Source organism: Flavobacterium sp. XGLA_31 (genome assembly GCF_051547105.1).
In the GTDB taxonomy this organism is placed as follows: Bacteria; Bacteroidota; Bacteroidia; order Flavobacteriales; family Flavobacteriaceae; genus Flavobacterium.
In genome coordinates this window covers 173,015-230,685 of the sequence record NZ_JBPTTM010000002.1, presented here as the reverse complement: position 1 = coordinate 230,685, position 57,671 = coordinate 173,015, and the positions used below count along the sequence as shown (strand labels likewise).

Genomic DNA, 57,671 nt, shown 5'->3' with positions numbered 1-57,671 from the left:
CACTGTCAATGGAAAATTATCCTCAACTGTCATTTGATAGAAAAAACCTGATTTCTAAAGTCAGCTTAAAACCTAAAGACTCATTGATGATAGAATATGTAAACTCGGAAAAACCAAAGTTTGAAATAGTAAAAATGATTACAGTTTATGGAGCACCTAAAACGTTGATTCTCAAAAACAGAAAAGAGATGAGTCAAAAGTTTATCGAAAAGGGCAATAAGTTGTTCCTATTGGAAATAAAATAAAACGCCACATTACAAGCAATCGTGTAAAAACACTTTTTTACCCGCTATCCTTACCTTTTATTCGTTTTTATAAATCACTCCGTTACGCATCACAAAAGTAACATGAAGTACCGTGTTGATGTCCTGAGTCGGGTCGGCATCGGTCGCAATGATGTCGGCCAAATAGCCCGGTTCAATCACGCCTAATTGTTTGTCCATGTCCAAAAGCATGGCATTGGTGGTGGTGGCCGCCTGTATGGCTTTCATAGCGGGCATACCGGCTTCGGTCATGTAAATAAACTCCCGAGCGTTTTCTCCGTGTTTGAAAACTCCGGCATCCGTACCAAAAGCAATCGGAACACCTTTTTTGTAGGCTTTGGCAAAAGTTCCTTGTATTCTTGGCCCAATGGCTAAGGCCTTAGGCACCACCAAATCCGGGTAGTAATTGGGAATAGCGGCTTTCTCGGCTACGGTTTTTCCGGCGGTGATGGTGGGCACTAAATAGGCATTGTATTTAATCATCAAATCCATGGTGGCTTCGCTCATCTCCGTGCCGTGTTCTATGGTTTTGACACCGGCTTTTACGGCCCGCTGCATCCCTTCGTCACCATGAGCGTGAGCGGCGACTTTCATGCCGTAATCTTTTGCTGTGGCCACAATGGCTTCTATTTCTTCCTGGGTAAACTGCGGGTTGCCACTACTTTTAGCCACACTGAGCACCCCGCCGGTAGCGGTGATTTTTATCCAGTCCGCTCCGTTTTTATAGCGTTGGCGTACGGCCTGACGGGCATCATCAATACTGTTAACTACGCCTTCTTTGGGACCGGGATTGCCCATCAGGTCTTTTCGATAGCCATTGGTGGGGTCGGCATGACCTCCTGTAGAAGCCAGTGCTTTTTCTGCCGTGAATATGCGGGGACCGATAACCAGGCCTTTGTTGATGGCATTGCGCAGCGCTACGTTAACCCCCGAACCGCCCAAATCGCGCACGGTAGTGAAACCGGCCATGAGGGTGCGTTTGGCAATGTCCTGCGCGACATACGCAATATCGGCATCGTTCTGGGTAAACTCTTCTAAATAGCGATTGGGATTGGTTTCTTCCTCCACATGCACATGCATGTCAATCCAACCGGGCATCACCGTTTTATTGGTAAAATCCAACACCTTACTGTCAGGAGTCGTCGGGTCTACAAAGCCATCGGCTATGCTTTTGATGGTGGTGCCCGAAACTATGATTGTCTTACGGGTTAACACTTTGCCATTTCGGGTATCGATGAGTTTTCCGCAGTGCAGGTAGGTTTCCTGCCCAAAGAAAACTGCGGTGTACAATAAAGCGCTGAGTAGTAATCCTTTTTTCATAAAAACAGTATTTAGGTTAAAGATACTAAAATTGAAATTAGTGCGATGGTTTTGACGGTTTGATACTAAAAATAAATCTTTTACGTTTCCTATACTATGAAACCATTCCCATCGTACCGTTACTTTTATTTGCTGCTGCTGCCTGTATGCCTGCTGGTGGCAACCGGCTGCAAAAAGGAACCGGTTAGCCAACCGCAGGTGCTGACTCCCCATGCCAATAGCTATGAGCCGTTGCGTTATATGGCTTTGCACATGAAACCCAAGGATTTGAATCTCTCCTTTCCCATAGATGAAACGGTGGTGTATGGCATGGTACTGGATGAAAACAAGGATAACCACACCACTACCCTGGTGGCTTTTCAGACCGGAGAAGCCAGTAGGTATGACAGCAATGGCAGTGCTATAGTGGGCGGGGCCAGCGCAGAAAAGGTCAATGATGCCGCCAAACTCTGGGTGGACCTGGCGCAACCTTATTTGGAGCAAAGCCAACAAACCACTGAAACGCCATTGCCGGAAGCCGAATCGGTTGCTTTTTATTTTGTCACCAATTGGGGTAATTTTGTGGCTACGGAAAGTTTGAGTAACCTGGAAGATAAAAGTTCGTATTGGCTCCCACTTTATACACAGGCGAAAAAAGTCGAAACCGAATTAAAAAAGACCGCTGCCACCGGTACGAATAAAAAAATCCGTTAAAGTAAATACTCTAACGGATTTTCTATACGGTCTGCTTCTTTTTACACCCAACCACTTTTGCTTTTCAACAGGCAGTCACTGTCTATATTATTTAAATTGTTGGTTTTATTACCAACTGCAAAAGGATAAAGTCTCGAATCACGGTTACTGTAAAATTCATCAAACTCGTACCACATTCAGTTTCACTTTTTGACTACCAAAGTGTTTGCTGAAACCAGCTTTCTCTGTTACACTCTCGCAGATTATTCCAATCTGTGTGTCACTTCAAAAACTTAGGTTAAAATTAAACAACCCCTTTCAAAAAAACCACAATTATTTGATTTTTAACATCTTATTAATGCAATAATTCCGAAAAAGGAAGGGACTAGAAATTTATTATATTTTAAGAAACACCGTAATCTTTTCAAATTAACACTCTAACTTTCAAAACATTATAGAAAATAAATTAGTTATTCTCCCGCATTTTAAAACCAACTGAAATATATACACTTATCCTGATTATTTATTTTAGGAGGTACAATTCCCAAAATGTAACTCCTTTCTTCTGCTTTTGAACAGGCGTTGCATAATGTAAGTTTCATACTGTAGTACAATCCCTAATCAAAAAAATAGTTTATCCGATAAATTAACTTTTTATCGATAAAATGCGTCTTTTTTTAACAATTATGTTTCATATTTTTAAATATAAAATTATGTTTGAGGAAAGTAATTCAATTATGAGAATCGATTTAATCATTTACGGTATCATCGGGATTTTGGCCATCAATCTCTTTTTCTTCTTTTTGATTCAAAACAAAAAAACAGATAAAGGCTTAAGAGATTATTTAAAAAATCACAGTAAAAATTAAATTCATACAGCCCCTTCTTGTTTGTAAACCTATCTTCTGACCGGTTTATACTTCCTTGTATTTTTATAAATCGTATACTTCTACCCGGCACTTCTCTTTGAATTGTTTGCTGATTGCTACCCCTTTTTGAAACCTTAACTACAGCTGCTTATCTCATTCTTTTCAAAATAATTTGATTTTTATTTGCGTAACCGAATAGTTACACATATATTTGTAACCGATTAGTTACCTATTTGATTCAAATTATGAGAAGAGATGTTTTTCAAGCCATTGCCGATCCAACCCGAAGAGCCATATTAAGCTTACTGGCAGCACAAACGCTGACCCTGAATGCCGTTGCTGAGAATTTCAACATCAGCCGCCCCGCCATATCCAAACACATCAAAATACTCAGCGAATGCGGACTCATAGCCATCAAGGATAAAGGACGGGAGCGTTATTGCGAAGCCCGATTGGAAAAACTCAATGAGGTTTCCGTTTGGATAGAACAGTACAAGCAGTTTTGGGAAACCAAATTTGATGCTTTGGAAACTTACTTAGATAAACTTCAAAAAGAGAAAGAATGAGCACAATAGAAAGCAGCACAGCGAACCGGGAAATCATAGTCACCCGCCTGCTCCCCTCACCCGTAACACACGTTTGGGAAGTATGGACCAATCCGGACCATATCAAACAGTGGTGGGGTCCCAACGGATTTACCAATACCATTACCCAAATGGACGTCATCCCTGATGGCGTATGGAAACTGATCATGCACGGTCCTGACGGCACCGATTATGATAACGAAAGCCGCTTTACCGAGGTCGTCCCCTATCAAAAGATAGCCTACAATCATCTCTCCGGACATGAATTCACAGCCACTATTCTCTTTGAAGAAAGAGGGATGCAAACCCATATGCATTGGCAAATGCTCTTTGAATCAAAAGAAGAACTGGACCGAATCCTGAGTCTGTATGACATCCGAGAAGGTCTAAACCAAAATGCCGACAGACTGCAAACCTATATCACCAACTTAACAAACTAAAATGACACCACTCGAAAACAATACCGCCGACAGGGAAATTGTCATTTCCCGCTTACTGAACGCTCCTGTAGAACTCGTATGGGAAGTGTGGACCAATCCCAATCATATCAAAAACTGGTGGGGTCCTGACGGATTTACCAATACCATTACTAAAATGGAAGTAGCCCCCGAAGGGGAATGGGACTTAGTGATGCACGGCCCCGATGGTACTGATTATAAAAATAAAAGTCTTTTTAAAGAAGTCATCAAACACCGAAAGTTGGTCTACGAACACGTTTCCGGGCCGAAGTTTACCGCAACCATACTGTTTGAACGACAAGGGCACCAAACTCATCTACACTGGCAAATGGTTTTCCCTACCCGAGAAGAACTGATACAGGTAGTAAAAACATTCAATGCAGCCGAAGGATTAAAACAAAACGTGGCCAAACTGGATGCTTACCTACAAGTTAAGTTTACCCTGCAACAGGAATTAAAGACCACAAAAAAAGCACGTGTAAGTACCTATTTGAATTTCCCGGGCACTACAGAAGCTGCGTTTACATTTTACAAAGAAGTCTTTAACGGGACACTGTTAGGCAAAGGATTTGAACGATTTGGAGATGTTCCGGGTCCGGAGGACATGCCTCCGCTTTCGGAAGAAGACAAAAAATTAATCCTGCATGTAGAACTCGAAATCATGGGAGGCCATGTGCTGGTTGCTACCGATGCACCTGAAAGCCTAGGGTTTAAACTCACCCATGGCGATACTATGCACATTCATTTAGAGCCCGAAAGCAGAGCCGAAACCCAACGTTTGTTTGAAGCACTGTCTAAAGGTGGCACCATTACCATGCCGTTGGAAGACATGTTTTTTGGAGCCTACTATGGCAGCTTAACCGACCAACACGGCATCAACTGGATGCTCACTTATAGCGAACCTAAATTATAACACTATGGAAAAAACAGCCAACAGCCTCAGCCTTACAAAAACATACAAGGTATCGGCGGAAAAACTATGGGAAGTACTTACCGACAGAAAACATCTGAAACAATGGTATTTTGACTTTACCGCTGACTGGAAAACAGAAGTAGGCAGCCAATTTGACTGGCATGCCGGTGACAATGACGGAAAGCTATGGCATCATCGTGGCGTCATGCTGGAGGTTATCCCCAACCGAAAATTGGTCCACAGTTGGGAATATGTAGGCTACTCGGGAACCTCGGTGGTAATGTGGGAGCTGCATCCCATTGACGAGCAGCATACCGAACTGCATTTCAGTCATGTCTTCACCGTACCGTTTGACGTAAACGAACCGGCCTTAGCCCGCACTAACTTTGAAATGGGTTGGACTCACATCCTCACTATTTCCTTACCCGATTATATCAATCAACAAAATAAATAACCCAAAACATGGATTCCAATCTCGTAAAATTCAGCATCACCAGAACCATAAAGGCAGATAAAGAAACCGTATTCAAGGCCTTCAGTCAGGCAGAAGCATTAGCCCAATGGTGGGGCCCCGTGGGGATGCCCATTACCGAAATGGCGCTGACCTTTGAACCCGAAGGAAAATTTCATTACAAACTGGAAGGAAACAACCAAGTCATGTGGGGCCTGTTTGTGTACAAAAAAATCAACAGCCCGGACAGCATTGAATATGTAAGCTCTTTTGCTGATGAAAAAGGAAACGTCTGTAAGTCGCCCTTTCCTATTGATTTTCCGTTGGAAGTGTATAACCAACTGACTTTTGAAGAGCAGGACGGCAGTACAACAATCACTTTAAAAGCCTACCCAATACACGCCTCAGACGAACAAGTCAAAGCGTTTGTGGATTTGACTGCCAGCATGGAACAAGGCTTTGGCGGTACGTTCAAGCAATTAGAAACGTATTTAGCACAACAATAAAGTAAATCATCATCAATCAAAAAACAACAAAAAATCCGCTATAGTTTACTCTTTAGCGGATTTTTAAAAACAGGTTAAATGTACTAATTATAACATGTTCAGTTCTATCATACACTGTTTCATCTTGTGATACGTGCGCTCTATATCGTTATCCAATCCGATGGAGAATCGAATCAAACCATCAGTCAGTCCCATTTCCTTCTGCTCTTCCAACGGAATTTCGGAAGAAGTAGAAGTGCCCGGTGCACTGAACAGGGTTTTGTAAAATCCTAAACTTACCGCGAGGTACCCCAAATTGCGGTGCTGCATCAGCTCCATCAATTCATTAGCCTTGTCCAAAGTACCTACATCAAGGGTCATCATCCCTCCGTAGCCATACTCCTTATTGATCATGCTGCTGTAAATGGCATGACTCGGGTGACTCGGTAATCCCGGATACACCACTTTCAATCCGTCTTTTTCAAATTGCTGTGCCAAATACATCGCGTTGTGACTGTGTTGTTTCATACGGATGTGCAGGGTACGCAGATTCTTCAGGATGCTGGAAGCTCTTAAACTGTCCATAGTGGGTCCCAACAGCATGCTGGCTCCATCGTTAACATTCTTCAAATCATTAATAAATTCCTGAGAGGCACATACCACCCCTCCTACTGTATCACTGCTTCCGTTGATGAATTTGGTCAAACTGTGTATCACTACATCAGCGCCTAATTTTGCCGGAGCAACCGATAATGGAGAAAAAGTATTATCAACAACTAACTTAATACCATAGCGTTTGGCAATAACCGCTAAGGCTTCAATATCGGCTACTTCCAACAAGGGGTTGCTGACCGTTTCACAATACAAAACTTTAGTATTGGGTGTAATGGCCGCTTCTACTATATCCAGTTTGGTAATATCTACAAAATGGGTTTTAATGTTCCACTTGGGCAGCATATTTTTCATAAAGGCATACGTTCCGCCATAGATGGTTCGGCTCGATACGATTTCGTCACCGGCACTGCACAACTGCATAAGTACCGGAGTAATGGCTCCCATACCGGATGCCGCTACATTGGCACTTTCTGTTCCTTCCATGGCTGCCAGGGCCTGGCCCAGATACAAATTCATAGGGGATGAATGACGCGAATACAAATAACAGCCTTCGGCATTTCCTTCAAAAGTATCAAACATGGTTTTGGCTGATAGGAAAGTATAGGTTGAGCTGTCAGAAATGGAAGGGTTTACCCCTCCGAATTCGCCAAAGTATTGCAAATCCTGAATCTTATCGGCAGGATTAAAATCGAGAAAAGTTGAGGCTTCTGTGTTCATATAGATTTGATGTATATATCAAACAAATCTCTTTTTATTTAGATTAATAATCAATATTTAATTTAAAATAAAGAATAATAAACTACAAAAACAGGTTAATACAGAAAATAAAACTATTTTTGAACTCCAAAACAACCATCTTTAGATTTAAAAACTGAAATCCGCTATCACTATGGATGCTACCGATAAAAAACTACTGACCCTACTCCAGCAAGACACCAAAAAGACAACCAAAGAATTGGCCGGAAAATTGAATCTCTCCGTTACTGCGGTATACGAACGCATCAAAAAGCTGGAACGGGAAGGCATCATTGATAAATACGTTGTTTTGCTCAATCGAAATAAAATAGACAAAGGATTTGTGGTTTTCTGTCATATCAAGCTCATCCAACACTCCAAAGAGTTTCTAACCAACTTCGAACGTCAGGTCGTCAAACTGGAAGAAGTCTTGGAATGTTTTCATGTGAGTGGTGACTATGATTACATTCTAAAACTTTTTGTGAAAGACATGGAAGCCTACCGGGAATTTATGGTCACCAAACTGACGACCCTCAACCATATCGGCAGCACCCACAGTACGTTTATGATTGGAGAAGTAAAAAATACAACCGCCTTCTCTTTTTAAGTCAAAAATTGCTTCCAAAAGCGGCATTTCACTATGCCTTTGTTCGACCTTTGTTCGGGTGTTGTTCGCAAAAACCGCCAATTTTGCGAACAAACAGGAGCAAAACCCGAACAACATCCGAACAAGGTGTAGTTAAACACGTCATTAGCAGTCATTAGCGGTCAATAGCAGTCATTATAAGTCAACGGCGAGCAACCCGCTGAACTAAACCGTTTTCATTTTGTTTGGTTGGCTGTAAATCCCGTCCGGTTATTGTACAACCCTTCTGTTTAAATCCCCTAAAAATTGGCGCTGATATGAAATTGACATTGGGATTAAATTTGTAGTTTTGTACCACAAAAGAAAAACACACAAATCTTAACAATATTATGAGTTCATTTGACGTAGTCATCATAGGTTCGGGTCCCGGCGGATATGTTTCGGCCATCCGTTGTGCCCAGTTAGGTTTCAAAACCGCTATTATTGAAAAATATTCTACCTTAGGAGGTACCTGCCTTAATGTAGGTTGTATTCCATCCAAAGCGTTGTTAGCCTCTTCGCATCATTACGAAGAATTGCAGCACTTTGCCGATCACGGAATTGAAGTATCGGGGAAAGTAAAAGTGAATTTAGAGAAAATGATTGCCCGCAAACAGGCCGTGGTGGATCAAACCAGTGGCGGGGTGAAATTCTTAATGGATAAAAACAAAATTACCGTTTTTGAAGGACTAGGTTCTTTCGAAGATGCTACCCATGTTAAAGTAACCAAAGCCGACGGTACTTCCGAAGTCATCGAAGGAAAAAACATAGTCATTGCCACGGGTTCCAAACCCTCTACGTTGCCGTTTATCAAATTAGACAAAGAGCGAATCATCACTTCTACCGAGGCGTTGAAACTGCCGGAAGTTCCTAAGCATTTAATCATCATTGGTGGTGGTGTTATCGGAATCGAATTGGGACAGGTGTATTTGAGATTGGGTGCTCAGGTTTCGGTAATTGAATTCTTAGACCGAATCATTCCGGGTATGGATGCCGGATTATCCAAAGAATTGACCAAAGTATTGAAAAAACAAGGCATGAAGTTCTATACATCACACAAAGTGAAATCGGTAGAGCGCAAAGGCAAAAACGTAACCGTTCAAGCCGATGATGCCAAAGGAAATACGGTGACTTTTGACGGAGACTATTGCTTGGTGGCTGTGGGTCGTCGTCCTTACACGGACGGATTGGCTGCTGATAAAGCCGGAGTAAAAGTAACCGACAGAGGGATGATTGAGGTTAACGACCATTTACAAACCAATGTTCCGAATATTTATGCCATTGGTGATGTGGTTCGTGGCGCGATGTTGGCTCACAAAGCCGAAGAAGAAGGTACCATGGTAGCTGAAATTTTAGGCGGTCAAAAACCACATATTGATTATAATTTGATTCCGGGAGTTGTGTACACATGGCCTGAAGTAGCCGCTGTAGGTAAAACCGAAGAGCAACTGAAAGCTAATGGTGTAGCTTACAAAGCCGGAAGCTTCCCTTTCAAAGCCTTAGGAAGAGCTCGTGCCAGCGCTGATAACGATGGTTTCGTGAAAATATTGGCTGATGCTAAGACTGACGAAGTTTTAGGTATCCACATGATTGGTGCCCGTTGTGCCGACTTGATTGCTGAAGCGGTAACTGCCATGGAATTCAGAGCCTCTGCAGAAGACATCTCGCGCATGTCGCATGCGCATCCAACGTTTGCCGAAGCGGTAAAAGAAGCTGCTTTAGCCGCTACAGATAACCGAGCGTTACACGTATAATCAGATAATCAGATTTAGAATAAGCCGCTTCTTTTACAGAAGCGGTTTTTTTATGGGTAGTATTTGTTCTTCAACCAAAAAGCGACTTTCACTAACAGCATTAAGGCCGGTACTTCCACTAAAGGGCCAATTACACCGGCAAAAGCCTGTCCGCTGTTAATCCCGAAAACACCAATGGCAACCGCTATCGCCAATTCGAAATTATTTCCCGAAGCGGTAAAGGATAAAGCAACCGCATCGCGGTAATCGGCTCCTGTCTTTCGGGCTACAAAAAACATCAGGAAGAACATGACGGCAAAGAAAATAACTAACGGCAGAGCCACCCGGAGAACATCAACCGGCAAATCAACAATCATAGCTCCTTTCAGACTGAACATTACCACTATGGTAAACAATAAAGCAATCAGCGTAATCGGTGATATAAAAGGAAGAAAGGTGTGATTAAACCATTGTTGTCCCAAAAATCTTTTGATACTGTACCGACTGATGACAGCCAATACAAAGGGAATTCCGAGATAAATACCAACGGTAGTGGCAATTTGAGCAATTGTAATAGACAAGGCCAAGCCTTTGATTCCAAATAAAGGCAGCATCACATCCAAATAGAAATAGGCATACAGGCTAAAAAAGAATACCTGAAGTAAACTGTTAATGCCTACCAAACCCGCCGTTAACTCGCGGTTGCCTTCGGCCAGTTCGTTCCAAACAATCACCATGGCAATACAGGGAGCCAAACCCACAATGATTAAACCGGTCATATACTCCGGAAAGTCCTTCAGGAGCCATATGGACAAGACAAACATTAAAAAAGGACCTACTATCCAGGTAATCAGAAAAGAGGTAATCAGGAGTTTAGGTTTTTGAAACATCAATGGGACCTTTGAGAAATCGACCTTGGTCAAAGGCGGATACATCATCAGAATTAACCCAATGGCTAAAGGAATATTTGTGGTTCCCGAAGACCAACTGTTGAAGGTGTCAGGCAGCGTTGGTATGAAGTAGCCTATTCCTACTCCCACCGCCATGGCCAGAAATATCCAAAGAGTCAAATAATTATCAAGAAAAGTCAAGCGTTTACGTGTGGCCATTATTGGTGAATTTGAGAAAAGACATAATACATTTCGGCAGCGATTTCCAAACTGCGTTCGGCATATTTGGCATCCATTAGTTCCGTTCCGTCAAAAGCTTTCGGGTCGTCATAACAAACGGAAAAACGCTTTTCAGCTCCGGCAATAAAGGGACAGCCTTCGTCGGCCGAAGAGCAGGTCATTACGGCAGCAAAGTCGTGCTTAGGGTTAAACGCGTCATCAAACATTTTGGAAAAGCAAAGAACAGCCGGTGCATTTTCGTCAAATTTCACCGCATAAACCGGATTAATGGTATCATTCCGTTGCTCCACTTCAAACCCTTGATTTACTAGAGTTTCAACCACTTTCGGAAACACAGCCGTGACTTCCGTCCCACCCGAATAACAAAACACGTTCTTTATCCCAAAATAAAAGGCCATGGTTTGCGCCCACACCTGAGACAAATGGCTTCTGCGGGAGTTGTGGGTACAGATAAAAACCAGGCTGACATTCATCTGACTGCTGATTTTTTCTTTTATATAAGCAATCAGGGGTTGCAATACCGCTTTTCTGGTTACTGAAACAGTACCTACAGGCAGGGTTTGCAAAGTTTGCTCAAGTTGCGTATACATGCTTATGATTTTCTTTTAAACCCGCAAAAAATAAAATTTTGAACGGTATCAAAAGGGGTTTTATGGTCTTCTGTAAAGCACCCTTTGAGTTGGAACTCTTTTTCAAAAACAAACCGAAGGCTTTCCATGGTGTATTGCTTGATGTCGAGTCCACTGCATTTTTTGGGCCCCTGGTCAGAGAAAGCTCCTATAAACATCCGACCTCCTTTGCTCAAAGCCTTATCAACAATATCGGCATAATGCTCAATTTGTGCAGCTTCGGTCAGGAAATGAAAACAGGCGCGATCGTGCCAAAAATCATAGTGCTCGGTGGGATCAAAATCTAAAATATCGGATTCAATAAAGGTAACATGAGCCGCCTTTTCACCCAATCGCTTTTGAATACGCTCAATGGCTTTTCCTGAAATATCAAGCAAAGTCAATTGTGTATAGCCTAAATCCAGCAAAGCATCAATAAAATAACTGTCGCCTCCCCCAACATCAATCACTTTAGCGTCTTTGGGCAACTGAAGGGCCGTAAAGAAGTCGACAGAAGTTTGCGGATAAGCCTGATACCAACTCACCTCTTTTTCTGTTTTAGAGGCAAATACGTTTTCCCAGTGTTCTTTTTTATTCATAAACAATAATTTAACAGCAATTGGATTCCGGAGTACAACAATTGGACTTTTCTTTCCACTCTCCTATTTTAGTTTTGATTTTTTCAGGCGGGATACCACAGTGGTCTTTAGCCAAACAATTGGTTTGCTTGGAAGTCAATAAGAAATGAGTACCATCAAAATCCAGACTGAACTTACCGATGGTATCGGGCATTTGGTATTCTACTTCAATTTCCAAATCGGGCAACTGCAATACCTTTTCCGAAAGTTCTATGATGTGCACCAGTTTTTCAGGATGCAGACGGTGGTCATAATCATTGGCTTCCCACAATTGAAAGTTGGCTACTTCTTCCGTACGAACGGTTCCTCCACAATCAATAAAGTGTTTGGATATTCTTCCCACTTCGGTCACGTGAAAATGACCGGGTACGAAATCACCGTTAGGCAATTGAAAAGCAATAGCAGACAACTTTTGCAATGCTGATTTTATTTGTGACAGTTTCATTTTATTAAAGAATTAAACAGTTAAACTTCTTGAGTGTAGCGGGTTAGCAGCATTTGCTTTTCAGCTTGTTTTTGATGGCTCCGAAATGATTTTCTATTTGCTCAATTGTTTTTGGATTGATGCAATAGCAAATGGCCGTCCCTTCTATAGTACCTTGGATAATGTTGGCGTTTTTGAGTTCTTTCAAATGTTGCGAAATGGTAGGTTGCGCCAAGGGCAACTCGTTGACGATGTCTCCGCAAATGCAACTCTCCACAGACAATAAATAATCTACTATAGCCACTCGTGCCGGATGTGACAAGGCTTTAAACAAGCCAGCCATCGCATTGTGCTCCTCAGAGAACGAAGCCGATTTTGATGCTCCCATAACAATCTATAATTAATATATTGCAATATTACGATAATATAATACTGCTATCCAAATCATTTTTGAAATATTTTATCCCGAACACTCAGAACTACCTCCAATGCTAAATATTTTTACTACTTTTGGCACTTAAATTTTTACGCAAATGGCATCAATCACTCTAGGAGGAAATCCGATACACACTATCGGAACCTTACCCGAAATAGGCTCAAAAGCACCTGATTTTAAATTAATAAAAACCGATTTAAGCAGTGTTTCTTTAGCGGATTTTTCCGGTTCCAAAGTGCTGCTCAATATATATCCAAGTGTTGACACGGGGACTTGTGCCACTTCAACCAGAACCTTCAATGCCAAAGCCGGCGCTTTAGAAAACACGGTAGTATTGTGTGTCGCACGCGATTTGCCTTTTGCCTTCAAACGTTTCTGCGGAGCGGAAGGATTGGACAACGTAATTTGTTTGTCTGATTTCAAAACGGGTGATTTTGGTAAGGACTATGGTTTGGAAATGACTGACGGGGCTTTAGCAGGCCTGCACTCCCGAGCCATCATTGTTTTGGATGAAAACGGAATTGTACAATATACCGAACAGGTTTCAGAAATTGCAAACGAACCCGATTACGAATCTGCTTTGGCTGCCTTATAATACCACGAACTATGGAATTTCAAAAAGACAACTCTTTCTTTACCGGACGCTTGAAAAGCGTGGGTTTTGCCGTGAAAGGCGCCCTCAAATTAATCACGACCGAGCACAGCGTAATGGTACAGTCCTCTGTAGGCGTACTGTCCATTATTGCCGGATTCTATTTTCACATCGACCGTTACGAATGGATGATGCAAATACTGGCGTTCGGATTGGTATTGGGCGTGGAAAGTCTGAATACCGCTGTAGAAAAAATTGCGGATTTCATCCATCCGGAGTTCCATGAAAAGATTGGCTTTATCAAAGACATTGCGGCAGGGGCCGTCATGTTTGCCGCTTCGGCTGCCATAGCTGTACTTTTATTAATTTATGTACCGAAATTCCATTAACATTCGATTAAATTTCTATTTTTATAGCGTTATACATCAACAATGGCAAAAACAGTAAAAAAAGAAACGACCGAAAATAAAAAAGACCCCAACTCAGAACTTAAAATCCTGAAAACGAAAAAGCAATACCGTATGCTTTTTGGTTTTATGCTGGTATTGGTTTCCATCGCTTTTTTGGTTTCCTTCATTTCCTTTTTTGTTTCAGGTCAGGCCGACCAAAGTGCTGTAGATGCGTTTACCGACCGCAATGAAACCGTAAACAACTGGCTGGGGAAAATCGGAGCTTATATCGCTGACCTGTTCATTTACCGCGGCTTCGGAATCGCAGCCTTTTTGTTTGTCAAACTTTTGTTCCTCAGCGGGGCATTTCTGGTATTGGACTTACCCATTAAAAAGTTAAAAAACACTTGGTTTTGGGACCTGTTTGCCATAGTAGTACTGTCTATTACCTTTGGCTTTTTTGCCTCTACCCTCCCCGAACTGGGCGGTACTATAGGATATGAAATGAACCTGTTCATTCAGGATTATATCGGGAAAACGGGCACCTTACTCGTGATTGTATTTGCCATACTGATTTACATTATCTTTAAAATAAAAGTATCTCCTGATGCCATCAAGTCGTTCTTTGAGAAGAAACACAAAGAAATGAAAGATGATTTCAACAGCTTACATATGCCTGCGGATACGGCTGCCGCATCGACTACGGATTACAATCTGGAAGAGTTTGCCGTAACCGAAGAAGAACAGCCGGAAGAAATGATTGAGGAGCCGACTTTAAAACCTGCTTCTTTTGAAATCAATAAAGAAGCGTTAAAACCCACCATTGAACACGCTTCCGAAATCAATCTGGAGCCGACTATCAAAACCACAGCACCCGCAGAGGTTGCCCAACCGCAAATCATTGAAACGAATGATGAAGCTTTTGTAATTGAAAAAGCAGCAGATGAAGATGTTATGGAAGAGAATTTGGCTGCCAAACTGGTGGCTGATTTCGGGGAGTTCGACCCTACTTTGGAACTTTCCAACTATAAGTTTCCCACCATCGATTTACTCAAAGAGTATGCTTCGGTGGGCATCACTATCAATCAGGAAGAGCTTGAGGAAAACAAAAACCGCATTGTAGAAACACTGAAAAACTACAAAATAGATATCGCCCAAATCAAAGCGACCGTTGGTCCTTCGGTAACGCTCTACGAAATCGTGCCCGAAGCAGGTATCCGCATCTCCAAAATCAAAAGTTTGGAAGACGATATTGCCTTGTCATTGGCTGCCCTAGGAATTCGTATCATTGCCCCTATTCCGGGGAAAGGCACCATTGGTATTGAGGTACCGAATAAGAACCCTACCATGGTGCCGATGAAAACGGTTATCGCCTCTGCCAAATTTCAGGAAGCCGAAATGGAATTGCCGATTGCTTTGGGCAAAACCATTTCGAATGAAACTTTTGTGGTAGACTTAGCCAAAATGCCTCACTTATTGATGGCAGGAGCTACAGGACAAGGAAAATCAGTAGGATTAAATGCCGTATTGACTTCGTTGTTGTACAAAAAACACCCTGCCGAAGTGAAGTTCGTACTCGTTGACCCCAAGAAAGTGGAATTGACGTTGTTCAATAAAATAGAAAGACACTATCTGGCCAAACTACCCGATGTGGAAGATGCCATCATTACCGACAACACCAAAGTCATCAACACCCTGAATTCGCTTTGTGTGGAAATGGACAACCGGTATTCGTTGTTGAAAGACGCCATGGTGCGAAACATCAAAGAATACAACGACAAGTTCAAAGCCCGCAAACTGAATCCGGAGCTTGGTCACCGTTTTCTGCCTTACATTGTATTGGTAGTTGATGAGTTTGCCGATTTGATTATGACCGCCGGTAAAGAAGTGGAAACCCCGATTGCCCGTCTGGCCCAGTTGGCCCGTGCCATTGGAATCCACCTGATTATTGCGACCCAACGACCATCGGTCAATGTAATTACCGGTATCATTAAGGCCAACTTCCCGGCCCGAATTGCGTTCCGTGTGACCTCCAAGATTGACTCCCGTACCATTTTAGATACACAAGGCGCTGATCAGTTAATCGGTCGCGGAGACTTACTGTATTCCAACGGTAACGATTTAGTGAGGGTACAATGTGCTTTTGTAGACACACCAGAAGTAGAAAAAATTGTGGATTATATAGGTTCTCAAAAAGCCTATGCCAGTGCCTATCTGTTGCCGGAATACGTTGGTGAAGAAGGCAGTAGCGTTAATCTGGAATTTGACATCACCGAAAGAGACTCTATGTTCAGAGAGGCTGCCGAAATTATTGTGACTGCGCAACAAGGTTCGGCATCATTATTGCAGAGAAAACTAAAACTCGGGTACAACCGTGCCGGAAGACTGATTGATCAGTTGGAAGCGGCCGGTATTGTGGGTCCATTTGAAGGAAGCAAGGCCCGCAGTGTAAACATCACCGACTTAGCTTCTTTGGAACAATTCTTTAACAATGAACAAAATAATTCTTAACATGAACAAAGTACTGTCAGTTGCGCTCTTATTATGGGTAAGCTTTACCGGAACCGCACAGGATAAAAAAGCAAAAGACCTTTTAGATCAGGTAACCGCTAAAATTAAATCGTATAATAACATTACTATCGATTTCAAATACACCCTGAACAACAGTAAAGAAAACATTAATAAGGAGAGTAAAGGTAACTTGGTGCTGGAAGGCAACAAATATGTCCTCAATTTTATGGGAGTTACCAAAATTTACGATGGTAAAAAAAGCTACACTATCGTCCCTGAAGACGAAGAAGTAACCGTTTCCAGCCTCAACGACAATGATGAAAAGGCCATCACGCCTTCTAAAATGTTGACCTTCTTCAACAACGGTTACAAATTTTACTGGGATATCCTTCAAGATGTCAAAGGCCGTAAAATACAATACATCAAATTGGTGCCAACCAGCACCAAAGACCAGCGCAAAGAAATCTTATTGGGGATAGATTCCCAAACCAAAAATATCTACACGGTCATTGAAATCGGTAAAAACGGGACTAAAACCACACTTACCGTTAATTCTTTTAAAACCAACCAACCTTTGTCAAAAAATCAGTTTACCTTTGTGGCGAGTAAATACCCCAATTACTACATCAACAAAATAGATTAAACTCAGGTGAAAATACTGGACCGGTACTTATTAAAATCTTTCCTTATTACATTTGCTACGGTATTTGTAATTCTGTTCTTCATATTTGTGCTACAGGTCGTTTGGCTCTTTATTTCTGAATTGGCAGGAAAAGACCTTGATCTCCTGATGATTATCAAATTCCTGCTGTTCAAAATGCCGAGTGTGGTGCCTTTGGTGCTGCCGCTTTCCGTACTGTTAGCCTCCATTATGACCTTTGGGAGTTTGGCCGAAAACTATGAATTTGCGGCTATGAAATCTTCCGGGATCTCGCTCCAAAGAGCGATGCGAAGTCTCATCTTCTTTATCATCGGCTTGTCCTTCATTGCTTTCCTGTTTGCCAACAATGTGATTCCTTATGCTGAATATAAGTTTGTTAACTTCCGACGCAATATTGCCCAGGTGAAACCAGCCATGGCTATTGCCGAAGGACAGTTCAGCGAAATAGGCAGTTATAACATCAAGGTAGAAAAAAAATCAGGCAAAAACGGCAAATATCTTGATTTGGTGACTATTCATAAAAAATCCATTTATGGCGACGGCAGCAATACCGTCATCAAAGCCAAAAAGGGAGAATTGGTCAGCAGTGAAGATTCCAACGTACTGAAATTAGTACTCAAAGACGGAAATTACTACGAAGACATCATCCCGAAGAAATTTGAAGACCGTAAAAAATTTCCGTTTGCCAAAAGCGAATTCAAACGGTATGTCCTGAATATCGATTTGTCTAAACTGAACAATGCCAATTTAGAGGAAGGACAGATTACCAACACCAATACAATGCTGACGATTGGGGAATTGCGTTACACATTGGATTCTTTACAAAAAAGCTACAACAAAGATGTGATTTCCTATTCGGAAAACATGTACCAGCGCACCTTTAACACCGGGGGATATTACAATCCCACTCCGATTTCGAAGTCGCTGACAGACAAAAACAATATTCTAAACAACTTTACGCCCGACCAAAAGGTACAAATCCTTCGGGTAGCGAGTAGTACGGTAGACGCCACCAATTTTTCTTTAGAGAACTCGAAATTCGAACTGGACGAAAAACAAAAAAACATCAATCAGCACTGGATTGCACTCTATGACAAGTTTGTGATTGCCTTCTCCTGCATCCTGATGTTTTTTATCGGAGCACCGCTGGGGGCCATCATACGCAAAGGAGGGTTAGGTTTGCCTATCGTATTTGCCATCCTGATTTTTATCACCTTCCACTTCATCAATACTTTTGGAAAAAAAGTGGCACAGGAAAATGGAATTGCTCCGTTTCTGGGCTGTTGGCTCTCAACTTTAGTCTTGTTGCCTTTGGCCATACTGGTTACCAAAAGGGCTACGGAAGACAAAGGAATCAACTTTAATTTTGACAGGCTGACCAACCTTTTCAACCGTTTCTTCCCGAATAGCAACGTGGAAGAACTGATTCTGGAACCAGTTCTTGACGAAGCCTATACTCTTGTAGATGAGGCAGTAGATTTGCTTCCGAATCACCATCAAAGCAAAGCCAAGCAAAATCAACCTGTCCCATCTCCTATTGACCAAGAGGCAGTAATCCTCTCGCATACCGCTTATAAAAAATACAGTCTTATAACGCTGGTTGTGTATACTGCACTGTTGCTGGTGCTGCTTTCAGGAGTGTTAGAAGGCACGCTGTATGTAGCTGTAGCCATATCGTTGGCAGCCGTATTCTATGTATTTCTTTTCAAATCCTGGCAAGCCTTCCGTAAGTTGGTTGCCCAGTATAACAAACAACCTGATGTCAACCTGTTAACGCTACTCTTAGGAGGGTTTCCGTTTTATATCTTATTTTACATTTACAACTACTATGCGCTGAAAGCCCTGCTTTCAGACACTAATACCAAGGTCTGATGGACAACAACAACAAAATACAACTCAACACCATAGCCGAAGCTATCGAAGACATTCGTCAGGGAAAAGTCATCATCGTGGTGGATGATGAAGACCGAGAAAATGAAGGGGACTTTTTAGCTGCGGCCGAAAAAGTAACGCCTGAAATGATCAACTTTATGGCTACACACGGACGCGGGCTGATTTGTGCGCCTTTAACAGAAAGACGCTGCAACGAATTGGAGCTGCATTCCATGGTGAAAAACAACACCGACCACATGGAAACGGCCTTCACAGTTTCAGTCGATTTAAAGGGACACGGCGTCACCACCGGAATCTCTGCTGCTGACCGTGCTAAAACCATTTTGGCTTTGGTTAATGAAGACACCAAACCCTACGACTTAGCACGTCCGGGGCACATCTTTCCGTTGACCGCCAAACAAGGCGGGGTATTGCGTCGTACGGGACACACCGAAGCAGCTATTGACTTTGCTCGTTTGGCAGGCTTTAAATCTGCCGGCGTGATTGTGGAAATCATGAACGAAGACGGTACCATGGCCCGTTTACCCGAACTGGTAGAAGTAGCAAAGAGATTTGATCTGAAATTAGTTTCTATAGAAGACTTGGTCGCTTACCGCATGCAGCACGACAGTTTGATTATCAAAAAAGAGGATTTCGAGATTACCACGCGTTTTGGGCAATTCCGTTTGCGCGCGTACCAGCAAACCACGAACAAACAGGTTCATTTGGCCTTAACCAAAGGCAGCTGGAATTCGGGCGAACCGATACTGACCCGTATCAACTCGTCACAAGCCAATAACGATATCCTGAACACGCTGACCAATGACATGGATCAAAAACTGGAAACCATGTTCCGACAAATATCCGACGAAGGCAAAGGAGCTATCTTGTTCATCAATCAGGAAACAGATTCCTCTGATTTACTGAGCCGTCTGAGCGAATTAAAACAACTGCAAAGTGAAGGGATCTTCAAGGCACCTCAAATTAAAATGGACAACAAGGATTTTGGTATCGGGGCGCAAATTCTGCACGATATCGATGTGTCCAAAATCCGACTGATCTCCAATACGACCCAAACCAAACGGGTCGGTATGATTGGATACGGACTGGAAATCACCGAATATGTGACATATTAAAAATAATCCCGAAAGTAACATTTCGGGATTTTTTGTATGACTCCATCTGCTTCCGGAAATTCTATAGTTACTACTCTGTCTTGTCTTTATTTATTTTCAATACAATTATAAGGAATTTGTTTCGCCCCTGAACGTTGTTTTAATACTTTACCCAGTCAATCATAATAAAGTCACAAAAAGGAGATTTATTTAAAATTCAAAGAATTATATTAAATCTTAAAGAAATTTTACAAAGTCCGGTAGAAACACGTACTGTAACTTTGCGACAAAATCAGTTACTAATCAAATCAATCGTCTTGATTTTTACTAAATCTCTGTATTCCTTTCAGAACAATGGATTACATAGCTTTAATCAAATTCAAGTTTCAATCATCAATCATGAAAAATTTAATCGCAATGATGGGCCTTTTGATTGGCCTTTCCGTCCAATCGCAATCATGGCAATTGGTCAATGACCTACCCCAACAGGAATTTATGGTCGTAAAACAAATCTCGGGAAAACTTTATGCCGCTTCCGAAAACAAACTCTTTTCAAGCACTGATGGTATTACCTGGTCAACCGAAATCTTCACAAACATATCGGTAACCCCCACAACCATATATGCTTTTGGAGGCAAACTACACATAGGCACTATGTACCACGGTGTTTACACCAGAGCCTTAACTACGGGTGGAGTTTGGAACCACACCCTGACAGGCATCCACTCCGCCAATTTCATACCCCACAACGGTAAGCTATATATGGCAAGTACAGGATTTGGTGTTTGGTACTACGATGGCAACCTATGGCATAATCAAACTTTAAACCTGCCTACTTATTCATACAACGTTAATAAAATTGTAAGTGCGAACCAAACCTTATATGCTTTTTCAGGGGCAAATGGAACATTTTACAAATTCGACGAAAACGGAAGCAGTTGGACTGAGGATTACTATTTTAACACCTTGTATCCCGGGCTTGCGGTTGACGACGCTTTACTATTAGGCAACATATTGTATGTGGCAAACGGTAACAAATTGTTACGTTCTGATGATTTTGGAAACAATTGGACATCTGACAATATCGGGCTCAATAACGGTGTCTTCAGACAATTATTCACGGGTAGCAACAGTCTGTATGCACTTACCCATAACATGGCCACAAATTATACTTATTTACAAAAAAGAGGTTTAAATGACATGGGGTCTTCCTGGGGTAATTTTAATGAGTTATTACCATTTTACTCATATGATCTCGAAGAATTTAATGGAAAGATATATATAGCTTCAGATATGGGACTGTACTCAAAATCAAATGAGCTTGGTATTGAAGTACCTATCAATGACCAAAATTTTGAAGTATCTATTTATCCTATTCCCTCTTATGATGGTCGGTTGACCATATTGTCAAATAAGATGATAAAAAAGGTAAATATCACAGACCTATCTGGTAGAATAGTGTTCAGAGAAAACATAAATTCACTTCAAACAGACATCCTACTCCAAACTTCAGGAATCTACATTGTAAATTTAATGTGTGATGATAAAATAGTGACCAGAAAAGTAATTGTAAATTAATTTCTTCTCAAAACTTTTCTCAATACAACCGAAACGAGGGCAAAATAATCTGATTTAAAATTATCACTACTTCTCTTTGAAAGATAAACTACCTCAAGGTACTGCAACCTTGGTTAAATTTGCCGGCTAAAACTTAAAAATGACACAAGTTCAGTAATATGTTCCTTCACGTAATGATTTAGAGAGAAGTCTTTGTCCTATTATGACGCTTCCTTGTCTATTTTGAGATATGGTTACTACAATATCTTTGCCCTGATAAAAAGAAATAGTATTCTCAATAGAATGTTAACTCCTACTTATCAAACAATTATTAATTATTTTAAATAGACTAAAATGATTACAGCAATCATTATCGGAGTTTCAATGGCTCTGGCGCAAATAGTTCTTTTTGAACTACTGAAACAATTTAACAAAAACAGCATATACTCACTGATACTATGCGCTATTGGGTTTCTATACGTTGGTTTTACCTGGACAGATATGTCAGCTTTTCTTATTGCTTCAGTTCAGGCAATTGTTTTTCTTTTCATTGCCTACTTCGGACTTACAAAAAACAACCTTTATGTAGTAGCATTGGGCTATTTTTTACATGGTCTTTGGGATATAGGGTATAGCTTTTGGCAGGATTCGTCACTACTACCTCCCCATTATGACCTATTCTGTATGTCTCTGGATTATATCGTTGGGATATACCTAACTTTTAAAACAATTAGACTTAATAAACTCATATTTGAAAATGATGGTAGAAGTATTTAAAACTAACGTTCAATTGCAGAGAGATGCTCAACTTATCGCTAGCAGTCTTGAAAAAATGTTATCAAAAACTAAGATTAATTTCGACATAGAGGACTGTGATAAAATTCTTAGAGTTGAAGGAATAGGCAGGATAAAGAATAATTTTATTATAACCTACTTAAAGCAAATGGGTTACAATTGTGAACTTCTTAAGTAACATCGGGTTTTATTTTATAACTTTAGTTAGGATTTACAAAGTATAGTTCGACAATCGTTTGTCATCAATCGCTTTATTTTGTCAGTTTTTGACGTAAAACTGTCTTTTAATCAGCTAAGTTACCCATTACTTTTGTATTCTAATTTCAACTTAAAAAACACGTTACCCGATATGAAAAAAATAGCATTCATAATTCCACCAACAGTAGAAATTTTAGATTTGGCAGGGCCACTTCAGGTCTTTACCGAGGCTAAATTCTACGGATTTGAAATAGAGCTTGAGTTTTACTCCTATACTGCTCATACAGTTAGCAATTCAGGGCTCGCATTCGGAAAAATATCACATTTTAGTGAAGCTGAATTAAAAGAGGGAGACTATATTTTCATGCCGGGAATGAGTTTTGATTATGTTGATTCTATTGCCTTCAGGGCAGAAAAAGAATTTTTCAATTGGCTAAAAGTACAGTCGTCCAAAAAAGTCTTAGTTTGCTCGGTGTGTAACGGTGCATTTGCATTAGCAGAAGCCGGCTTGCTTAATGATACGGAATGCACTACACACTGGAGAAGAATAGACCAATTAAAAAGTAGGTTCCCAAAGGCAAAAGTATTGACTGACGTACTCTTTAAAAAGAGCAACAATATTTACACAAGTGCCGGCATTAGTTCCGGAATTGATTTAGCACTGTTTATTCTTGAAGAGTTAAAAGGAGCTTTTTTCACCCATAAAGTAGCAAGAGGATTGGTAGTTTACTACCGACGAAATGATAATCACACTCAAAAGAGTATCTATCTCGATTACAGAAATCACATCCATCCAAAAATTCATGAAGTCCAGGATCATATGATAAACAATTTATCGGGTGATAACAGCGTAGAGGAATTAGCAGACTTGGTTGCTATGAGCCCCAGAAACCTAAGCCGTGTTTTTAAAGAAAAGACGGGAACAACCATTATCGAATATTTAACACTCCTAAGAATTGAGTTTGCCAAAACATTGGTAAATAATCCGGAATACACCATTGAGTATATCGCCGCTCAGTGTGGTTTCAAAACAGCAAGACAGCTGCAGCGAATTTTAAAAAGTAACTCATAATGCAAAAATGAAAGCAGCAATCTATACAAAATACGGTGCTCCGGATGTACTCCAAATTAAGGAAGTAACCAAACCTATCCCAAAAGATAATGAAATTCTTGTACAGATTAAAGCTACTGCGGTCAATTCAGGTGACTGGAGATTACGTAAAGCCGACCCATTTGCTGTCAGATTATTTTTTGGATTATTGAAACCCAAAGTCAATATACTTGGGAGTGTCTATTCAGGCGAAGTCGAAAGTGTTGGTAAAAACATAAAACGTTTCAAAGTTGGGGATGCTGTCTTTGGTCACACCAATATGACTTTTGGTTCATATGCCGAATACAAATGTCTTCCGGAAGATGGGTCACTAGCTTTAAAGCCAGATAACATTTCTCATAAAGAAGCCGCAGTTATTCCTTTTGGCGGTGTTACTGCTTTACATTTTATAAAAAAAGTTACCATTAAGCCCGGGCAAAAAATACTGATTGTAGGTGCTTCGGGGGCAGTTGGAAGTGCTGCCGTTCAACTGGCAAAATCATTTGGAGCGCATGTAACTGCTGTTTGTAGCACAGCAAATATTGATTTAGTGAAATCTATCGGGGCTGACAAGGTAATTGACTACACCAAAGAAGATTTTACCCAAAACCATGAAATCTATGATTTGATTTTTGACACAGTTAATTCAGCTTCAGTTGGCCGCGCTCTAAAATCACTTTCCAAAGAAGGCACCCTGATTTTAAGTGCTGCAGGAATGAGTGAAATGTTGCAGGGTTTATGGTTTTCTGTGACAAGCAAAAGAAAAATATTGACAGGAGTGATTAGCCATAAAGCTGAAGACATCGCTTTGTTGAAAAAACTTACAGAAGCCGGTGAATTTAAACCTATCATTGACAAAATCTACCCCTTGGAACAAATTGTTGAAGCACACGCTTATGTTGAAAAAGGACATAAAAAAGGTAATGTCGCCATAACAATCTAAAGCACTTAATCCCCAAAAAGCTTAAACAGCAAATACGGCGTGAGGTGTATATGCCACTTCTATAATAAAACCATCAGGATCATAAAAATCCACGGTGTAATAACCGTTAGAGTAAGGCATTTCAACCGGTCCTCGAATTATTTTTGCATTCATGGTATGCAGTAGCAAACCAATTTTATCTACCTGCTCTTTTCGGGTTGCCTGAAAGCAAATATGTCTAACCCCTAACACGGGAATCGTTTTCAGCCCAACCATTTCTTTAAAATAAATTTCCATAGTGCTGGTAGCCATAGCATAGTTTCCGATGGGATTCCATTCTATAATTTCAAGGAATGCTTTGTAGAAAGCAAAAGATTTGTTGAGATCAGAAACCCAAAACTCAATATGGTTGATGCCGGGTTGCCTGTTTGTTTTCATGATGAAGAATAGGTTTTTAATAACAGGTACAAAGATAAAAAGCAATAATTATAAAATTATATACATCATTTCAGAAATTGTACAAAACCCAGATGCGGCCAATGACGGTACTTTGCATCATAAATTTAAAGCATTAAAAATGAGACAATACATTTTATTATTCAGTTTGATTATTGCTTTTACGGCAAAATCTCAAATTACTGTTGGCAGCCAATTGCCCACTATATCTTTAAAAGATATCACAGGCAAAGAGGTAAAAGTTTCCCCAAATAAAAATCAATATGTATTAATCGATTTCTGGGCATCATGGTGTGCACCATGCAGAAAAAAAAACAAGGAGTTGGTTCAGTTGCAAAAAGACACCGCTAAAAAAGATTTGATAATCATTGGCATTTCATTAGATGCCGATACAAAAAAATGGATTAGAGCTATTGAAAAAGATAACATTAACTATCAACAGCTAAATGACCCATATGGCTTTGATGCTGCCACAGCTATCCAATTTGGGGTTGAACAACTCCCTGCGTCTTATCTTTTTGATAAACAAGGTAAACTCATCGCAATTAATCCAACACACGAAGAAATTAGTAACTTATTAAATTCAAAATAAAAATGAAAACAAAAATTATGCTTGCGATACTCGTAGTATTCGCTATCAATACGGTAACGTATTCACAAATCACTAAAGCCGAAATAGTAGCAACCGGTTTAACCTGTTCTATGTGCTCCAATGCTATAAATAAGCAATTAAAAGCCTTACCTGAAGTAGAAAGTGTAACTACTGATTTGAATACAAATACATTTACAGTACAATTAAAAAAAGACAATCAAATTACGCCAATTATATTAAAACAGCGTGTGGAAAAAGCCGGATTCTTTGTAGGTTCTATGGTTATTACACTGACTCTTGATAATCCAAAATTGGATGATAAACTAAGTACTAACCAAAACGAGAAAACATATATTTTTATCGATGCCGATACTAATCAACTAAAGGGTCAGATTGTAGCTAAAGTAATGGACAAAGGTTTTGTAACGCCTAAAGAATATAAAAAAATAGTAAAATCATTATCTATATTCCCAACCTATGGATCGGATGATGAAAAAACCTTCCATTTAAAATTGATATAAAATGAAGTCACTTTGTATTTCCGTTTTACTTTTTATTTCCTATCAAATCAACGCGCAGGAGTTATTCGTAGTGACCGAACCGGCCAGTAATGTGCCTGCAGGTTCTATCGGCATCAAATTGGGTGAATCGCTGATGAAAGAAAAATATAAAGCAGGTTACAACTACCACATGATGCCTGAGTTAACATGGGGAGTCAACAAAAACTTAATGCTTCGACTCTCAGGTTTTATTAGCAACCGAAACAGCACCAGCAGCGACTTAAAAACCGAAGGGGGGGGGCTGTATGCCAAATACCGTTTTTTATCAACCGATGATTTGCACAGTCATTTCAGAATGGCTGCTTTTGGTCGCTACAGTTTTAATAATTCCGATATCCATCAGGAAGAAATTGAGACTATGGGGCATAATTCAGGTTTTGAGGCAGGTGTCATAGCTACAAAGCTGATTAAAAAAGTGGCCATCAGTACTTCGGTGAGTATCGAAAAAGCGCTTGATAATAAACCGAATAATCCGTTTCCTGACAGTCAAAGCAATCTGGCCATCAATTATACGCTTTCCTTCGGGAAACTAATGTATCCGAAAGCGTATTCTGATTACAAACAAACCAACATCAACCTAATGGTGGAACTTGTCGGACAAACGTTAAACGAGAATCAAAAATCTTTTTTAGACATTGTTCCTTCATTACAGTTCATTATTAACAGTCAGGCCCGTGTTGATTTGGCTTACAAACAACAGTTGTACAGCTCAATGTTGCGCACAGCTCCTAACGGACTTTATCTGAATCTACAATATACTTTCTTTAATCTGAAAAGAAACCAAAAAATGATTAACTTTAAATAAAAAGCAACAATGAAAACAATAATCTTCTCTATCACCACAATGGTACTTGGTTTTTTATCTTTTACCAAGAGTCAAAACGAAAATCGCATACTGAAAAATGCATACGGCACAGCCATTACACAAACAAGATTTTCAACAAATGAGGTTGTCAGTAGTTATTTGAAAATTAAAAATGCTTTGGTAAAAAGTGATTCTAATACCGCATCCGAATCAGGGGAAGCATTAATAAAATCATTAAACGAGATCAATACAAATGAGGTTTCTGCCATACAAAAAACGCTGTTGACAAAAATAACAGATGAGGCAAAAAAGCAGGCGAAAACAATCTCTACTAGTAAAGGAAAGCTTGATAAACAAAGAAAGGCTTTTCAGGAACTGAGCAAAAACATCAATGAACTAGTAAGTACTTTTGGCACATCACAAAAATTGTATCTGGATTTTTGTCCAATGTATGAAGGAGGTTCGATTTGGCTTAGTGAGACTAAGGAAATTAAGAATCCGTACTATGGAGCTCAAATGTTGGTTTGTGGTAAATTAAAAGAAACCATCGAAAAATAATCTAAAGATCAGTATCATGAAAAAAACACTTTTTATAGCGGCCATCATCGGATTAGGAATGGTCTCCTGCAAACCAAACAGCGAAGAGACTCCATCAGAAGCAAAACAACAAACTCAAGACACTATTAGCCCTGCTGACAGTACTACCGAGTCTACCCATGCTAAAGACAAAAGTAATACAACCGCCTTATACGCCTGCCCTATGCATCCTGAGGTACACGGCAAAATGAATGAAGAATGTCCTAAATGCGGAATGAAACTAACCGAACCGGTTACTAAAGAATAATCCGATAGCCTAAACTGTTGGTTCCAATAACTTCCCGGCAAAGTTCCTTGTTATAATTTCGGGAACTTTGTTGGTGATGGTATACCAAATTTTGAAGCGATAAATGATAAAAAGAATGATCTCTATGAAAAACATATTGCTTTTACTAACCTTGGTCTTTACCCTTTCCGGTGCAAAGGCAGATGTAGCCGCAAAGGTTGCTGCAGAAAATTTCCAAGGACAGCCCCCCACGTATACATGCATCATGCACCCGGAAATCCATGCCATAAAACCCGGAAAATGCCCCAAGTGTGGGATGACACTGATTAAGGAAAAACCTAAAAAAGACCGTAAAACTTCATCTTCAAAACCGGTTACTACACCCAAACCTACAGCGCCGGTTAAGAAAGAGGCAACTGTTGAGAAAGACATCCCGGAAGAAAAGGAAGTCGAAGCCCCAAAATCAGAAGCAAGCCCAAACGCAACTAAAAGCCCACCACCCAAAATAGTACGGTATGATTTATATGTTCGGGATACAGTTGTTAATTTTACCGGGAAACCCAAAAGAGCCATAGCGGTCAATGGGCAAATCCCCATGCCGACTTTAACCTTCACTGAGGGTGATACAGCTGAAATCTATGTCCACAACGAATTGGATGAAGAAACATCCCTCCATTGGCACGGACTATTTTTACCCAATAAAGAGGACGGTGTTCCTAACTTGACGCAAATGCCGATTCCTCCTCATTCGACACATTTATATACCTTTCCCATTATTCAAAACGGAACCCATTGGTACCATAGTCACACAGAATTACAGGAACAAATCGGTATGTACGGCTCTTTTATTATGAATAAAAGATTAGAAGATCCCAGCTTCCGTAAAGGCATTGATGACCTGCCTACCATTCCCTTGATACTGAGCGAGTGGACCGACATGAAACCGGAGAATGTACACCGTATGCTGCACAATGCTACCGATTGGTTTGCCATCAAAAAAGGAACAACACAAAGTTATGCTGAAGCCATTAGAAGCGGGCACTTTATGACCAAGCTTACCAATGAATGGAAGCGTATGAACGCTATGGATGTGAGCGATGTGTACTATGATCAATTTCTTATTAATGGTAAAAATCAAAACGAATTTCCACGGTTCAAGGCTGGAGACAAAGTGCGGTTGCGTATTTCCAACGGTGGGGCATCAACCTATTTTTGGCTCACCTATTCCGGTGGAAAAATCACTGTGGTGGCGAGTGATGGTAACGATGTGGAGCCTGTAGATGTAGATCGCCTCATTGTAGCTGTTTCTGAAACCTATGATGTGATTATAACGATACCTGAAAACAATAAAGCCTATGAATTCTTGGCTACTGCCGAAGACCGCACCAAATCAACTTCTATGTTCTTTGGCAACGGCAGTACGCAATCGGCTAAGCCACTACCCAAACTAAAGTATTTCGAAGGGATGAAAATGATGAATGACATGATGAAAATGAATGGCGATTTGGACGATATGGGCATGCAGATGTCGCTCAATCAAATGGACATGAATGTAGTCATGTACCCCGAAATAACAGGAAGTGAAAATAAAAAGCCGGAGACTGATACAACCGAGACTATCCCAAATCAATACGATGGGAATGCCCTTTCGGACATACAAACGCTCAATTATGCAATGCTAAAAGCCCCTCATAAGACCACCTTGCCGGAAGGCCCGGTAAAAGAACTGCATTTTGAACTCTCCGGTAATATGAACCGCTACGTTTGGAGTTTGGATAACAAGGTCGTTTCTGAAACCGATAAAATACTAATCAAGAAGGGTGAAAATGTCAGGATTACCCTTTACAATGGTTCCATGATGCGCCATCCCATGCACCTGCACGGCCATGATTTCAGGGTAATTAATGGCCAAGGCGACTATGTGCCATTGAAAAACATCATTGATATTATGCCTATGGAGACGGACACTATCGAGTTTAATGCCAATGTAGAAGGCGATTGGTTTTTCCACTGTCATATATTGTACCATATGATGAGCGGCATGGGCCGGGTATTCACTTATGAAAATCAGGCGGCAAATCCTTTAATTCAAAATCCAAAATTGGCTCAGCGCAAACTGTTTGCCGATGACCGGGCGTTTCATATCATGGCAGAGAATGATTTTGCCTCCAATGGTAATGACGGAGAGTTAATGATTCAGAATACCCGCTGGAGTATGGGGACCGAATGGCGACTGGGATACAACGACATGCACGGTTATGAGACAGAAACTCATATTGGCCGGTACATTGATAAGATGCAATGGCTGATGCCTTTTGTGGGGTTTGACTGGCGCTACCGCAAAATGAATGAAGGTGAAATGGAAGAAAACCTCTTTGGACAAACCAATACCAAGGACAAACGCGGTGTGTTGAGTATCGGGGTTGAGTATATGTTGCCGATGCTTGTAAAAGCACAATTTGAAGCCTATGAAGATGGTAATTTCAGGTTTCAGTTGGAGCGTATGGATATACCGCTATCAAAACGTTTACGAATGAGTGTTATGTGGAATACCGATAAAGAATACATGGCAGGATTACGATATATATTAGGTAAAAATTATGGTATTACCACACATTATGATAGTGATATGGGTTGGGGAATTGGCTTAGGGCTGAATTATTAAACCTGTAATTTTGTAACCCCGGTCGGAATTATCCAATATCCTTTTAAGATTTGGATAAATTTCAGAAATTAGCAATGGCTTTTAATAGAATTTTACTCTATCTAATTCAAATAATTATTTTATGAAAGTATCAGTTAAAAACATGGTTTGCCAACGCTGTATTTTGGTAGTCAAACAGGAATTGGAAAAGAATAATTTAATGGCTGAAACGGTGCAATTAGGCGAGATTACCTTTAAAGAAGAGCTATCTGAAGAACAGCTTACTACCTTGAAAGACAGTTTATCTGCACATGGCTTTGAAGTACTTGATGATCGAAAAGCTATGATAATAGAAAAAGTAAAGAATATCATAGTCGAAACGATACACGGTAGCGACGAAATTGATCTGAAAAGAAACTTCTCCGATATTATAGCCCACCAAATCCCAATAGATTACAATTACATCAGCTCTATATTTTCAACTACAGAAGGGATAACCATTGAGCAATTTATCATCCTGCAAAGAATAGAAAGAGTAAAAGAATTATTGGTTTATAATGAATTAACACTTAGTGAAATTGCTTATAAATTGGGATACAGTAACGTGCAACACCTTTCGACCCAATTTAAAAAAGTTACCGGGCTAACACCATCTCATTTCAAGCTGGTTAAAGAAAACAAAAGAAAGTCACTCGATCAGTTATAAAATTTTACACATCTTATCAGGAATTCTATAACAACCGAAGAGCCGCCTGATTCTAATTTTGTCCTAACAAATTAACAAGGACATGCAAGAAACAAAAAGACTTCAGATTAAAGGAATGGTTTGTAAAAGATGTATTTCTATTTTATTTGATGAACTTTCCCTTATTGGTTTAGAAATTACAAATATTAATCTTGGCGAAGTATTTTTTAAAGGACAATTGCCTCAGGATACTGATGAAAGCCAAATACAACAAATGCTTCAAAAATATGGTTTTGAATTGCTGAGCGATAAAAAAGTATTGCTTGTTGAAAGCATCAAAAGCTTAGTTCATAAAGGTATCGATTTACAGGCACAAAGTAGGGATACATTAAAATTCTCGGAGTATTTGAGTAATGAGCTTAACAAAGATTATGCCTACCTTAGTGCAGTCTTCTCCGATTATGAAGGAATAACGCTCGAAAAATATATTATCACACAACGCATCCTTAAAGTAAAAGAGCAACTGATTACCACAGATAAATCACTTACTGAAATATCCGATGAGTTGGGATACAGTAGTGTATCACATTTATCTCGTCAACTAAAAGCATATACAGGTTTTGATACCAATCATTTTAAAAATCTCAGAAATACTATCACTACAGCATAGAAGTTTCAATCAATCAATCAATCAATCAATCAATTAAACAAGGGGCTTAATCTCCCACAATTTTCACATCATGAAAGCAACAAAAGACAACATTCCGATACAAGATAAGATGAATATTTTTACCAAACATACTTTTCCGGTTACTGGTATGACTTGTGCTGCCTGTGCTGTAAGTGTCGAAAGTATTATCAAATCAACTGAGGGAGTCAAAGATGCCGGGGTAAATTATGCCAATCAATCGGCCTGGATTGAATATTCAGATGATGTTACCATCGAAGAAATTCAAAATAGAACCCGTTCCATAGGTTACGATTTAATTATCGATGCTGAAGACCCATTCCAAATACAACAGCAACAGCAGCAAAAACATTATGAAGAGCTAAAACGAAGAACGTTCTTGGCTATTTTATTATCCATCCCGATTACCATCATAGGAATGTTCTTTATGAATATGCCTTATGGCAATTATATCATGATGGCGCTGGCTACACCAGTGGTTTTCTATTTGGGGAGAAGCTTTTTCAGCAATGCTTTTAAGCAAGCCAAGCACCGCAAAGCCAATATGGATACTCTCGTGGCGCTGAGTACGGGAATTGCTTATATTTTCAGTACGTTCAATACTTTTTTCCCTGAATTCTGGCACACCCGGGGTTTACATGCTCATGTTTATTTTGAAGCGGCAGCTGTAATCATTGCCTTTATTTCCATTGGAAAACTGCTCGAAGAAAAAGCCAAATCCAACACCTCTTCAGCCATAAAAAAACTGATGGGCTTACAACCTAAAACCGTTACAGTAATCGAAGCCGGTCAGGAAAAAATAACGGCTATAGCTGATGTAGTAATTGGAAACGTAATACTGGTAAAACCAGGAGATAAAATTCCGGTTGATGGAGAAGTTATTGGCGGCATTTCATTTGTAGATGAAAGCATGATTAGTGGAGAACCTATTCCTGTTGAAAAAAAGAAAGGCGATAAAGTCTTTGCCGGTACTATTAACCAAAAAGGAGGCTTCGAATTCAAAGCTGAAAAAGTTGGTGGCGACACCATTCTGGCTCAAATCATCAAAATGGTACAGGAAGCACAAGGAAGTAAGCCACCGGTGCAAAAATTGGTCGATAAAATTGCCGGAATCTTTGTTCCTGTAGTGATAGGGATTGCTATTTTAACTTTTTCCATCTGGCTGGTTTTAGGTTCAGAAAATGCACTAACACATGCGTTATTAACTTCTGTTTCGGTATTGGTTATTGCTTGTCCTTGTGCACTCGGATTGGCAACACCTACCGCAATTATGGTCGGTATAGGCAAAGGAGCAGAAAACAACATTCTGATTAAAGATGCCGAAAGTTTAGAATTAGGCCATAAAGTGAATGCTATTATTTTAGACAAAACCGGAACCATTACCGAAGGGAAACCCGTAGTAACCGAACTATTTTGGAAAGAAGGTTTAAGCGACATCAAATCATTAAAAGAAATCATATTTGCAATAGAGACACAATCCGAGCATCCATTGGCCGAAGCCGTAACTGAAATTTTTAAGATCGAGAAAATACAGTCGGTACCGTTAGATAGTTTTGAAAGTATAACAGGCAAAGGAGTAAAAGCAAGAAAGGGTGAAAACGAATTTTTCATTGGAAACAGAAGACTGTTAGCAGAACATAAAATCAGGATTGATGCCTTACTCTCTGCACATGAAGAAAAATGGCAAAAAGAAGCCAAAACCATTGTCTTCTTTTCAAATAGTACAGAAGCTCTTGCGGTTATTGCCATCGCCGATAAAATAAAAGCAACATCCCGAGAAGCGATAAAAACATTACAAGACAGCGGAATCGAAGTCTATATGTTAACCGGTGACAACCGACAAACTGCTGAAGCTGTCGCAAAAGAAGTTGGAGTAAGTCATTTCAAAGCAGAAGTGATGCCCTCGGACAAAGCTTCATTTGTTAAAGAGTTACAGTCACAAGGAAAAGTGGTCGCTATGGTGGGCGATGGGATTAATGACAGTCATGCACTGGCACAAGCCGATGTGAGCATTGCCATGGGTAAAGGATCAGATATAGCCATGGATGTGGCCAAAATGACCTTGATTACCTCCGATTTGAATATGGTTCCCAAAGCCATAAAATTATCCGGTAAAACCATTACAACAATCAAGCAAAACTTGTTTTGGGCCTTCATTTATAACTTGATCGGCATTCCGGTGGCTGCCGGTTTGCTATACCCTATCAATGGGTTCTTATTAGACCCTATGATTGCCGGAGCGGCCATGGCTTTGAGTTCAGTTTCCGTAGTAGGCAACAGTCTTCGGCTCAAATCGGCCAAACTTTAAAATAGAATCATTAATTAAATTTTTTATAATCATGAACATTTTACAATTCAAAACCAATATTAAATGTACCGGATGTATTTCCAAAGCCTCTCCGGTGCTCGATGAGAAATTAGGCGAAGGTCAATGGGAAGTTGATTTGATGACCCTAAAGAAAACGTTGACGGTGACTAACCCTGATGTCAGCGAGGCTCAAGTGGTTGAAATAGTTAAGGAAGCTGGATTTACTGCCGAACCTTTATCATAATTTAAAAGACCAAAAAGAAACCCCGATTTTAGATTGGGGTTTGTATTTTAAGTGATACCAGTGCCAAAAACAACCAGCGGCTGTGGTACAGTCTTTTTTTCTAAAAGTTACAGGGGATTACCTCCGGTGATCCCGAAATGGGATACCTGAGCAAAGGACAATCGAAACGCCACAATATGGCGTTTGTTTTTTTGTTTCTGTCCGTTTACGAAAGTAAACTTTCGACACGTCCAAAAACAAAAAAACCGAAACTTTCGTTTCGGTTTTTCTTTGCGGAGAAAGAGGGATTCGAACCCCCGGACCTGTTACAGTCAACAGTTTTCAAGACTGCCGCAATCGACCACTCTGCCATTTCTCCAATAAGTCGGGCATTAATTTCTCAATGCGGTTGCAAATATAATAACCTTTTTCATTTTGCAAAACGATTTTGGGTAAAAAATACAGTTATTTTTTCACTTTGCAGCTATTCCGTTAATGCTGTGCTGTTTAACCTATTCTTATTGATATTGACAAAATTAATTTAATTAGAAAATGACCAAGAACAATGGACGTGTAGGCTTCTTTTGCTTTTGTCTCTTCAAGCGGAAACAGGATTAAGATTGAATGATAATAGCTTTATCAAACCATCGTTTACTGTATTCGTCAGTATAACTATGCTTCCATCGCTTATGACTCCACAAATAATTTTCGGGATGACTCATAATAGTATGCTCCAGTTTTTCGGTAAAAAGGGCCGTAAGAATTCCCGTTTTATAGGGCTTGGTGAAATTGAATATCGAAGTCAGTACAAACTTATAATGCCCCCGCTCCACGCGGATAAGTTCCGCAAAGAGCAAGGGAGTTTTATGTGAAGCGGTATACAATTCGGTCCCACCCGTAAAAGCGGTGCGTTGGGATAAAAAAGAAGTCCAAAAGCTCTTTTTAGGTACCTTCGGATTTTGGTCGGCTACCAAAACCAATACATGCTGCTGATCACCCAACTCTGCCATTTCCTTCTTCATATTTTTAGAAGACACCATTTTAGAACCAAAACGGCTCCGGATGCGCAACATCAACGTATTAAACGAGGCGTTAGATAAGGGCTTGTAAGCCACAACGACACGGGCACTTTTTATCGAAGAGGCTATATGGGCATTGGCCCACTCCCAATTGAACTGATGTCCTAAATAGATATGACAGTTTTGATTCATCGCTACTATTTTTTCCAGCTCCGAATAGTCAGCCGTAATGTGTTGGTGCAACTCTTTCTCGGTCATGGAGTACAACTTTAAAGTCTCAATAAAATGATCGCAGAAATGGTTGTAAAACTTCCTTTCAATCACCAGCCGTTCCTTTTCCTCAAGATGGGAAAAGGCCTTGTCAATATTCGCTTTAACCACCTTACGACGGTATCGGAATACATGATACAACAGATATGCACACCCGTCAGATAAGCGGTATAACAAGGATAGCGGAATCCTCGAAAGCGGATATAAAATAAGAGCTAACAACATCATCTTGTTTGATATTATTTTACAATCAGTTGGCAAATACCGTGTCGAGATCTATAAACTGAAAGTCGGTTGGCAATTTCGCAGCCGGTTCACGGCATTCTTCTTCGTCGTTGGCTGATGGCGATTCAATATTGTTTTCTGAATAAAGATTAAAATGATATTTGGCTGTACACCCTATGGCCGTACTACAAGTGTTATTTTTCATGTGTGTAGTTTTAGTATTGTTATAATTATTCCCAACCTCCGCCTAAAGCCCGATACAATTCAACGTTGGCTTCCAAGCGTTCCTTTTTGATCAAAGCCAATTCCAATTCGGCTTGTAATAAATTCCCTTGTGCGTTGTTTACTTCAAAATAAGTCGCCATACCACTGTTGAACAGCATATTGGCATTGTTTACCGCTTGTTTAAGTGCGGCTACTCTTTGGTTTGCCAAAGTGAATTGTTGCTCTTGTTTTTCAATTTTGGCTAAGGCATTAGATACCTCACCAACAGCTACCAATACGGTTTGACGGAAGTGGAGCACCGCTTGTTCCCGCTCTAATTGGGCTACCTCATATTGGGTTCTGAGTCTTTTACCATTCAACAACGGCGCAGTCAATCCACCGGCTACCGAACCAAACAAAGAAGCCGGTAGGGTAAACCAATTACTCGATTCAAAGGAATTAACACCTCCCGCAGCAGTAATGGATAAGGAAGGATAGAGACTCGCTTTGGCAATGCCCACTTTGGCATTGGCCGCTTGTAAAGCCAACTCGGCACTTTTGACATCGGGGCGTTTACTGAGCAGTTGTGACGGAATTCCGGCAGCAGGATGGTCTTTGACCACCACATTTTCCAGCTTGTCAGCTCGCTCCTTAGCCTCCGGAAAAGTACCCGAAAGGACACTCAGGGCATTTTCCTGCAGCAGTATGTTCTTCTCCAACTCGGGAACCAATTGAGCCGCTACCAAGCGTTGGGCTTCCGTTTGTTCTTTTGCCAATAAGGTAAGCTGACCCGATTGGTATTGTAGGTTGACGGCAAAAAGGGTGCTATCGTTCAGCTCCAGTGTTTTCCGTGCAATGGCCAATTGTGCATCGAGCATCAACAGGTCATAATACCCTTTGGAAACGGTAGCCACTATAGTGGTTTGAAGTGCCTTTTTAGCTTCAGCAGTTTGCAAATAAATGGCCTGAACTGCTTTTTTACGGTTTCTGATTTTACCCCAAATATCAGCTTCCCAAGACAAATTGAAACCCGCCGAATAATCCTCGACATGGCTTTTTCCTAAAAATTGATTGGTACTGATACCATTTAAACTGTTATCAGACAACCGAGTAGAGGTTGCATTGGCAAAACCGTTAACCTGAGGAACACTCCCCCATTTGGATTGCGTAAACTGTAAATGAGCAATGGCCACATTCTTGTCGGCGATTTGCAAATCATTGTTTTTGATCAATGCCTTGTCAATAAGCTTAATCAAATCGGCTTCCTCAAAAAAGGATTTCCATGGAATGTCGGCTATGCTGGTTGTATCAGAAGCGGTATTGCCTCTGAAAGTATCGGGTACTTCGGGCTTTTGGTTTTGCTGAGCGGTGGCGGTAAAACCAATCAGTAACAGCCACAGCAGTGAAGTTCTTGTTATATAGTGTATCATAGGATTCTTTATTTTGGATTACTGTAAATTATTCGTGTGTCTGTTTTTCATTGTTGATGACGGCCAAAGGTTTACCGGTAATTTTTTCCTGTAAATGCTGGAATACGATAAAAAGCACCGGAATGATAAAGAGTCCTAATAGCACTCCTGAAACCATACCGCCCGCAGCGCCAATACTAATCGAATGATTTCCTAAAGCGGATGGACCGGTAGCGCGCATCATTGGGGTAAGCCCCACCACAAAGGCAAACGAAGTCATGATGATGGGACGCAAACGAAGTTTAGCCGCTTCGATGGCTGCTGCCAAAAGAGATTTCCCGGCGATTCTTCTTTGGACAGCATACTCCACTATCAGGATGGCATTTTTGGCCAGCAACCCAATGAGCATGATAAGGGCCACCTGAACGTAAATATTGTTCTCTATACCGGTGACACCAATGGCTGCAAAGACACCGAAGATCCCTGTTGGTATCGACAGTAATACCGCCATAGGAAGTATGTAGCTTTCATACTGAGCCGCCAATAAAAAGAATACAAACAGCAAACTCAAACCGAAGATCATAGCCGATTGTCCGGATGAGGTGATTTCTTCATTGGTCAGCCCGGAGAATTCAATCGTATAGCCTTTGGGTAATTTGGTTTCAGCCACTTCCTGTACCGCTTGGATGGCCGCCCCCGAACTGAAACCCGGTTTGGCAATGGCATTCACCCCGATAGAGTTAAACAGGTTATAACGCGAAGCCGTTTCCGAACCGTTGATTGGAACCATTTTTACCAAGGAAGATATCGGAACCATTTCGCCGCGTCTGTTTTTGACAAAGATGTTATTCAACGTCTGAATATCGGTTCTTGAGGCTACATCCGCCTGAACCATAACACGGTAGTATTTACCGAATCGGTTGAAATCAGAAGCCTGAGCACTACCGTAATAGGTCTGCATCGTTTGGAGAATGTCTCTGACACTCACCCCCAATTGTTCCGCTTTCACATCATCTACTTCCATTTCCAGTTGCGGAAAATCGGCCTTAAAGCTGGTAAAGGCAAAAGCAATTTCAGGTCGCTTCATCAACTCCCCGATAAAGGCAGAACTCACCCCGCTGAATTTGCTGATTGGACCGCCCGTTTTATCTTTCAAAACGATATCCAAAGCGTCAACATTGCTGAAACCCGGAACGGTCGGAAAAGTAAACACAAAGAAATTTCCTCCTTTGATACCGGCCAAGCGACCCCGCACGTCGTTCATAATATCGTTGATATCCTGTTGTTCCCCTCGCTCTTTGGCAGGTTTGAGCAGGATGAAGGCCACCCCGGCAGAGGAACTGGTGGAAGAGGTCAGCATGTTAAACCCGGAAATGATATTCAGTACTTTTTTTGACGGCAGGTTCCCTAAGGTCCCCTCTACCTCTTTCATCACATTTTTGGTTCGTTCCAAAGAAGATCCGGCCGGCATCGATAACGAAATGGCAATAAAACCTTGGTCTTCTGAAGGGATAAAACCGGTAGGAGTTGTTTTGACCATATAACCCGTGGCCAGGATGACCAGCGCCAATCCACCAAAACTGAGCCATTTGTTTTTGATTAAAAAACGCAGGCTGTTTACATATTGATTGGTTAGTTTGGTAAAGCCACTGTTAAATCCGACAAAGAATTTCTCTTTAAAACTTTTAGGTTGTACTTCGCCGTGATGGTGATCGTCGTGAGGGACATCTTTTAAGAATAAAGCCGCCAGTGCCGGACTCAACGTCAACGCATTAACCGCCGAAATCACGATGGCAATAGCCAGGGTAAAGGCAAACTGTCGGTAGAACACCCCGGTAGAGCCTTCCATAAAGCCTACCGGCAAAAATACGGCCGACATCACCAAGGTAATTGAGATGATGGCACCGGTAATTTCACTCATCGCAGCGGTGGTTGCCGCCTTGGCAGTCAGCCTTTTACTGTGCATTTTCTCATGAACGGCTTCCACTACGACTATGGCATCATCCACTACAATACCAATGGCCAACACTAGGGCAAAAAGGGTCAGCAGGTTAATCGAAAAACCAAAGATTTGCATAAAAAAGAAAGTTCCCAAAATAGAAACCGGAACCGCAATGGCCGGAATCAGCGTGGCTCTGAAATCCTGAAGGAACAGGAACACCACCAAAAAGACCAATATAAAGGCCTCTATCAGGGTATGTTCTACCTGTTCAATGGACATATCCAGAGAATCTTTGGTGTTGTATAAAATCAAGTGCTTTACATCTTTTGGGAAATCTTTAGAGGCTTTTTCCATCATGGCTTTGATGGCAATCTGCACATCGCTGGAATTGGACCCCGGTAATTGGAAAATACCGATATTCAATCCTGACCTTCCGTCGATACGGGTGTTACTGCCATAGGAATAGGAACCGAATTCTACACGAGCCACGTCTTTTAAGCGCAGTACCGAACCATCAGCATTCGAATGAATTACGATGTTTTCATACTCCAAAGGCTTGTTTAGTTTTCCTTTGTATTTGATTACATATTCAAAAGCCTGTTTACTGCTTTCCCCAAATCTTCCCGGAGCCGCTTCAAGGTTTTTATCCTGTATGGCTGCCAATACCTCTTGGGCGCTTAACTTATAGTTGGCCATTTTGGATGGATTCAGCCAAACACGCATCGAATAATCTTTGTTGCCTCCGAAAATGAAAGCCTGCCCTACTCCGGGGATTCTTTTCAGGTCAGGAATAATATTAATCTGAGCATAATTGGTCAGGAAGGTTTGGTCGTATTGTTTCTCATTCTCGGTGTATAAATCTACTACCATCAAAAGGCTGTTTTGCTTCTTGGTCGTCTGTATCCCTGCCTGAACAACCTCTGCGGGCAATTGGCTGGTAGCCTGCGCCACTCGGTTTTGTACGTTTACCGCAGCCCTGTCCGGGTCGGTCCCCAATTTAAAGTTTACGGTTATGACAAGTGAACCGTCATTACTTGCGGTAGAACTCATATAACTCATATTCTCCACCCCATTGATGGCTTCTTCCAAAGAAGGCGCTACCGAACGTAAAACAGTTTCGGCATTGGCGCCCGGATAAAGGGCTACCACTTGAACTGCCGGCGGGGCGATATCGGGAAATTGTTGGAGCGGTAAGGTCTTCAAACCTATAGTTCCCAGGATGACTATAAGAATAGCGATGACTGTTGACAGCACGGGTCTGTCAATAAATTTTTGTAACATAATGTCGTTTTGTTAGGTTGTCTGATTAAATTTTGGCCACTGTTTTTTTAGCATTTTGCTTCGCCTGTTCGTCTCGTCCTGAGACGAGACTTGGGTCAGGAATAATGGTTGCCCCATCCGGAAGGTTTTCAAAACCTTTTAACACAATTCGGTCACCGGTGGCAAGGCCTTCGCTGATAAGGTAATCGGTGCCGCTTTTTCCGGCTACTACGACCGGTTGTCTGGTTACCGCATTCTTCTTATCCACCACAAATACATATACTTTATCCTGAATTTCTATCGTGGCATCCTGTGGAACCACAATAGCATTGGCGTGCTGCATACTGATTGTTACTTTTCCGGTATTACCGGAGCGCAACAACCCATTACTGTTGGGAAATTTGGCTCTCAGGGTAATGGCTCCGGTCGTTTTGTCAAACTGTCCGTCCACCATGTCTATTTGGCCCATTAGCGGATAAACCGTATCGTCTGAAAGAACCAGCGATACCGGTGCTAACCCTTTTAATTTATCGTTGAGGGTCGTGCCTTTGTATTGGGATTTGAAACGGATAAAATCATTTTCACTCAATGAAAAATAGGCATAAACCTCTTTCGTATCCGATAGCGTGGTCAACGATTCCGGGTCGGCCGGACTAATCAAACTCCCCTGCTTTTTGGGTAAGCGACCAATGTAGCCACTAACCGGGGCTTTGATAGTAGTATATCCCAAATTGATTTGGGCAGTCGCTACTACAGCTTTGGATTGTGCCACCGTGGCTTTGGCTATGGCCAAATTGGCTTTAGCGGTTTTCAACTGATAGTCGGATACCACTTTGTTTTGGACCAAAGGCGTAAGCTTTTCCACCTCTAATTGCGCATTGATGGCTGCGGCTTCTGCAGCATTCAAACTCGCCGTAGCATTGTTGTACTGTTGGCGGTAGGGGTTGTCGTTGATTTTAAAAAGGGGTTGTCCGGCAGTAACATAGGCCCCTTCATCTACAAATATTTTATCAAGGGTACCGCTTACCTGTGGTCTGATTTCAACATCCGTTTTGCCTTGTATGGCCACCGGATATTGGGTCTCGGTAGTTGAAGCGCTGTTGGTAATTTCCATCACGGGTAAGGTAGCCGGAGCCGGGGCAGCAGGCTGCGCATTTTTGTCAGCACAACTCATCATAAATAGGGCAATCAAGCTTAAAGTAATTATTTTATGCATACGTTTTGTTTTAAAGGTTACTACTGTTTTTGGTTCGTGTTTTTTATTTGTCAGTTTCATACTATTTTGGAATAAACGTTTCAGAATTAGTGCTGTTGGTTAAAAATTTAGGGGTAAAACATTCTTGTTTCTGAAACATTCGTTCCAGAATTAATGCTGATTTTAAAAAAATTAAACTTTATTGATACTATTATTCTGGACCAAACGTTCCAGAATAATACAAAAAAAATTATGCTTTGGTAATGGTTTTAATCAGGTATTCCGACATCTTTTTAATCATGATGGGATCTCTCTTCAAAATGAAGGATTGCTTCCAACCTGTAAATGTTGTCATAATGTATTCGGCTAATAAAGCGGCATCTTCACTTCCGTCCAATTCTTTGTTGTCAATAGCTTCTTGAATTAGCTCTGATAAAAATTCCAAATAAATCTGGTTGGTTTTATTCAACAACTTTCTCACTTCCACATCCTCCGGGGCGATTTCAAAAATGGTTTTGATTCCCAAACAGCCTTTTTCACAATCAACCACCCAAGCCGCTTTGTCGCGGATGATTTTAATCAACCCTTGTAAAGCCGATGTTTCCTTGGCTACTTTTTCTTTGGTTTCTTTGATGGCGGCATCAGCATAATAGCTGACACATTTGATGAATAAAGCGTGCTTATCCCCTATGCTGTTGTATAAACTGCTTCGGTTAATCTGCATGGCATCCACCAAATCCTGCATAGAGGTAGCATGATAGCCTTTCTCCCAAAAGACATTCGTTGCTTTTTCTATAATCTCGGTTTCATTAAACTCAACACAGCGTGCCATGGTAATCAAATTTCTGATGCAAAGATAGAATTAATTTTGAAACGATTGTTTCAGAATTAACATTTTTTTAATTTTTTTTTTATATCCGTGTACCACTACACAGGTGAGAGCAGTCATAACACCTTAAAATTTAACTACAACAACCCCTGATTTGACTACAGGCGTTCCTGATTCCCTACAGAACTTTGTTGCCTAATAAATAAACACTAAAAGTTATGTCAACAAAAAGTAAAATTGCATTAGTAACCGGCGGAAGCCGTGGTTTGGGCAGAGCGATGGTTTTGAGTTTAGCCAAAAACGGGAACAACATTATCTTCACGTATCACAGCAATAAAGAAGAGGCAGACAACGTAATTGCCGAGATAATCTCCCTTGGTCAAAAAGCGGTGGCTTATCCTTTGGATGTGAGTAAGCTCACTACTTTTGACCATTTTATACATCAGATCAGTCAGCATTTAACGGAACATGAAGGCAACCCCAATTTTGATTTCCTGATTAACAATGCCGGAACCGGAGTCTACGGCTCTGTGACCGATACTACCGAAGAGGCCTTTGATGCGATGGTAAACATTCATTTCAAGGGGGTGTATTTTCTAACTCAAAAACTACTCCCCCTTTTACGCAACGGAGGAAGAATCGTTAACATCTCCTCGGGACTTACAAGAGTCTCCTTCCCTAATGTCTCAGCCTATGCCGCTGTAAAAGGCGCGATAGAAACCTATACCCGTTGCTTGGCAAAGGAATTAGGAAGCCGACAAATTACAGCCAATACTGTTGCACCGGGTGCCATTGCAACCGATTTTGGAGGCGGAGCCAATAAAACCGATGAAACCAAAAGAAATACTATTGCCGGCATTACCGCATTGGGACGTGTGGGAGAACCCGAGGATATAGGTGGTGTCGTTGCGTTCTTGTGTACTCCGGAGGCGGGCTGGCTCAACGGACAAAGAATTGAACTTTCAGGTGGTATGATGGTCTAATTTTATTGTAACTTTGAACTATGAGCACACAACCGGTACATCGAGTGAAAACCATAGCGGAGTTTCATGCTATGAAAGGACTTCCGTCACCCCAACATCCGTTAATCAGTTTGTTTGACTACGGGAGTTTTGAATGTTCTAAAGAAATAAACCATAAAAATTTTGTTTTCGATTTTTATCATATTTCAATAAAACGCAGCATACGGGCCACGTATAAGTACGGTCAAAATCACTATGATTTTGAGGACGGCGTGATGTTTTTCATAGCGCCAAATCAGGTATTTGCCATTGAAGCCATTGAAGAAGTCGCCTCCCCTAAAAGCGGTTGGGTCATGATGATACATCCTGATTTTTTTTGGAATACTTCTTTAGCCAAAAACATAAAAAATTATGAGTTCTTTGATTATACGGTAAATGAAGCCTTGTTCCTTTCCGAAAAAGAGGAGGCGACACTCAACACCATTGTGAAAAACATTGAACAGGAGTACCATGCCAACTTAGATAAATTCAGCCAAAGCATCATCATTTCCCAACTGGAAACCTTACTGAATTACTCTGATCGATTTTACCAAAGACAGTTTATCACCCGAAAAGTGACCAATCACAAGGTTTTAGAGCAAGTAGAAAAAATTATAAATGACTATTTTGATAATGAAAATACGGTGGGACTCCCCACAGTGCAACACATTGCTTCTTTGATGCATTTGTCTCCTATGTATTTAAGCAGCTTATTGAAATCGCTGACGGGCCAAACTACCCAGCAACACATTCACGAAAAGTTAATCGAAAAAGCCAAAGTGAAGTTAGCTACTTCTGACTTAACCGTCAGTGAAATAGCCTATGAATTGGGATTTGAACATTCTCAAAGTTTTAGCAAACTCTTTAAAAACAAAACCAATCTGAGTCCGTTGGAATTCAGAAGTACCTACAACTAATTCCTCTTGTTTTCCGCGAAATAGAGTTCGTTGCAAAATAAAGTGCAGCATCCGCTTGTACACCCAATCCAACAATTTTAATTAGCTGTTCAATTCCCGAATCACACACCATACCTTTTGATTCGGGGATTTTCTTTATCCGGTACCGCTCCAAATGTACACCACTCCCAATGGAGCCTACTCTTGTTCGTCTGAGCAAGCCTGTCCTGAGCCTGTCGAAGCCCCTCCTTAAAGCTGATGTTAAAAAAAGCCCTTCGACAGGCTCAGGGTGACATTGGCGTTACGGATTGTATTTACGTACTAAAAACACAACACCACTTACTTTAAACCACTCACAATGAAAACTACAATTGTCAGTCTGAGCCTGTCGAAGACCCTTTACCATACTGAGTGTAATTTTTTGAGTATAGTACCAATCTATCCCAATCCTGCTGTATCAAAGCCTCTTTTTTTCTTCTTGACCAGCCTTTTAGTTGTTTTTCTATAGCAATGGCATTCAGTACATCATTGAACGTTTCAAACCAAACTAGTTCTAAAGGTCTTTTGTCAAAAGTATAGCAGTCTTTATTTTTTCCTGTTTGGTGCTCCCCTATTCTTCTTTCTAAATCGTTTGTAATGCCTGTGTAATAAGTACTGTCATTGCATTGTAACATATAAACAAAATAGGTTTTCATAATCGTTGATTTGTATTTATTTACTTAAAAATACAATATTTTTTGACTATTATTTTTTATTCTCTAATCTTTTAGCCCTTCGACCCTACTTAGTGCTGATTATAAAAGAGGCCCTCCTTAAAGGTGATGGTAAAAAAAGCCCTTCAATTCTTCGACAGACTCAGAACAAGCTCAGCTCAGGGTGACAGTTGAGTTGTGGATTGCATTTATGCTATAAAAACAACACCTCTTAACTTTATGAATTTACAATTAAACCCACTATTGTCAGTCTGAGCCTGTCGAAGACCTTGCATTTTGTATTAAAACACAACTCTCATAATTTAAACCACTTCCAATAAAACCTAAACTTGTCCGTCTAGCAAGCCTGATTAGCCCTTCGATTCTTCCCTTCGGCAGGCTTAGGATAAACTCAGCTCAGAACAAGCTCAGCTCAGGGTGACAGTTGAGTTGTGGATTGCATTTATGCTATAAAAACAACACCTCTTAACTTTATGAATTTACAATGAAACCTACAATTGTCAGTCTGAGCCTGTCGAAGACCCTGCATTTTGTATTAAAACACAATACCTATAATTTAAGCAACTCACAATGAAACCTACAATTGTCAGTCTGAGCAAGCCTGTCCTGAGCTTGCCGAAGGGTCGAAGACCCTTCTTGACACACAACCCATTAAAGGCCATAAAAAAAACCGCCCGTAAGGGCGGCCATCATCATGGAAACGATTTCAAAAAGGATTTCGACTTGTATGTTTTTATCGGCATCTTATACCTGTGACCGTAAATTTTGCAATTCCAGCTCTAATAAAGTTTTTGGAAAGTCAAATCCGCTATTCAATTCCCGAATCACACACCCTACCTTTTGATTCGGGAATTTCCTTTCTATAGTTTTGTTCCATTCAGTACCCTCGGTAATGCAGGAACAAAACTTCCATACACGAATAAAAAACATCTACCAAATGCTGTTCGAACTGGCAACCGGCAACCTGTCGTTTCGGTTAGCACCCCAAGAGCATACGGACACTGTAGAATCATTAATCGCCAAACTGAACGCATTTGCATCAGGCTTTCAAAACGCATTTGACCAATCGGGCCATGTCAGCCCGGTGTACCATTATCAAAACCTGGTGCAGTTCACCATAGAGCTGGATGAACGGGACTGCGTCAAAAGTTTCAGCAACGCGGTTCCTGTGTTACTCAACTACCTTCCGGAGGAAGTAATCACCTTTACCCTCTCCGAACTCATACATGAGAATTCAAAAGAACGCTGGAACCAAATAAAAGACGAACTTAAAGCGGAGGATAGTTATGAAACTGCAACCCAATTACTGTTTCGTACCAAATACAATAAGGTACTCCCCTGCTTCTGTTCGGTTGCCAAACACCACTATAGCACCCACATGGTAATCTCTTCAGTAACCACCATCCTGCAGGATGTCTTGGCAGACGGCAACAACATACAATCCATAAAACCCCGCAAGTCAGATGCCGCCATCATACAAAACATCTGTGAATACATCAAAGAACACCTCGAAGAACCCATGCCTTCCACCAGGCAATTGGCACTCCTGTTCGGCACCAACGAATTAAAAATCAAACGGGGGTTCCGTCAGCACTACAACACCAGTCTTTACCAATACTATAACGACGAACGCTTAAAAAAAGGACACTACCTCATTCAAAAAACCGACTTTCCCTTAAAGGAAATCGCCTTCATGAGCGGTTTCAACGACTACCCCACCTTCTCCAAAGCCTTCAAGAAAAAATACAGCTACTCACCCAGTGATGTCAAAAGGGAAACAGACTAACTGCCTCACTTACAACATCTGATACTCCGGTTTCAACATCAACTAACAGTTTCTGATTCAGAATTTTACGGTACAAAAAACAACTGAAATGAAACTACATCCATCTCTCAAAAACAATTTCGTCTATACGGTAGCATTACTTTACATACTGTTGTTTACTTATGCAGCGGTGAGTAAGTTGCTGGATTTTCAAAACTTCCAAATCCAGCTCGGTCAGTCTCCCCTATTAAGTGCCTTTGCTGCTTTCGTATCCGTAGCGGTTCCTGTCACAGAATGCATCTTGGTGCTGCTCCTGATGTTCAACAAATCAAGACTGATAGGATTGTACGGAAGTTTTGCCTTAATGACCATGTTTTCAGCTTACATTGTTATAATCTTAAACTTCAGCTCCTTTACGCCCTGCTCCTGCGGTGGAATACTGGAAAAAATGAGCTGGACACAACACTTGATATTCAACATCGCATTTGTATTAATCGCTGCTATAGCAATAATACTGCACTCTAAAACAAAGTATATTTACGGCTTTTTAATTATTCTGTTTACATCCGGTATTGCCATAGTAGCAGTATTATTTGTCACTTCTGAAGACATCATTCAGCATCGAAATAATTTTGTAAGGAGGCTTCCTGAACAATTTTCTAAAGAACATGATATTAATTTAGGTTTCAATTCCTACTATTTCTCCGGCGCTGTAAACGGGAAAATCTATTTGGGGAATGTTACTGCTCCACTCCTACTTACGGAGACAGACACAGCTTTGAAATTCAAAAAGGAAATGGCTATTAAGCTAAGTAATATTAATCTGCCGTTCCGCTCACTAAACATTCAGGTATATTCAAAGTACTTTTACGCCTCTGACGGCATTGTACCGGCAATATTTAGAGGTAAAACCGGAAAGTGGAATGCTTCACAAATCCCTGGGATAAAATATTATTTTTCTAATCCGGTATTTACAGATTCAATATCTACAGTTTTTCGAACCCATAAAAAAAATCTCGAAAGCGTATTAGGCGCGTCGACTTTTAATTCAACCCATGTAAAGCAAAATCCAACCTTGCTTCAGAAGCAGATTGATGGTCGATTTGATACCGATGGCGTGCTCAATTATGATGCCTATACTAACCAGTTGGTATACATATACTATTATAGAAATCAATATATCGTTATTGATTCGCAATTAAAGTTAGTACATCGGGGAAATACAATCGATACAACTACTAAGGCGAAAATTAAAGTAGCGTTCATCAAGAATAGAAACGAAAAAAAGTTTTCTGCACCACCACTCATTGTTAATAAAAATGCCTACGCATATAAAGGCTTGCTGTTTGTAAACTCAGCATTGATGGGAAAGTATGAATCTGAAATAATGTGGAAACAAGCAAGTATTGTTGATGTATATGACTATAAAAACCGAACTTATATTGTTAGTTTTTATGTGTACAATATTGATGGTGAAAGATTAACCGATTTTGCAGTGCAGGGCGATAACTTTTACGGAATTGTAGGTTCGCACTTGGTTAGCTACAAGATGAGCCCACTGGTTTTAAAACGATATTCAAAAAAGCAGTAAATCTATTTAAAGATTACATAAGTAACCATTTAAGAAAAGTAAAAATATAGCCGGCCGGTTGTCAGGAGTAAGATCGAAAACCTGTAAACAGAGTAGATCATTAATTTAAATTTAGTAATCATGAAAAGATTAAACAAATTCATTCCTATGGCAGTACTTGCCTTAGGGTTGGTTGGAGCATTAAGTTCATTCACAACAGACAAAGACTCGAAATTCACAACCAACATTCAGGGGTATATTCAATTAGACCCAATGGGTACTCAGTGTGAGGCCTCAGTGAAATGCGCCGATGATTTTGGTCCACTGTGTACCGTTGGTACAACTCAGGTTTGGGGCAAAACTGGTGACATAAACTCACCATGTACCCGGGAACTTAGAAAAAATCACTAATATTAAAAATCAATGCAGTTCCATAGTGGAGCTGCATTGTTATTTTATAGTCTGTCTGGCGTAAACCAATTCGGTTGTATTCCCCCATCTAAATAAAAGTCAAACCACTCCTGAGTGCGATGTGTCAAATCAGTCTGATCTTCTTTTTGCATTATAGCATGACCGCCATTTTCATAAAGCAGGAAAATATTAGTTTTTTGTAATCTGCGTAATGCTAAATGGAATTCCAAACTTTGTGTATAGGGTATCGAAGTATCTCCCCTACCGCACCAAAGTAAAAGCGGAGTTGTTACCTGTCCCGTAAAAGTAATCGGAGAATTTTTGATATATTTTTGATAACCATCAAATAATGACGTTCCCATCCTAAACTGGTTAAACTCGTACCGCCATCCATCTGCCTTTTTATTCCCCCGACCAACGCTGAGGTAACTGCTTACAATATCGGAAATACCAGCACCCGAAATTGCTGCAGCAAATTTATTAGTCCGTGTTACAATAAAATTGGTTTCATAACCTCCAAAAGAATGACCAAAAAGACCCAATCGTTTTGAGTCGACTGATTCATTCTCCAATACCTCATCAACTGCACTTACTACACAGTCTAATGCTGAGCTTCCGGTCTCTCCATGTTCATATATAATATCAGGCAGCAAAACAAAGTACCCTTGCGTTGTGAAATTACTGATGTTGAATCCATCAGTATTGAATAATGTCGGATTAACATACTGATTATATAAATCAGACAGCCTTTCATAAATATGTACAACCATTGGATAACTTTTATCAGCTTCATATCCCGCCGGATAAAATAGTGCCGCATTTAAAGGCTCACCTTTTGAGTTCTCATAATTTATCAATTTCGAAAAGCCCCAGTTGTATTTGTTCTGTTGTGGATTACTTTGGTACAATACCTTCGGTTTATTATTATTGCCTGACTGAAACACAAGTTGCGGTGAAAGATGATAGTGCTCTCGGATATAACAGTAAGCCCCATTACCTGTGTATTTAAGCCATCCTATTCTGTTATTTTCGAACACAATCTTTCGTAGCCCATTCTTTGCAGACCATCTAAAATAACCACTTTTTTCGTGGCCGACCGCCTGAAGTAAAAAACCGTCATTTACATGTAAAACTCCGTTAGCTGTTGAACCTGTTGCTCCATAAGGGCTTTTTGAAACTACCCTGTAAACAATTCGCTGTTCTCGTCCGGTAGTCAATCGGAGTGCACGGCTTCCATCCGGTTTCAATAACCAGAGATCATAAGTATCATAGACTATCAGTTCATCGTCGTTATCGGTCCATCCGGCAATACCCGAAACTTTTTCTTCTCCCGATCGGTCGTATTTTTCTTCTGTAAATCTTTTTCCGGTGCGCGAAGTAAGGTCATGGTGAACACCCGAGCTTACATCATAAACCCACCACTGTTTCTCTTTAAAGTAAGCAATATACTTACCCGTATTCGAAATACCTATTTTATCCATGTCAGAACTATGATTCGCTAAAAGTAACTCCTGTTGACCGCTTGATATATTCTTAAGGTAGTAGTTTACAAGAGCATCACTATCAAACTGAGGCTCATTCTCAAGTGGATTATAAACAAGAGCATATTCCTGTCCCGGAATCAAAAGATAAAAAGGAAACTCACGGTTTGTGATCATACCTGTCTTTTGTTCTTCAGGAAACCATACGGCCAATTTCGATATGGTTTTCCAATCTTGGAAAGCGGCTCTATGATCATACAGCATTTTATCAGTAGTATTCCAAACTTCAACTCTCTTGGGCTCCACCACAGGATTTCCCATTTTGATACTTAAAAACAATCTTTTCCCATCATCAGAAATTGTAACACCTCCAAACGATATACTATTGCTCTCACTCTTTATCGGAAAATTGTCAAAATTGTGACAATTGAATGTGTAGAGCTTCTTTTCTTTTATTTGATACTGACCAACTCTGGCTAGAGTATCATTGGCAATCCAGGCAAAAGATGAGCCATTGCCCTGCCAGGTAAAACTAATGTATGACCGTTTAGTACTGTCGACACTAACTGATAGTATTTTTTTAAGATCCAGTAAGTGTAGCCTCCTTTCAGAATCACAAATCAACTGAGTATTTTCAGGATTAAGCGAGTACAATGAAACTTCAGGCAGAATAATTATCTCTGCTCCATCCAGGTCAACAACCTTCAAATTTCCCGTCCTGTCTTCACAGCTTTCTAGCATTATCAAAAGCTTTCCGTTCAATGCAATGCCATAATTGCTGATTTTGGAATAGCGTCGTTCCATTCCGTTTTTAAGATTGGTTAAAAGTACATCTCCATTGGGTATGCGTACCACAAAGAAATCATCGGTAGCAAACTGTCCATTAGTACCACCCGCAAATGCTAAAGTCTTTGAGGTTTTCGTATTTTTAACAAACAGCGTATCACTACCGTTTTCATACTGCAGAGAATAACTTACCCAGCTTCCTTTTTCCGACAGCTGCTTAAGTTCCATCGTGCTCCAAAGTTTATAATCATCTTCGGTCAGCTGTTTTTTAACCTGTCCCGTTACAGGACAGGTCATAATTAAAACAAACAAAAAATGAAATATATTTTTACAGCTCATTAGTACCCGGGATTTTGAGGCAGCATATTCGGATTAAGCAATAATTCACTCTGAGGTAATGGGAATAATGCTTCATTAGAACTCCACCCGGGTTTTACAGGTCCAAGGACATTGGTAAGCTCTGATGCCCGCTTCAGGTCAAAAAAGCGATGGCCTCCCTCAGTAAAGAACTCTACGCGGCGTTCCCTCAAGATTGCAGCAAGTAAATCCTGTTGAGTGGTCGCAGTAGTATCGGGCAAACCGGCAAGACTCCTGATGATATCAAGGTCATCTTTAGCACCCGTAAGGAACCCCTGTTTGGCTCTGGCTTCCGCACGGATAAGATACATTTCAGGTAACCGCATTACAATAGAACACTCCTCTGTAGTTCCTGTCATACCCTGTCTTTTGTACTTATAGGAGTGATACCACACAGAAGACCCATCGGTTATAGCACGTACCCAATGGGTCTTGCGCAGGTCGCCTGGCTCAAATGCGTTTACAAATTCGTCGGTAAGTGCTGCAAATGATGGAGGTCCGGCATTAAAAATTAAATTCGCTCCTTCCGCAGTATTGCCTCCGGGACTGTTGGGAATAAATTGCCAGATAGTACTTTCGCTCCCTTTTAAGAATGCAGTATCAAAATCAGTGACTAGCGAATAGATTCCGCTTTCATTGATTACTGCCGAAGCTTCATTGGCGGCTTCCCCATTATTGCCATTGTATAAATATACTCTGGCCAACAATGCTGACACTGCTAGTTTGTTCGGGCGAATGCGTTGCCCGCCAAAATAATTTACCGGTAAAAGCACTTTAGCTGCTTCTAAATCAGAAATAACATGGTTGTACACATCAGCAACCGTCATCTTATGAGCTACTTGATTTTGCTCATAGCTGGTCGTTGTGACATAGGGTATATTTCCAAACAAATTCACCAGGTTAAAATGCACCAGTCCGCGCACAAACAAAGCTTCACCCATCAGCTGGTCTTTAGCTGCCTGTGACAGTTTGGTTGAAGCGTTTACACCTTCATAAACGGTATTGGCAGAATAGATTACATTGTAACTGCTGCTCCACCACTCAGCAACCGCATCATTCGCGGGTAATACGCTGTTATTATAAAAAAACTGTAAATCGGCAAGGCTTGTCCCATAGTAATCAAGTTCGTCAGTATAAATTCCTAAGGCAATGCTCATACCAGACTCTGTCCCAGTCATCAGGCCGCTATCTCTCAGCTTGGAGTAAATATCAGTCATCGCTGCATTCGCAGTAGCCTTTTCATCAAACACGCTCGATGAAGTCAATTGTGATGATGGCAAATCCACGTCTACAAATGAATCACAGCCGTAAAACAATACAATAAGTCCAACAACCATATTCAGTTGTATCAACCTGAAATATTTTAAATTTTTCATAAATCTAATTGTTAAGTATTAAAATGTGAATTGCAGACCAGCGGTAAATATCTTCAGCGGAGGCAGGTAGCCATAAGTAGAGAATTCAGGGTCGCGCCCTTTGTACGAAGTGAAAGTCAGGAGATTTTGGCCTTCCAGACTAACTTTGCAGCTGGCTCCGAAAAGCCATTTTTCAGGAACTTTATAGGATAACGCTACATTCTTAAGCCGCACATAAGATGCGTCACCAATTACACCATCACTTTCATAATAATTGTAATAAGCATCTACAGCTGCTCCATTGTAACCCGCAGTATAAATTTGATTGCCTGCCGTATCACCCGGGGCCTGCCAATGCTGAAGTACTTCAACGGGTTGATTGCCTTTGGCACCGGGAACACCGGTCATTATTGCAGAGGTGTAGTTACGTTGTTTTACAAACTGTAGCATAAAGTCCAGCTGCCATCGCTTATAGTTGAACTGGTTGCTCAATCCACCAAAAAAGCTCGGGTTAAAGTCCTTTACCACCTGTTTGTCCAGTGGGGTCAGCATACCGTCACCATCCATATCTTCAAAAGTAAAAATTCCCGTCTGCGGGTCCAGCCCGGTGTAGTGATATACCTTCTGTATATTCAGCGCCTCCCCTATTACAAACTGATTGCTATAGGTCGAACTCTCCAAATTCGGAAACGACAGCAGTTTGTTTTTCGAAAAAGATATATTGAAATTGGTAATCCAGCTAAAGTTTCCTTGCTGAAAATTCACGGTTCTGAGTGTTATCTCGGTTCCGCTATTTTGAACCGTGGCATCAAGATTTCCTGTAAGCATCGGAAATCCTGTTGTCGCAGGCATCGGAATACCCACAAGTTGGCTGGAGGAACGATTACGGTACCACCCTACAGTCAGGAATATACGGTCTTTAAAAAAGCCTGCTTCTATAGCAACTTCAAACTTTTTATTGGTTTCCCATCCAAAATTCGGATTGTACAATCGGGTGGGCTGCAATCCTATCACACCATTATAGCTAATACCCGAGGAAAGAAAAGTATCCAGAAACTGGTAATCTCCAATCAGGTCATTTCCGGTAGTCCCGTAACTGCCCCTGAGTTTCCCGAAACTCAATACTTTTTTGGATGCATTAAAAGCTTCGTTTCCAAAGAGCCAGGCGGCTCCTACAGCCCCAAACGTAGCGAACTGCTTTCCGGGTCCAAAACGACTCGAACCATCTCGTCGTGCCGTAAGGTTCAGGAGGTATTTGTCTTTATAGGAATAATTAAACCGGCCAAAAAAGGCTTGATATTTATAATCCGTTTGCTGGTCTTGTATTGTCCTTACAGCAAAGGCGGAAGCAAGGTTCTCCAGTAAACTGTTGCTTGCAAATCCATCACCGCTTAGCAAAAGCTTACTGTCCTTTTGTTGCTGAAATGTCCCACCGGCAAGCAACTCTGTTTTTCCATAGTTCCATTGTTTCAACCAGCTTATCTGTGGCTCCGCAATCCAGGAACGTCGTGACACAGTATTAATTAGTAACGAGGAAAATTGAGGACCCGCATTATAAGCAGGGTCATATATTGTTGATGGTGTAATCCGTACTTCATCATGCCTAGTATCGGTTATTCCAAAACTCGACTTCACTTCCAATTCTTTAAGAATACTATAACTAAGTGTCGAATTGGTAATAAAATCATGGGTTTTCGTTTTATATTTAGCATCAAGTCCCGCCAAAGGATTTACCCATGTGCTTCCTTCCCAGTTTAGGCTGCCATCGGCGTTATAAAGAGCCGGTGCATTGGGTGCCAGTAGCATGGCTGTTCGGCTTAAGTCAACGGCCGGTTGGTTATTGTCCTGCACGGTGTATCCTGTTGATAATGAAATTCTGAACTTATTGTTTTCAGATGCATGATTGATATTACTTCTCAACACGCCACGTTTATACCCATAGTCACCGGGAAACACCGTAGTCTCATCGTGAAACGTTCCGCTTACCAAAAATTGTGTATGAATAGTTCCGCCGCTTACCGATGCATTGGCATCCCTATAGCTCACAGTACCACCCAACAACTCCTTTTGCCAGTCAGTATAGCGGTGCTGATCCCACCTTCCATTAACATCATAATCCGAAAAACCCGGGCTTACGCCGTCATTGGTCAAAGCTTCATTCCGCATGGCGATATATTGTTCGGTATTCAGCAGCTTCATAAACTTGGTGGCTTTGGCTGTCCCTTGTGATACGTTCACAGTGTACCGGGTTTTACCCTGCTTCCCTTTTTTGGTGGTGATAAGGACTACACCATTGGCTCCTCGCGAGCCATAAATGGCCGTAGCGTCTGCATCCTTTAAAACTTCTATGCTTTCAATATCTGATGGGTTAATGCTGCTAAGCGGATTAGCCACCGTGGGCATAATGCTTGTAGTCCTTGAATTTCCAATCGCTTCACTCGAATACGGAACGCCGTCTATAAGGTAAAGCGGACTGTTACCCTCCGCCCGCAAACTGTTCTGCCCTCTTATTTTGATTTCAAACCCGCCACCGGGCACTCCACTGGTCTGGGTAATATTCACCCCCGCCATCCGGCCTTGCATAGCTGCTAGCACATTGGTCACAGGTTGCTGCTCTAGCTCCTTTGAAGTAATTTTGGCTATACTCCCCGTCCGTTCTTTGTCCTTCACTTTATAGTAACCTGCATTCACGGTCACTTCTTTCAAGGTAGTAGCATCCTCCTGCATAGTCACATCATATACACTGCGGCTATCCACCGTTACTGCCACTGTTGCATAACCGATAAAAGTAAATACCAGTACATCACCTTCATTAGCTTTAATTGAGTACTTACCTAAATTATCTGTTATGGTACTGGTATTCGTGCCTTTAATAGCAATTGTAACACCTGGAAGCACACCATTGGCATCACTTACGATACCATATATTTGCTGTTGAGTAGTTTGGCTAATGGCTGACTGCTGACCGCTGAAAGTTATCTTGTTTCTTGCCTCTTGCTTCTTGCTTCCATGAGAAAAAGCAATTTGAAAATAAAGACAAAGTAGGATAGCAAATAGCCACCTCCCTTTGCCAATACAATTTTTATTCATAATATTGGTTTGGTTAAATGAAACATTTGTTTTGTTTGTCTACCGGTCCTCTGTTCAACCGCCAAGAAGATGCAGAGGGCCTTTTTGTTTGTTTGTGTTTGAAGTTCGTTGTGTTGTTTATACCATAGGCTTTACTTTTGAGTTAGTACTATCGTCAGTTCGAGTGTCCGCTTGGGCGGATGTATCGAGAACTTTTAACACGCAACTCAGCAAATCAAAAAAGAAGTAAAAACGCAGAGAATCTAAAGGAAAGTGTAGCGCATAAAAAAAGGCATGGAACTCAGCTTACTGCACTAGAGGTACTGGCATACCCTGCAACAATAAGTGAGCCCACGCCCTAGAGCGTGAGCATTGGCACTTATCTTCCCGTTGCAAAAATTACCAGTTTTCTAGTGCGGGATTCAAAGCGAATGCTTCAATATTGTTATTTGAAGAATCGCAAATGTAAAAATTCTGATACAAATATAATAATTGTTTTTGATAATCGGACGGCTGTCCGATTAAAATTAAGATTTTACATCTTATTTTGTATGTATATGGCTGATTTAAGTAGAAAAATATGTGATTACATTGCCAAAGAATGGATTGGCGATGAGCAAGCTAAAACTCAGTTTGCTTTATCTCACAATATTGATGAAAAAACAGCTAGAAGAATATATAATGATAAGGAATACAATATTACATTGTATACATTAAGTAAAATTTGCGAAGCTAGAAACTTAAAGCTTTCAGAGTTTTTTAAACTAATTAATCTTTAATGCTTTTTTTACCAATAATACCACACTAAAAGATGCTTCGGCATCTTTTTTTATGCCTTTGCACCATCAATTAATCCTGATTTGCATAGTCCTTCATGATTACCATTCTTATTTTAACCTCATTAAAATATAAAGACATGAAATGGTATGAAATTCTGTTAGTAATTCCGGTTGCTATAATTGGTGCTTACATCCGTGGTAAAGTATACGAACATAAACGCAACTACTTTAAAAATGACAGTTGGAAAAGTAGGAAAAAGTAAAGAAATACATATATTTGAATATATTTACTAGTTACCGGCAATTTAAACACATCCTTATGGTAGGAAAAATTTACATTCCTGAAGAAGTAAAAAAATCAATTCGAGAACATTTAGAAGCTTCTATTAATCGAGCTGTTAAAGGATTTAGTTCAGCTTACGAAGACGAAGACGTAATGACAGGTCACCTTTTTGGACTAATGAAAATAGATGAACAAAATGTTGAAGTTCAAGATAGTGAAATTGGTGGCATCTGGAAATGGTCGATAGATTACAAAAAATTTGGTGGACGAGGAAAAAATTCAACTGAGAAGAAACTAGGTGCTGACGGAATTTTTGAACTTAACTTGACTAGAAATGGAAGAACAGAAAGTAAATCACTATTATTTCAATCAAAACTTGAATGGAAAGGAAAAGACAGTGATTTGTA

55 protein-coding genes, 1 tRNA gene and 1 pseudogene (2 of these 57 running past the window's edge) are annotated in these 57,671 nt (G+C 40.6%); 38 read left to right on the top strand and 19 right to left on the bottom strand.

Annotated elements, in window-relative coordinates:
- Positions 1-245 carry the 3' portion of a hypothetical protein gene (locus ACSVH6_RS05025; protein ID WP_438076193.1) on the top strand. 187 nt of this gene lie to the left of the window's left edge, so 245 of the gene's 432 nt are visible here — the last part of the coding sequence; its start codon lies beyond the left edge, outside the window; it ends in the stop codon at positions 243-245.
- A 57-nt stretch (positions 246-302) separates the two neighbouring features.
- On the opposite strand, the gene ACSVH6_RS05020 is transcribed toward ACSVH6_RS05025, so the two are convergent.
- Positions 303-1,583 (bottom strand): amidohydrolase family protein, encoded by a 1,281-nt coding sequence (locus tag ACSVH6_RS05020; protein ID WP_438076191.1) that lies wholly within the window; start codon positions 1,581-1,583, stop codon positions 303-305.
- Between the two features lie 96 nt (positions 1,584-1,679).
- On the opposite strand from ACSVH6_RS05020, the gene ACSVH6_RS05015 reads away from it, so the two are divergent.
- The 7 genes from ACSVH6_RS05015 (at position 1,680) to ACSVH6_RS04985 (ending at position 6,036) form a co-directional block, all read left to right on the top strand.
- A complete protein-coding gene (locus tag ACSVH6_RS05015) occupies positions 1,680-2,276 on the top strand; it encodes a hypothetical protein (protein ID WP_438076189.1) in 597 nt (198 codons plus the stop codon).
- Positions 2,277-2,992: 716 nt separating this feature from the next.
- Positions 2,993-3,124 carry a hypothetical protein gene (locus ACSVH6_RS05010; RefSeq protein WP_438076187.1) on the top strand — a complete coding sequence of 44 codons (132 nt, stop codon included), beginning with the start codon at positions 2,993-2,995 and terminating at the stop codon, positions 3,122-3,124.
- Positions 3,125-3,369: 245 nt separating this feature from the next.
- Positions 3,370-3,690, top strand: coding sequence for an ArsR/SmtB family transcription factor (locus tag ACSVH6_RS05005; RefSeq protein ID WP_438076185.1), 321 nt, complete (start codon positions 3,370-3,372; stop codon positions 3,688-3,690).
- Positions 3,687-4,148 (top strand): SRPBCC domain-containing protein, encoded by a 462-nt coding sequence (locus ACSVH6_RS05000; protein ID WP_438076182.1) that lies wholly within the window; start codon positions 3,687-3,689, stop codon positions 4,146-4,148. Before ACSVH6_RS05005 ends, ACSVH6_RS05000 begins: the two co-directional genes overlap by 4 nt.
- 1 nt (position 4,149) lies before the next feature.
- Positions 4,150-5,079 carry an SRPBCC domain-containing protein gene (locus tag ACSVH6_RS04995; RefSeq protein WP_438076180.1) on the top strand — a complete coding sequence of 310 codons (930 nt, stop codon included), beginning with the start codon at positions 4,150-4,152 and terminating at the stop codon, positions 5,077-5,079.
- A gap of 4 nt (positions 5,080-5,083) precedes the next feature.
- Positions 5,084-5,533, top strand: coding sequence for an SRPBCC family protein (locus ACSVH6_RS04990; RefSeq protein ID WP_438076177.1), 450 nt, complete (start codon positions 5,084-5,086; stop codon positions 5,531-5,533).
- Positions 5,534-5,541: 8 nt separating this feature from the next.
- Entirely contained in the window at positions 5,542-6,036 is a 495-nt protein-coding gene (locus tag ACSVH6_RS04985) for an SRPBCC family protein (protein ID WP_438076175.1), read from the top strand.
- Positions 6,037-6,123: 87 nt separating this feature from the next.
- On the opposite strand, the gene ACSVH6_RS04980 is transcribed toward ACSVH6_RS04985, so the two are convergent.
- Positions 6,124-7,347: an aminotransferase class I/II-fold pyridoxal phosphate-dependent enzyme gene (locus ACSVH6_RS04980; protein ID WP_438076173.1), complete on the bottom strand. Its 1,224-nt coding sequence runs from the start codon at positions 7,345-7,347 to the stop codon at positions 6,124-6,126.
- 172 nt (positions 7,348-7,519) lie between these two features.
- Here ACSVH6_RS04980 and ACSVH6_RS04975 point away from each other — a divergent pair, with 172 nt between their 5' ends.
- Both ACSVH6_RS04975 and lpdA read left to right on the top strand, forming a co-directional pair.
- Positions 7,520-7,972, top strand: coding sequence for an Lrp/AsnC family transcriptional regulator (locus tag ACSVH6_RS04975; RefSeq protein WP_438076171.1), 453 nt, complete (start codon positions 7,520-7,522; stop codon positions 7,970-7,972).
- 368 nt (positions 7,973-8,340) lie between these two features.
- Positions 8,341-9,744, top strand: a complete 1,404-nt coding sequence (gene lpdA / locus ACSVH6_RS04970) for a dihydrolipoyl dehydrogenase (protein WP_438076169.1) — start codon at positions 8,341-8,343, stop codon at positions 9,742-9,744.
- A gap of 50 nt (positions 9,745-9,794) precedes the next feature.
- Here lpdA and arsB read toward each other — a convergent pair whose 3' ends face one another.
- Genes arsB through ACSVH6_RS04945 form a run of 5 tightly spaced genes read right to left on the bottom strand, consistent with a single transcriptional unit; the run spans position 9,795 to position 12,911 of the window.
- On the bottom strand, positions 9,795-10,832 hold the full coding sequence (arsB, locus tag ACSVH6_RS04965) for an ACR3 family arsenite efflux transporter (protein ID WP_438076167.1): 1,038 nt from the start codon (positions 10,830-10,832) through the stop codon (positions 9,795-9,797).
- A complete protein-coding gene (locus ACSVH6_RS04960) occupies positions 10,832-11,443 on the bottom strand; it encodes a low molecular weight phosphatase family protein (RefSeq protein WP_438076165.1) in 612 nt (203 codons plus the stop codon). The genes arsB and ACSVH6_RS04960 overlap by 1 nt, the downstream gene beginning before the upstream one ends.
- 2 nt (positions 11,444-11,445) lie before the next feature.
- Positions 11,446-12,060: a class I SAM-dependent methyltransferase gene (locus ACSVH6_RS04955; RefSeq protein ID WP_438076163.1), complete on the bottom strand. Its 615-nt coding sequence runs from the start codon at positions 12,058-12,060 to the stop codon at positions 11,446-11,448.
- A gap of 10 nt (positions 12,061-12,070) precedes the next feature.
- Positions 12,071-12,544 carry a DUF6428 family protein gene (locus ACSVH6_RS04950; protein ID WP_438076162.1) on the bottom strand — a complete coding sequence of 158 codons (474 nt, stop codon included), beginning with the start codon at positions 12,542-12,544 and terminating at the stop codon, positions 12,071-12,073.
- A gap of 43 nt (positions 12,545-12,587) precedes the next feature.
- Positions 12,588-12,911, bottom strand: a complete 324-nt coding sequence (locus ACSVH6_RS04945) for an ArsR/SmtB family transcription factor (protein WP_438076160.1) — start codon at positions 12,909-12,911, stop codon at positions 12,588-12,590.
- A 145-nt stretch (positions 12,912-13,056) separates the two neighbouring features.
- On the opposite strand from ACSVH6_RS04945, the gene tpx reads away from it, so the two are divergent.
- The 10 genes and pseudogenes from tpx (at position 13,057) to ACSVH6_RS04895 (ending at position 24,682) form a co-directional block, all read left to right on the top strand.
- Positions 13,057-13,554 (top strand): thiol peroxidase, encoded by a 498-nt coding sequence (gene tpx / locus ACSVH6_RS04940; protein ID WP_438076158.1) that lies wholly within the window; start codon positions 13,057-13,059, stop codon positions 13,552-13,554.
- A gap of 11 nt (positions 13,555-13,565) precedes the next feature.
- A complete protein-coding gene (locus tag ACSVH6_RS04935; RefSeq protein ID WP_438076157.1) occupies positions 13,566-13,940 on the top strand; it encodes a diacylglycerol kinase in 375 nt (124 codons plus the stop codon).
- Positions 13,941-13,982: 42 nt separating this feature from the next.
- Positions 13,983-16,451 (top strand): DNA translocase FtsK, encoded by a 2,469-nt coding sequence (locus ACSVH6_RS04930; protein WP_438076155.1) that lies wholly within the window; start codon positions 13,983-13,985, stop codon positions 16,449-16,451.
- A gap of 1 nt (position 16,452) precedes the next feature.
- The gene (locus tag ACSVH6_RS04925) at positions 16,453-17,094 is read left to right on the top strand and encodes a LolA family protein (protein WP_438076154.1); all 642 of its coding nucleotides are present in this window, start codon (positions 16,453-16,455) and stop codon (positions 17,092-17,094) included.
- A 6-nt stretch (positions 17,095-17,100) separates the two neighbouring features.
- Positions 17,101-18,513 (top strand): annotated as a pseudogene (locus ACSVH6_RS04920) (LptF/LptG family permease); the annotation flags it as partial.
- 470 nt (positions 18,514-18,983) lie between these two features.
- Entirely contained in the window at positions 18,984-20,120 is a 1,137-nt protein-coding gene (gene ribB, locus ACSVH6_RS04915; RefSeq protein ID WP_438076152.1) for a 3,4-dihydroxy-2-butanone-4-phosphate synthase, read from the top strand.
- A 378-nt stretch (positions 20,121-20,498) separates the two neighbouring features.
- Entirely contained in the window at positions 20,499-21,677 is a 1,179-nt protein-coding gene (locus ACSVH6_RS04910; RefSeq protein ID WP_438076150.1) for a T9SS type A sorting domain-containing protein, read from the top strand.
- A gap of 333 nt (positions 21,678-22,010) precedes the next feature.
- Positions 22,011-22,433, top strand: coding sequence for a DUF6010 family protein (locus ACSVH6_RS04905; RefSeq protein WP_438076148.1), 423 nt, complete (start codon positions 22,011-22,013; stop codon positions 22,431-22,433).
- 367 nt (positions 22,434-22,800) lie between these two features.
- Positions 22,801-23,721, top strand: a complete 921-nt coding sequence (locus ACSVH6_RS04900) for a GlxA family transcriptional regulator (RefSeq protein ID WP_438076146.1) — start codon at positions 22,801-22,803, stop codon at positions 23,719-23,721.
- Positions 23,722-23,728: 7 nt separating this feature from the next.
- Positions 23,729-24,682 carry an NAD(P)-dependent alcohol dehydrogenase gene (locus ACSVH6_RS04895; RefSeq protein WP_438076143.1) on the top strand — a complete coding sequence of 318 codons (954 nt, stop codon included), beginning with the start codon at positions 23,729-23,731 and terminating at the stop codon, positions 24,680-24,682.
- Positions 24,683-24,703: 21 nt separating this feature from the next.
- Here the strand turns inward: ACSVH6_RS04895 and ACSVH6_RS04890 are convergent, their stop codons facing one another.
- Positions 24,704-25,099 carry a VOC family protein gene (locus ACSVH6_RS04890; RefSeq protein ID WP_438076141.1) on the bottom strand — a complete coding sequence of 132 codons (396 nt, stop codon included), beginning with the start codon at positions 25,097-25,099 and terminating at the stop codon, positions 24,704-24,706.
- Here ACSVH6_RS04890 and ACSVH6_RS04885 point away from each other — a divergent pair.
- The 10 genes from ACSVH6_RS04885 (at position 25,098) to ACSVH6_RS04840 (ending at position 34,466) form a co-directional block, all read left to right on the top strand.
- Positions 25,098-25,709 carry a TlpA family protein disulfide reductase gene (locus tag ACSVH6_RS04885; protein WP_438076139.1) on the top strand — a complete coding sequence of 204 codons (612 nt, stop codon included), beginning with the start codon at positions 25,098-25,100 and terminating at the stop codon, positions 25,707-25,709. The genes ACSVH6_RS04890 and ACSVH6_RS04885 overlap by 2 nt on opposite strands.
- A 2-nt stretch (positions 25,710-25,711) precedes the next feature.
- A complete protein-coding gene (locus ACSVH6_RS04880; protein WP_438076137.1) occupies positions 25,712-26,230 on the top strand; it encodes a heavy-metal-associated domain-containing protein in 519 nt (172 codons plus the stop codon).
- Between the two features lies 1 nt (position 26,231).
- The gene (locus ACSVH6_RS04875) at positions 26,232-27,074 is read left to right on the top strand and encodes a hypothetical protein (protein WP_438076135.1); all 843 of its coding nucleotides are present in this window, start codon (positions 26,232-26,234) and stop codon (positions 27,072-27,074) included.
- 9 nt (positions 27,075-27,083) lie between these two features.
- Positions 27,084-27,632 carry a DUF3347 domain-containing protein gene (locus ACSVH6_RS04870; RefSeq protein WP_438076133.1) on the top strand — a complete coding sequence of 183 codons (549 nt, stop codon included), beginning with the start codon at positions 27,084-27,086 and terminating at the stop codon, positions 27,630-27,632.
- Between the two features lie 16 nt (positions 27,633-27,648).
- Entirely contained in the window at positions 27,649-27,918 is a 270-nt protein-coding gene (locus tag ACSVH6_RS04865; RefSeq protein WP_438076131.1) for a heavy metal-binding domain-containing protein, read from the top strand.
- 124 nt (positions 27,919-28,042) lie between these two features.
- Positions 28,043-30,562, top strand: a complete 2,520-nt coding sequence (locus ACSVH6_RS04860; RefSeq protein ID WP_438076129.1) for a multicopper oxidase domain-containing protein — start codon at positions 28,043-28,045, stop codon at positions 30,560-30,562.
- Between the two features lie 121 nt (positions 30,563-30,683).
- A complete protein-coding gene (locus ACSVH6_RS04855; RefSeq protein ID WP_438076127.1) occupies positions 30,684-31,247 on the top strand; it encodes a helix-turn-helix domain-containing protein in 564 nt (187 codons plus the stop codon).
- An 82-nt stretch (positions 31,248-31,329) separates the two neighbouring features.
- Positions 31,330-31,896: a helix-turn-helix domain-containing protein gene (locus tag ACSVH6_RS04850; RefSeq protein ID WP_438076125.1), complete on the top strand. Its 567-nt coding sequence runs from the start codon at positions 31,330-31,332 to the stop codon at positions 31,894-31,896.
- A gap of 70 nt (positions 31,897-31,966) precedes the next feature.
- Entirely contained in the window at positions 31,967-34,222 is a 2,256-nt protein-coding gene (locus tag ACSVH6_RS04845; RefSeq protein ID WP_438076123.1) for a heavy metal translocating P-type ATPase, read from the top strand.
- A 31-nt stretch (positions 34,223-34,253) separates the two neighbouring features.
- The gene (locus ACSVH6_RS04840) at positions 34,254-34,466 is read left to right on the top strand and encodes a heavy-metal-associated domain-containing protein (protein WP_438076121.1); all 213 of its coding nucleotides are present in this window, start codon (positions 34,254-34,256) and stop codon (positions 34,464-34,466) included.
- Positions 34,467-34,739: 273 nt separating this feature from the next.
- Here the strand turns inward: ACSVH6_RS04840 and ACSVH6_RS04835 are convergent.
- The 7 genes from ACSVH6_RS04835 to ACSVH6_RS04805 all read right to left on the bottom strand — a co-directional run bounded on the left by ACSVH6_RS04835 (position 34,740) and on the right by ACSVH6_RS04805 (position 42,801).
- Positions 34,740-34,824, bottom strand: a tRNA-Ser gene (locus ACSVH6_RS04835).
- A 235-nt stretch (positions 34,825-35,059) separates the two neighbouring features.
- Positions 35,060-35,962 (bottom strand): lysophospholipid acyltransferase family protein, encoded by a 903-nt coding sequence (locus tag ACSVH6_RS04830; protein WP_438076119.1) that lies wholly within the window; start codon positions 35,960-35,962, stop codon positions 35,060-35,062.
- A 22-nt stretch (positions 35,963-35,984) separates the two neighbouring features.
- Positions 35,985-36,164 carry a hypothetical protein gene (locus ACSVH6_RS04825; protein WP_438076117.1) on the bottom strand — a complete coding sequence of 60 codons (180 nt, stop codon included), beginning with the start codon at positions 36,162-36,164 and terminating at the stop codon, positions 35,985-35,987.
- Positions 36,165-36,189: 25 nt separating this feature from the next.
- Positions 36,190-37,593, bottom strand: a complete 1,404-nt coding sequence (locus ACSVH6_RS04820; protein WP_438076115.1) for a TolC family protein — start codon at positions 37,591-37,593, stop codon at positions 36,190-36,192.
- 28 nt (positions 37,594-37,621) lie between these two features.
- Complete coding sequence (locus tag ACSVH6_RS04815; RefSeq protein WP_438076113.1) at positions 37,622-40,795, bottom strand: efflux RND transporter permease subunit; 3,174 nt, start codon at positions 40,793-40,795, stop codon at positions 37,622-37,624.
- A 25-nt stretch (positions 40,796-40,820) separates the two neighbouring features.
- On the bottom strand, positions 40,821-41,990 hold the full coding sequence (locus ACSVH6_RS04810; RefSeq protein WP_438076111.1) for an efflux RND transporter periplasmic adaptor subunit: 1,170 nt from the start codon (positions 41,988-41,990) through the stop codon (positions 40,821-40,823).
- Positions 41,991-42,219: 229 nt separating this feature from the next.
- A complete protein-coding gene (locus ACSVH6_RS04805; protein ID WP_438076109.1) occupies positions 42,220-42,801 on the bottom strand; it encodes a TetR/AcrR family transcriptional regulator in 582 nt (193 codons plus the stop codon).
- A gap of 215 nt (positions 42,802-43,016) precedes the next feature.
- On the opposite strand from ACSVH6_RS04805, the gene ACSVH6_RS04800 reads away from it, so the two are divergent.
- Together ACSVH6_RS04800 and ACSVH6_RS04795 are read left to right on the top strand one after the other, a co-directional pair.
- The gene (locus ACSVH6_RS04800) at positions 43,017-43,781 is read left to right on the top strand and encodes an SDR family NAD(P)-dependent oxidoreductase (RefSeq protein ID WP_438076107.1); all 765 of its coding nucleotides are present in this window, start codon (positions 43,017-43,019) and stop codon (positions 43,779-43,781) included.
- A gap of 20 nt (positions 43,782-43,801) precedes the next feature.
- Positions 43,802-44,716 (top strand): helix-turn-helix domain-containing protein, encoded by a 915-nt coding sequence (locus tag ACSVH6_RS04795; protein ID WP_438076105.1) that lies wholly within the window; start codon positions 43,802-43,804, stop codon positions 44,714-44,716.
- Positions 44,717-45,069: 353 nt separating this feature from the next.
- On the opposite strand, the gene ACSVH6_RS04790 is transcribed toward ACSVH6_RS04795, so the two are convergent.
- Positions 45,070-45,390, bottom strand: coding sequence for a GIY-YIG nuclease family protein (locus ACSVH6_RS04790; RefSeq protein WP_438076104.1), 321 nt, complete (start codon positions 45,388-45,390; stop codon positions 45,070-45,072).
- Positions 45,391-46,345: 955 nt separating this feature from the next.
- Here ACSVH6_RS04790 and ACSVH6_RS04785 point away from each other — a divergent pair.
- The 3 genes from ACSVH6_RS04785 (at position 46,346) to ACSVH6_RS04775 (ending at position 49,154) form a co-directional block, all read left to right on the top strand.
- A complete protein-coding gene (locus ACSVH6_RS04785; RefSeq protein ID WP_438076102.1) occupies positions 46,346-47,194 on the top strand; it encodes a helix-turn-helix domain-containing protein in 849 nt (282 codons plus the stop codon).
- A gap of 88 nt (positions 47,195-47,282) precedes the next feature.
- Positions 47,283-48,764 (top strand): MauE/DoxX family redox-associated membrane protein, encoded by a 1,482-nt coding sequence (locus ACSVH6_RS04780; RefSeq protein WP_438076100.1) that lies wholly within the window; start codon positions 47,283-47,285, stop codon positions 48,762-48,764.
- A gap of 120 nt (positions 48,765-48,884) precedes the next feature.
- Positions 48,885-49,154: a hypothetical protein gene (locus ACSVH6_RS04775; RefSeq protein ID WP_438076098.1), complete on the top strand. Its 270-nt coding sequence runs from the start codon at positions 48,885-48,887 to the stop codon at positions 49,152-49,154.
- A gap of 44 nt (positions 49,155-49,198) precedes the next feature.
- Here ACSVH6_RS04775 and ACSVH6_RS04770 read toward each other — a convergent pair whose 3' ends face one another.
- The 3 genes from ACSVH6_RS04770 to ACSVH6_RS04760 are packed head-to-tail and all read right to left on the bottom strand — an operon-like array spanning position 49,199 to position 56,223.
- Complete coding sequence (locus tag ACSVH6_RS04770; protein WP_438076096.1) at positions 49,199-51,760, bottom strand: alpha/beta hydrolase family protein; 2,562 nt, start codon at positions 51,758-51,760, stop codon at positions 49,199-49,201.
- On the bottom strand, positions 51,760-53,154 hold the full coding sequence (locus tag ACSVH6_RS04765) for a RagB/SusD family nutrient uptake outer membrane protein (RefSeq protein ID WP_438076094.1): 1,395 nt from the start codon (positions 53,152-53,154) through the stop codon (positions 51,760-51,762). The genes ACSVH6_RS04770 and ACSVH6_RS04765 overlap by 1 nt, the downstream gene beginning before the upstream one ends.
- Before the next feature lie 18 nt (positions 53,155-53,172).
- Positions 53,173-56,223, bottom strand: coding sequence for a SusC/RagA family TonB-linked outer membrane protein (locus ACSVH6_RS04760; protein WP_438076092.1), 3,051 nt, complete (start codon positions 56,221-56,223; stop codon positions 53,173-53,175).
- A 536-nt stretch (positions 56,224-56,759) separates the two neighbouring features.
- On the opposite strand from ACSVH6_RS04760, the gene ACSVH6_RS04755 reads away from it, so the two are divergent.
- The 3 genes from ACSVH6_RS04755 to ACSVH6_RS04745 form a co-directional block, all read left to right on the top strand.
- Positions 56,760-56,981 (top strand): helix-turn-helix domain-containing protein, encoded by a 222-nt coding sequence (locus ACSVH6_RS04755; protein WP_438076091.1) that lies wholly within the window; start codon positions 56,760-56,762, stop codon positions 56,979-56,981.
- A 137-nt stretch (positions 56,982-57,118) separates the two neighbouring features.
- Positions 57,119-57,244, top strand: coding sequence for a hypothetical protein (locus ACSVH6_RS04750; RefSeq protein WP_438076089.1), 126 nt, complete (start codon positions 57,119-57,121; stop codon positions 57,242-57,244).
- Positions 57,245-57,300: 56 nt separating this feature from the next.
- A protein-coding gene (locus ACSVH6_RS04745; RefSeq protein WP_438076087.1) for a hypothetical protein crosses the window boundary here: on the top strand, positions 57,301-57,671 show its beginning. 577 nt of this gene lie beyond the right edge of the window; only the first 371 of its 948 coding nucleotides appear in the window; it begins with the start codon at positions 57,301-57,303; its stop codon lies beyond the right edge, outside the window.

Excerpts from the sequence above, each read along its gene's own strand:
- ACSVH6_RS04870 (WP_438076133.1), top strand. The coding sequence starts at position 27,084 with ATGAAAACAATAATCTTCTCTATCACCACAATGGTACTTGGTTTTTTA.
- ACSVH6_RS04795 (WP_438076105.1), top strand. The coding sequence starts at position 43,802 with ATGAGCACACAACCGGTACATCGAGTGAAAACCATAGCGGAGTTTCAT.
- ACSVH6_RS04855 (WP_438076127.1), top strand. The coding sequence starts at position 30,684 with ATGAAAGTATCAGTTAAAAACATGGTTTGCCAACGCTGTATTTTGGTA.
- ACSVH6_RS04930 (WP_438076155.1), top strand. The coding sequence starts at position 13,983 with ATGGCAAAAACAGTAAAAAAAGAAACGACCGAAAATAAAAAAGACCCC.
- ACSVH6_RS04995 (WP_438076180.1), top strand. The coding sequence starts at position 4,150 with ATGACACCACTCGAAAACAATACCGCCGACAGGGAAATTGTCATTTCC.
- ACSVH6_RS04935 (WP_438076157.1), top strand. The coding sequence starts at position 13,566 with ATGGAATTTCAAAAAGACAACTCTTTCTTTACCGGACGCTTGAAAAGC.
- ACSVH6_RS04800 (WP_438076107.1), top strand. The coding sequence starts at position 43,017 with ATGTCAACAAAAAGTAAAATTGCATTAGTAACCGGCGGAAGCCGTGGT.
- ACSVH6_RS04785 (WP_438076102.1), top strand. The coding sequence starts at position 46,346 with ATGCTGTTCGAACTGGCAACCGGCAACCTGTCGTTTCGGTTAGCACCC.
- lpdA (WP_438076169.1), top strand. The coding sequence starts at position 8,341 with ATGAGTTCATTTGACGTAGTCATCATAGGTTCGGGTCCCGGCGGATAT.
- ACSVH6_RS04825 (WP_438076117.1), bottom strand. The coding sequence starts at position 36,164 with ATGAAAAATAACACTTGTAGTACGGCCATAGGGTGTACAGCCAAATAT.
- ACSVH6_RS04765 (WP_438076094.1), bottom strand. The coding sequence starts at position 53,154 with ATGAAAAATTTAAAATATTTCAGGTTGATACAACTGAATATGGTTGTT.
- ACSVH6_RS04770 (WP_438076096.1), bottom strand. The coding sequence starts at position 51,760 with ATGAGCTGTAAAAATATATTTCATTTTTTGTTTGTTTTAATTATGACC.
- ACSVH6_RS04890 (WP_438076141.1), bottom strand. The coding sequence starts at position 25,099 with ATGAAAACAAACAGGCAACCCGGCATCAACCATATTGAGTTTTGGGTT.
- ACSVH6_RS04830 (WP_438076119.1), bottom strand. The coding sequence starts at position 35,962 with ATGATGTTGTTAGCTCTTATTTTATATCCGCTTTCGAGGATTCCGCTA.
- ACSVH6_RS04975 (WP_438076171.1), top strand. The coding sequence starts at position 7,520 with ATGGATGCTACCGATAAAAAACTACTGACCCTACTCCAGCAAGACACC.
- ACSVH6_RS05015 (WP_438076189.1), top strand. The coding sequence starts at position 1,680 with ATGAAACCATTCCCATCGTACCGTTACTTTTATTTGCTGCTGCTGCCT.
- ACSVH6_RS04780 (WP_438076100.1), top strand. The coding sequence starts at position 47,283 with ATGAAACTACATCCATCTCTCAAAAACAATTTCGTCTATACGGTAGCA.
- ACSVH6_RS04775 (WP_438076098.1), top strand. The coding sequence starts at position 48,885 with ATGAAAAGATTAAACAAATTCATTCCTATGGCAGTACTTGCCTTAGGG.
- ACSVH6_RS04810 (WP_438076111.1), bottom strand. The coding sequence starts at position 41,990 with ATGCATAAAATAATTACTTTAAGCTTGATTGCCCTATTTATGATGAGT.
- ACSVH6_RS04805 (WP_438076109.1), bottom strand. The coding sequence starts at position 42,801 with ATGGCACGCTGTGTTGAGTTTAATGAAACCGAGATTATAGAAAAAGCA.
- ACSVH6_RS04905 (WP_438076148.1), top strand. The coding sequence starts at position 22,011 with ATGATTACAGCAATCATTATCGGAGTTTCAATGGCTCTGGCGCAAATA.
- ACSVH6_RS04820 (WP_438076115.1), bottom strand. The coding sequence starts at position 37,593 with ATGATACACTATATAACAAGAACTTCACTGCTGTGGCTGTTACTGATT.
- ACSVH6_RS04865 (WP_438076131.1), top strand. The coding sequence starts at position 27,649 with ATGAAAAAAACACTTTTTATAGCGGCCATCATCGGATTAGGAATGGTC.
- ACSVH6_RS04845 (WP_438076123.1), top strand. The coding sequence starts at position 31,967 with ATGAAAGCAACAAAAGACAACATTCCGATACAAGATAAGATGAATATT.
- arsB (WP_438076167.1), bottom strand. The coding sequence starts at position 10,832 with ATGGCCACACGTAAACGCTTGACTTTTCTTGATAATTATTTGACTCTT.
- ACSVH6_RS04790 (WP_438076104.1), bottom strand. The coding sequence starts at position 45,390 with ATGAAAACCTATTTTGTTTATATGTTACAATGCAATGACAGTACTTAT.
- ACSVH6_RS04925 (WP_438076154.1), top strand. The coding sequence starts at position 16,453 with ATGAACAAAGTACTGTCAGTTGCGCTCTTATTATGGGTAAGCTTTACC.
- ACSVH6_RS04840 (WP_438076121.1), top strand. The coding sequence starts at position 34,254 with ATGAACATTTTACAATTCAAAACCAATATTAAATGTACCGGATGTATT.
- ACSVH6_RS04900 (WP_438076146.1), top strand. The coding sequence starts at position 22,801 with ATGAAAAAAATAGCATTCATAATTCCACCAACAGTAGAAATTTTAGAT.
- ACSVH6_RS04955 (WP_438076163.1), bottom strand. The coding sequence starts at position 12,060 with ATGAATAAAAAAGAACACTGGGAAAACGTATTTGCCTCTAAAACAGAA.
- ACSVH6_RS04945 (WP_438076160.1), bottom strand. The coding sequence starts at position 12,911 with ATGGGAGCATCAAAATCGGCTTCGTTCTCTGAGGAGCACAATGCGATG.
- ACSVH6_RS04860 (WP_438076129.1), top strand. The coding sequence starts at position 28,043 with ATGAAAAACATATTGCTTTTACTAACCTTGGTCTTTACCCTTTCCGGT.
- ACSVH6_RS04880 (WP_438076137.1), top strand. The coding sequence starts at position 25,712 with ATGAAAACAAAAATTATGCTTGCGATACTCGTAGTATTCGCTATCAAT.
- ribB (WP_438076152.1), top strand. The coding sequence starts at position 18,984 with ATGGACAACAACAACAAAATACAACTCAACACCATAGCCGAAGCTATC.
- ACSVH6_RS04875 (WP_438076135.1), top strand. The coding sequence starts at position 26,232 with ATGAAGTCACTTTGTATTTCCGTTTTACTTTTTATTTCCTATCAAATC.
- ACSVH6_RS04815 (WP_438076113.1), bottom strand. The coding sequence starts at position 40,795 with ATGTTACAAAAATTTATTGACAGACCCGTGCTGTCAACAGTCATCGCT.
- ACSVH6_RS04895 (WP_438076143.1), top strand. The coding sequence starts at position 23,729 with ATGAAAGCAGCAATCTATACAAAATACGGTGCTCCGGATGTACTCCAA.
- ACSVH6_RS05020 (WP_438076191.1), bottom strand. The coding sequence starts at position 1,583 with ATGAAAAAAGGATTACTACTCAGCGCTTTATTGTACACCGCAGTTTTC.
- ACSVH6_RS04755 (WP_438076091.1), top strand. The coding sequence starts at position 56,760 with ATGGCTGATTTAAGTAGAAAAATATGTGATTACATTGCCAAAGAATGG.
- ACSVH6_RS04910 (WP_438076150.1), top strand. The coding sequence starts at position 20,499 with ATGAAAAATTTAATCGCAATGATGGGCCTTTTGATTGGCCTTTCCGTC.
- ACSVH6_RS05000 (WP_438076182.1), top strand. The coding sequence starts at position 3,687 with ATGAGCACAATAGAAAGCAGCACAGCGAACCGGGAAATCATAGTCACC.
- ACSVH6_RS04960 (WP_438076165.1), bottom strand. The coding sequence starts at position 11,443 with ATGTATACGCAACTTGAGCAAACTTTGCAAACCCTGCCTGTAGGTACT.
- ACSVH6_RS04850 (WP_438076125.1), top strand. The coding sequence starts at position 31,330 with ATGCAAGAAACAAAAAGACTTCAGATTAAAGGAATGGTTTGTAAAAGA.
- ACSVH6_RS04990 (WP_438076177.1), top strand. The coding sequence starts at position 5,084 with ATGGAAAAAACAGCCAACAGCCTCAGCCTTACAAAAACATACAAGGTA.
- ACSVH6_RS04885 (WP_438076139.1), top strand. The coding sequence starts at position 25,098 with ATGATGAAGAATAGGTTTTTAATAACAGGTACAAAGATAAAAAGCAAT.
- ACSVH6_RS04750 (WP_438076089.1), top strand. The coding sequence starts at position 57,119 with ATGAAATGGTATGAAATTCTGTTAGTAATTCCGGTTGCTATAATTGGT.
- ACSVH6_RS05005 (WP_438076185.1), top strand. The coding sequence starts at position 3,370 with ATGAGAAGAGATGTTTTTCAAGCCATTGCCGATCCAACCCGAAGAGCC.
- ACSVH6_RS05010 (WP_438076187.1), top strand. The coding sequence starts at position 2,993 with ATGAGAATCGATTTAATCATTTACGGTATCATCGGGATTTTGGCCATC.
- ACSVH6_RS04760 (WP_438076092.1), bottom strand. The coding sequence starts at position 56,223 with ATGAATAAAAATTGTATTGGCAAAGGGAGGTGGCTATTTGCTATCCTA.
- tpx (WP_438076158.1), top strand. The coding sequence starts at position 13,057 with ATGGCATCAATCACTCTAGGAGGAAATCCGATACACACTATCGGAACC.
- ACSVH6_RS04985 (WP_438076175.1), top strand. The coding sequence starts at position 5,542 with ATGGATTCCAATCTCGTAAAATTCAGCATCACCAGAACCATAAAGGCA.
- ACSVH6_RS04950 (WP_438076162.1), bottom strand. The coding sequence starts at position 12,544 with ATGAAACTGTCACAAATAAAATCAGCATTGCAAAAGTTGTCTGCTATT.
- ACSVH6_RS04980 (WP_438076173.1), bottom strand. The coding sequence starts at position 7,347 with ATGAACACAGAAGCCTCAACTTTTCTCGATTTTAATCCTGCCGATAAG.